The 57135-nt window shown below is 71.9% G+C and carries 56 protein-coding genes, 1 tRNA gene and 1 pseudogene (2 of these 58 only partly in view); 37 read left to right on the plus strand and 21 right to left on the minus strand.

Going from position 1 to position 57135, the window contains the following annotated elements:
- On the minus strand, window positions 1–685 hold the 5' portion of the coding sequence (locus tag C7S10_RS04335) for a M15 family metallopeptidase (protein ID WP_108343115.1). 167 nt of this gene lie to the left of the window's left edge; 685 of the gene's 852 nt are visible here — the first part of the coding sequence; it begins with the start codon at window positions 683–685; its stop codon lies off the left edge, out of view.
- A 50-nt stretch (window positions 686–735) separates the two neighbouring features.
- On the opposite strand from C7S10_RS04335, the gene C7S10_RS04340 reads away from it, so the two are divergent.
- From C7S10_RS04340 to C7S10_RS04350, 3 genes are all read left to right on the plus strand, one after another.
- On the plus strand, window positions 736–1884 hold the full coding sequence (locus C7S10_RS04340) for an acyl-CoA dehydrogenase family protein (protein WP_108343116.1): 1149 nt from the start codon (window positions 736–738) through the stop codon (window positions 1882–1884).
- A gap of 11 nt (window positions 1885–1895) precedes the next feature.
- Window positions 1896–2462, plus strand: coding sequence for an RNA 2',3'-cyclic phosphodiesterase (gene thpR / locus C7S10_RS04345; RefSeq protein ID WP_108343117.1), 567 nt, complete (start codon window positions 1896–1898; stop codon window positions 2460–2462).
- 126 nt (window positions 2463–2588) lie between these two features.
- Entirely contained in the window at window positions 2589–3323 is a 735-nt protein-coding gene (locus C7S10_RS04350; protein ID WP_108343118.1) for a VIT1/CCC1 transporter family protein, read from the plus strand.
- A 131-nt stretch (window positions 3324–3454) separates the two neighbouring features.
- On the opposite strand, the gene C7S10_RS04355 is transcribed toward C7S10_RS04350, so the two are convergent.
- Complete coding sequence (locus tag C7S10_RS04355) at window positions 3455–4594, minus strand: epoxide hydrolase family protein (protein WP_108343119.1); 1140 nt, start codon at window positions 4592–4594, stop codon at window positions 3455–3457.
- A gap of 68 nt (window positions 4595–4662) precedes the next feature.
- Here C7S10_RS04355 and C7S10_RS04360 point away from each other — a divergent pair, with 68 nt between their 5' ends.
- A complete protein-coding gene (locus tag C7S10_RS04360; protein WP_108343120.1) occupies window positions 4663–5622 on the plus strand; it encodes a helix-turn-helix transcriptional regulator in 960 nt (319 codons plus the stop codon).
- Window positions 5623–5824: 202 nt separating this feature from the next.
- Here the strand turns inward: C7S10_RS04360 and pntB are convergent, their stop codons facing one another.
- The 3 genes from pntB to C7S10_RS04375 form a co-directional block, all read right to left on the minus strand.
- Window positions 5825–7267: a Re/Si-specific NAD(P)(+) transhydrogenase subunit beta gene (pntB, locus tag C7S10_RS04365; RefSeq protein WP_108343121.1), complete on the minus strand. Its 1443-nt coding sequence runs from the start codon at window positions 7265–7267 to the stop codon at window positions 5825–5827.
- Window positions 7268–7276: 9 nt separating this feature from the next.
- The gene (locus C7S10_RS04370) at window positions 7277–8809 is read right to left on the minus strand and encodes a Re/Si-specific NAD(P)(+) transhydrogenase subunit alpha (protein ID WP_108343122.1); all 1533 of its coding nucleotides are present in this window, start codon (window positions 8807–8809) and stop codon (window positions 7277–7279) included.
- A gap of 128 nt (window positions 8810–8937) precedes the next feature.
- The gene (locus C7S10_RS04375) at window positions 8938–9948 is read right to left on the minus strand and encodes a LacI family DNA-binding transcriptional regulator (protein ID WP_207769218.1); all 1011 of its coding nucleotides are present in this window, start codon (window positions 9946–9948) and stop codon (window positions 8938–8940) included.
- Window positions 9949–10079: 131 nt separating this feature from the next.
- Between C7S10_RS04375 and C7S10_RS04380 the strand changes: the two genes are divergently transcribed.
- From C7S10_RS04380 to C7S10_RS04430, 11 genes and pseudogenes are all read left to right on the plus strand, one after another.
- Window positions 10080–11603 (plus strand): sugar ABC transporter ATP-binding protein, encoded by a 1524-nt coding sequence (locus tag C7S10_RS04380; RefSeq protein WP_108343123.1) that lies wholly within the window; start codon window positions 10080–10082, stop codon window positions 11601–11603.
- A complete protein-coding gene (locus C7S10_RS04385) occupies window positions 11600–12649 on the plus strand; it encodes an ABC transporter permease (protein WP_207769219.1) in 1050 nt (349 codons plus the stop codon). The genes C7S10_RS04380 and C7S10_RS04385 overlap by 4 nt, the downstream gene beginning before the upstream one ends.
- The gene (locus C7S10_RS04390) at window positions 12646–13740 is read left to right on the plus strand and encodes an ABC transporter permease (protein WP_207769220.1); all 1095 of its coding nucleotides are present in this window, start codon (window positions 12646–12648) and stop codon (window positions 13738–13740) included. Before C7S10_RS04385 ends, C7S10_RS04390 begins: the two co-directional genes overlap by 4 nt.
- A 4-nt stretch (window positions 13741–13744) precedes the next feature.
- Window positions 13745–14785 (plus strand): rhamnose ABC transporter substrate-binding protein, encoded by a 1041-nt coding sequence (gene rhaS, locus C7S10_RS04395; protein ID WP_108343124.1) that lies wholly within the window; start codon window positions 13745–13747, stop codon window positions 14783–14785.
- Window positions 14786–14872: 87 nt separating this feature from the next.
- A complete protein-coding gene (locus C7S10_RS04400; protein WP_108343125.1) occupies window positions 14873–15238 on the plus strand; it encodes an L-rhamnose mutarotase in 366 nt (121 codons plus the stop codon).
- Window positions 15235–16398, plus strand: coding sequence for an L-rhamnose isomerase (gene rhaI / locus C7S10_RS04405; RefSeq protein WP_108343126.1), 1164 nt, complete (start codon window positions 15235–15237; stop codon window positions 16396–16398). The genes C7S10_RS04400 and rhaI overlap by 4 nt, the downstream gene beginning before the upstream one ends.
- A 50-nt stretch (window positions 16399–16448) precedes the next feature.
- Window positions 16449–18491 carry a bifunctional aldolase/short-chain dehydrogenase gene (locus C7S10_RS04410; protein ID WP_108343127.1) on the plus strand — a complete coding sequence of 681 codons (2043 nt, stop codon included), beginning with the start codon at window positions 16449–16451 and terminating at the stop codon, window positions 18489–18491.
- A gap of 125 nt (window positions 18492–18616) precedes the next feature.
- A complete protein-coding gene (locus C7S10_RS04415; RefSeq protein WP_243395193.1) occupies window positions 18617–20017 on the plus strand; it encodes a rhamnulokinase in 1401 nt (466 codons plus the stop codon).
- Window positions 20014–20773, plus strand: a pseudogene (locus tag C7S10_RS04420) ((Fe-S)-binding protein). Before C7S10_RS04415 ends, C7S10_RS04420 begins: the two are co-directional and overlap by 4 nt.
- Window positions 20770–22248 carry a lactate utilization protein B gene (locus tag C7S10_RS04425; RefSeq protein ID WP_108343128.1) on the plus strand — a complete coding sequence of 493 codons (1479 nt, stop codon included), beginning with the start codon at window positions 20770–20772 and terminating at the stop codon, window positions 22246–22248. The pseudogene C7S10_RS04420 and the gene C7S10_RS04425 overlap by 4 nt, the downstream one beginning before the upstream one ends.
- Entirely contained in the window at window positions 22241–22828 is a 588-nt protein-coding gene (locus tag C7S10_RS04430) for a LutC/YkgG family protein (protein ID WP_108343129.1), read from the plus strand. The genes C7S10_RS04425 and C7S10_RS04430 overlap by 8 nt, the downstream gene beginning before the upstream one ends.
- A gap of 45 nt (window positions 22829–22873) precedes the next feature.
- Here C7S10_RS04430 and C7S10_RS04435 read toward each other — a convergent pair whose 3' ends face one another.
- Window positions 22874–23881, minus strand: coding sequence for a LacI family DNA-binding transcriptional regulator (locus tag C7S10_RS04435; RefSeq protein ID WP_207769221.1), 1008 nt, complete (start codon window positions 23879–23881; stop codon window positions 22874–22876).
- Between the two features lie 155 nt (window positions 23882–24036).
- On the opposite strand from C7S10_RS04435, the gene C7S10_RS04440 reads away from it, so the two are divergent.
- The 5 genes from C7S10_RS04440 (at window position 24037) to C7S10_RS04460 (ending at window position 30102) form a co-directional block, all read left to right on the plus strand.
- Window positions 24037–25320 (plus strand): sugar ABC transporter substrate-binding protein, encoded by a 1284-nt coding sequence (locus tag C7S10_RS04440; RefSeq protein WP_108343130.1) that lies wholly within the window; start codon window positions 24037–24039, stop codon window positions 25318–25320.
- A 90-nt stretch (window positions 25321–25410) separates the two neighbouring features.
- Complete coding sequence (locus C7S10_RS04445; protein ID WP_133176420.1) at window positions 25411–27018, plus strand: ABC transporter permease subunit; 1608 nt, start codon at window positions 25411–25413, stop codon at window positions 27016–27018.
- Window positions 27018–27950 carry a sugar ABC transporter permease gene (locus C7S10_RS04450; RefSeq protein ID WP_108343132.1) on the plus strand — a complete coding sequence of 311 codons (933 nt, stop codon included), beginning with the start codon at window positions 27018–27020 and terminating at the stop codon, window positions 27948–27950. Before C7S10_RS04445 ends, C7S10_RS04450 begins: the two co-directional genes overlap by 1 nt.
- Before the next feature lie 7 nt (window positions 27951–27957).
- Window positions 27958–29148: an ABC transporter ATP-binding protein gene (locus C7S10_RS04455; protein ID WP_108343133.1), complete on the plus strand. Its 1191-nt coding sequence runs from the start codon at window positions 27958–27960 to the stop codon at window positions 29146–29148.
- A 3-nt stretch (window positions 29149–29151) separates the two neighbouring features.
- On the plus strand, window positions 29152–30102 hold the full coding sequence (locus tag C7S10_RS04460) for a glycoside hydrolase family protein (RefSeq protein ID WP_108343134.1): 951 nt from the start codon (window positions 29152–29154) through the stop codon (window positions 30100–30102).
- Between the two features lie 278 nt (window positions 30103–30380).
- Here C7S10_RS04460 and C7S10_RS22005 read toward each other — a convergent pair whose 3' ends face one another.
- Window positions 30381–30743 (minus strand): hypothetical protein, encoded by a 363-nt coding sequence (locus C7S10_RS22005; protein WP_133176421.1) that lies wholly within the window; start codon window positions 30741–30743, stop codon window positions 30381–30383.
- Between the two features lie 131 nt (window positions 30744–30874).
- Between C7S10_RS22005 and C7S10_RS22010 the strand changes: the two genes are divergently transcribed.
- The gene (locus C7S10_RS22010; RefSeq protein WP_133176422.1) at window positions 30875–31201 is read left to right on the plus strand and encodes a hypothetical protein; all 327 of its coding nucleotides are present in this window, start codon (window positions 30875–30877) and stop codon (window positions 31199–31201) included.
- Here the strand turns inward: C7S10_RS22010 and upp are convergent.
- Window positions 31183–31824: a uracil phosphoribosyltransferase gene (gene upp, locus C7S10_RS04470; RefSeq protein ID WP_108343136.1), complete on the minus strand. Its 642-nt coding sequence runs from the start codon at window positions 31822–31824 to the stop codon at window positions 31183–31185. The genes C7S10_RS22010 and upp overlap by 19 nt on opposite strands.
- A 98-nt stretch (window positions 31825–31922) precedes the next feature.
- Here upp and C7S10_RS04475 point away from each other — a divergent pair, with 98 nt between their 5' ends.
- Together C7S10_RS04475 and tadA are read left to right on the plus strand one after the other, a co-directional pair.
- The gene (locus C7S10_RS04475) at window positions 31923–32414 is read left to right on the plus strand and encodes a tRNA adenosine deaminase-associated protein (RefSeq protein WP_108343332.1); all 492 of its coding nucleotides are present in this window, start codon (window positions 31923–31925) and stop codon (window positions 32412–32414) included.
- Window positions 32411–32872 carry a tRNA adenosine(34) deaminase TadA gene (tadA, locus tag C7S10_RS04480; RefSeq protein ID WP_108343137.1) on the plus strand — a complete coding sequence of 154 codons (462 nt, stop codon included), beginning with the start codon at window positions 32411–32413 and terminating at the stop codon, window positions 32870–32872. Before C7S10_RS04475 ends, tadA begins: the two co-directional genes overlap by 4 nt.
- Here the strand turns inward: tadA and C7S10_RS04485 are convergent.
- The 3 genes from C7S10_RS04485 to C7S10_RS04495 form a co-directional block, all read right to left on the minus strand.
- Window positions 32863–33231 carry a DUF779 domain-containing protein gene (locus tag C7S10_RS04485; protein ID WP_108343138.1) on the minus strand — a complete coding sequence of 123 codons (369 nt, stop codon included), beginning with the start codon at window positions 33229–33231 and terminating at the stop codon, window positions 32863–32865. The genes tadA and C7S10_RS04485 overlap by 10 nt on opposite strands.
- On the minus strand, window positions 33232–34755 hold the full coding sequence (exaC, locus tag C7S10_RS04490) for an acetaldehyde dehydrogenase ExaC (protein WP_108343139.1): 1524 nt from the start codon (window positions 34753–34755) through the stop codon (window positions 33232–33234).
- Window positions 34756–34831: 76 nt separating this feature from the next.
- Complete coding sequence (locus C7S10_RS04495; protein WP_243395194.1) at window positions 34832–36046, minus strand: GAF domain-containing protein; 1215 nt, start codon at window positions 36044–36046, stop codon at window positions 34832–34834.
- A gap of 111 nt (window positions 36047–36157) precedes the next feature.
- Between C7S10_RS04495 and C7S10_RS04500 the strand changes: the two genes are divergently transcribed.
- Window positions 36158–36244: transfer RNA gene (locus C7S10_RS04500), tRNA-Ser, on the plus strand.
- Between the two features lie 99 nt (window positions 36245–36343).
- Here C7S10_RS04500 and C7S10_RS04505 read toward each other — a convergent pair.
- From C7S10_RS04505 to C7S10_RS04515, 3 genes are read right to left on the minus strand one after another with little or no spacing between them, the layout of a single operon-like run.
- Window positions 36344–36577, minus strand: a complete 234-nt coding sequence (locus C7S10_RS04505; protein ID WP_108343141.1) for a biotin/lipoyl-binding carrier protein — start codon at window positions 36575–36577, stop codon at window positions 36344–36346.
- A 38-nt stretch (window positions 36578–36615) separates the two neighbouring features.
- Complete coding sequence (locus C7S10_RS04510) at window positions 36616–37740, minus strand: hypothetical protein (RefSeq protein ID WP_133176423.1); 1125 nt, start codon at window positions 37738–37740, stop codon at window positions 36616–36618.
- Between the two features lie 10 nt (window positions 37741–37750).
- On the minus strand, window positions 37751–38521 hold the full coding sequence (locus C7S10_RS04515; protein ID WP_243395195.1) for a carbon-nitrogen hydrolase family protein: 771 nt from the start codon (window positions 38519–38521) through the stop codon (window positions 37751–37753).
- Window positions 38522–38567: 46 nt separating this feature from the next.
- On the opposite strand from C7S10_RS04515, the gene mobA reads away from it, so the two are divergent.
- From mobA to C7S10_RS04540, 5 genes are read left to right on the plus strand one after another with little or no spacing between them, the layout of a single operon-like run.
- Window positions 38568–39146, plus strand: coding sequence for a molybdenum cofactor guanylyltransferase (gene mobA, locus C7S10_RS04520; RefSeq protein ID WP_243395196.1), 579 nt, complete (start codon window positions 38568–38570; stop codon window positions 39144–39146).
- Window positions 39147–39195: 49 nt separating this feature from the next.
- Window positions 39196–39540 carry a DUF6457 domain-containing protein gene (locus tag C7S10_RS22475; protein ID WP_207769222.1) on the plus strand — a complete coding sequence of 115 codons (345 nt, stop codon included), beginning with the start codon at window positions 39196–39198 and terminating at the stop codon, window positions 39538–39540.
- 5 nt (window positions 39541–39545) lie between these two features.
- The gene (locus C7S10_RS04530) at window positions 39546–40514 is read left to right on the plus strand and encodes an NAD(P)H-quinone oxidoreductase (protein WP_108343143.1); all 969 of its coding nucleotides are present in this window, start codon (window positions 39546–39548) and stop codon (window positions 40512–40514) included.
- Between the two features lie 11 nt (window positions 40515–40525).
- Window positions 40526–41026, plus strand: a complete 501-nt coding sequence (locus tag C7S10_RS04535; RefSeq protein WP_243395197.1) for a methyltransferase family protein — start codon at window positions 40526–40528, stop codon at window positions 41024–41026.
- Window positions 41027–41062: 36 nt separating this feature from the next.
- A complete protein-coding gene (locus C7S10_RS04540) occupies window positions 41063–41704 on the plus strand; it encodes a bacterial proteasome activator family protein (RefSeq protein WP_108343144.1) in 642 nt (213 codons plus the stop codon).
- Window positions 41705–41732: 28 nt separating this feature from the next.
- Here C7S10_RS04540 and C7S10_RS04545 read toward each other — a convergent pair whose 3' ends face one another.
- The 6 genes from C7S10_RS04545 to serS are packed head-to-tail and all read right to left on the minus strand — an operon-like array spanning window position 41733 to window position 46274.
- Complete coding sequence (locus C7S10_RS04545; RefSeq protein ID WP_108343145.1) at window positions 41733–42287, minus strand: hypothetical protein; 555 nt, start codon at window positions 42285–42287, stop codon at window positions 41733–41735.
- Window positions 42284–42856, minus strand: a complete 573-nt coding sequence (locus C7S10_RS04550; RefSeq protein WP_133176424.1) for a hypothetical protein — start codon at window positions 42854–42856, stop codon at window positions 42284–42286. The genes C7S10_RS04545 and C7S10_RS04550 overlap by 4 nt, the downstream gene beginning before the upstream one ends.
- Window positions 42857–42860: 4 nt before the next feature.
- The gene (locus tag C7S10_RS04555) at window positions 42861–43670 is read right to left on the minus strand and encodes an HAD family hydrolase (protein WP_108343147.1); all 810 of its coding nucleotides are present in this window, start codon (window positions 43668–43670) and stop codon (window positions 42861–42863) included.
- On the minus strand, window positions 43667–44182 hold the full coding sequence (locus C7S10_RS04560; RefSeq protein ID WP_108343148.1) for a GNAT family N-acetyltransferase: 516 nt from the start codon (window positions 44180–44182) through the stop codon (window positions 43667–43669). Before C7S10_RS04560 ends, C7S10_RS04555 begins: the two co-directional genes overlap by 4 nt.
- Window positions 44179–45012 (minus strand): HAD family hydrolase, encoded by an 834-nt coding sequence (locus tag C7S10_RS04565; protein ID WP_108343149.1) that lies wholly within the window; start codon window positions 45010–45012, stop codon window positions 44179–44181. The genes C7S10_RS04560 and C7S10_RS04565 overlap by 4 nt, the downstream gene beginning before the upstream one ends.
- On the minus strand, window positions 45009–46274 hold the full coding sequence (gene serS / locus C7S10_RS04570) for a serine--tRNA ligase (protein ID WP_108343150.1): 1266 nt from the start codon (window positions 46272–46274) through the stop codon (window positions 45009–45011). Before serS ends, C7S10_RS04565 begins: the two co-directional genes overlap by 4 nt.
- A gap of 53 nt (window positions 46275–46327) precedes the next feature.
- Here serS and C7S10_RS04575 point away from each other — a divergent pair, with 53 nt between their 5' ends.
- The 6 genes from C7S10_RS04575 to C7S10_RS04600 all read left to right on the plus strand — a co-directional run bounded on the left by C7S10_RS04575 (window position 46328) and on the right by C7S10_RS04600 (window position 55716).
- Complete coding sequence (locus C7S10_RS04575; RefSeq protein ID WP_108343151.1) at window positions 46328–47905, plus strand: bifunctional phosphatase PAP2/diacylglycerol kinase family protein; 1578 nt, start codon at window positions 46328–46330, stop codon at window positions 47903–47905.
- A 235-nt stretch (window positions 47906–48140) separates the two neighbouring features.
- A complete protein-coding gene (gene kdpA / locus C7S10_RS04580) occupies window positions 48141–49805 on the plus strand; it encodes a potassium-transporting ATPase subunit KdpA (RefSeq protein ID WP_108343152.1) in 1665 nt (554 codons plus the stop codon).
- On the plus strand, window positions 49802–51871 hold the full coding sequence (gene kdpB, locus C7S10_RS04585; RefSeq protein ID WP_243395198.1) for a potassium-transporting ATPase subunit KdpB: 2070 nt from the start codon (window positions 49802–49804) through the stop codon (window positions 51869–51871). Before kdpA ends, kdpB begins: the two co-directional genes overlap by 4 nt.
- A gap of 11 nt (window positions 51872–51882) precedes the next feature.
- Window positions 51883–52497: a potassium-transporting ATPase subunit KdpC gene (gene kdpC / locus C7S10_RS04590; RefSeq protein ID WP_108343153.1), complete on the plus strand. Its 615-nt coding sequence runs from the start codon at window positions 51883–51885 to the stop codon at window positions 52495–52497.
- A gap of 5 nt (window positions 52498–52502) precedes the next feature.
- The gene (locus C7S10_RS04595) at window positions 52503–55022 is read left to right on the plus strand and encodes a DUF4118 domain-containing protein (protein ID WP_108343154.1); all 2520 of its coding nucleotides are present in this window, start codon (window positions 52503–52505) and stop codon (window positions 55020–55022) included.
- On the plus strand, window positions 55015–55716 hold the full coding sequence (locus tag C7S10_RS04600; RefSeq protein ID WP_108343155.1) for a response regulator: 702 nt from the start codon (window positions 55015–55017) through the stop codon (window positions 55714–55716). Before C7S10_RS04595 ends, C7S10_RS04600 begins: the two co-directional genes overlap by 8 nt.
- A gap of 4 nt (window positions 55717–55720) precedes the next feature.
- Here the strand turns inward: C7S10_RS04600 and C7S10_RS04605 are convergent, their stop codons facing one another.
- Window positions 55721–56116, minus strand: coding sequence for a DUF4446 family protein (locus C7S10_RS04605; protein WP_108343156.1), 396 nt, complete (start codon window positions 56114–56116; stop codon window positions 55721–55723).
- Window positions 56117–56185: 69 nt separating this feature from the next.
- On the opposite strand from C7S10_RS04605, the gene C7S10_RS04610 reads away from it, so the two are divergent.
- Window positions 56186–57043 carry a prephenate dehydratase gene (locus C7S10_RS04610; RefSeq protein WP_108343157.1) on the plus strand — a complete coding sequence of 286 codons (858 nt, stop codon included), beginning with the start codon at window positions 56186–56188 and terminating at the stop codon, window positions 57041–57043.
- An 18-nt stretch (window positions 57044–57061) separates the two neighbouring features.
- Window positions 57062–57135: the beginning of a TMEM165/GDT1 family protein gene (locus C7S10_RS04615; protein WP_108343158.1), read on the plus strand. It continues 526 nt past the right edge of the window; the window shows 74 of its 600 coding nt (coding positions 1–74); its start codon is at window positions 57062–57064; the stop codon falls past the right edge of the window.

Raw genomic sequence — 57135 nt, forward strand, 5'->3', positions numbered from 1 at the left:
CGACGTCGCCCTTGGCGTACGGGTTCTGGAAGGTGTTGACGTCGATGGCCAGGCCGTAGGCATGCTGGGAGAAGTACGTCGCCCCGGTGCTCGGTCGGCAGACGAACGACCCGGTCCCGTTGCCGTCGCCGGTGGCCGGGGCGTCCGGGTCGTAGGAGCGCACGATCCCGACCTGCTCCTGCGGGAACCGCTGGCGGTAGAGCGTGCGGAACACGCGGGCGATGTCGTCGGCGACGCTGCGGTGGACGAGCAGCTCGCCCGTGTGGCGCCGGGCGTCGAACCCCCAGAACACGAGCCGGACCCAGGCCAGGTCGGTCGCCGCGACCGGGCAGCCCTCCCGCCAGCTCGACCGGGCGACCACCGCGGCGGGCGCCGGCGAGACGACCTTCGCGGCGAACCCGCGCCCCGGCAGCGCTGGCACCGTGTCGGGCAGGGTCCACCGGCGGTGGCGCAGGGCCGGCGGCGTGGGGCGCACCTCGCCGTACCCGCTCGAGGTCGTCGGCAGCTCCCGGGCCCCGAGCCAGGCCGGGGGCCGTGAGCCGAAGCCGGTCGAGGCCTCGGTCAGGGTGCCGTCGGCGGGCGCGGTCCGCACGGTCCGCCCTGCCGGCGCGGCGGCGGCTCCGCCCCATCCGAGGACCACGGACAGGACGAGGGCGACGGCGCTGAGCGGCGTACTCCTGATCACACTGCACGCTAACTCGTCGCCCGAACAGAACTGGCGGGTAACATAGCCGCATGAGCCGTGAGATCTACGACGAGGACCACGAGGCGTTCCGCGCCTCCGTCAAGGAGTTCCTGGACCGCGAGGTCACCCCGCACCTGGACGACTACGCCGAGGGCCACGGCCTGTCGAGGGAGTTCTGGCTGGCCGCCGGCAAGCAGGGCTTCCTCGGCCTGGAGATCCCGGAGGAGTACGGCGGCTCCGAGGCCGGCGACTACCGCTTCAACGCGGTGCTCACCGAGGAGCTGGCGAAGGTCAACATGACCCTGCCGTCCTGCGTCGGCATCCACGCCGACATCACCGTGCCCTACCTCGTGCACCTCACCAACGACGAGCAGCGCGCCCGCTGGCTGCCCAAGGCCGCGAGCGGCGAGATCCTGACCGCGATCGGCATGACGGAGCCCGGCGGCGGCTCCGACCTCGCCAACCTCAAGACCACCGCCGTGCGCGACGGCGACGACTGGGTCATCAACGGCTCCAAGACCTTCATCACCAACGGCGGCTCCGCCGACATCGTGCTGGTCGCCGCCCGCACCAGCCCGGAGAAGAAGGCCAAGGGCATCTCGCTGTTCGCCGTCGACACCACGCTGCCCGGCTTCTCCGTCGGGCGCGTGCTCGACAAGGTCGGCCAGGACGAGTCCGACACGGCCGAGCTCGCGTTCGAGGACGTCCGCGTCAGCAACGATGACCTCGTCGGTCCGCTCGACACCGGCTTCATCTCGATGATGCAGTTCCTGCCGCAGGAGCGCCTCGGCTCGGCGATCACCAACCTCGCGCACGCCGCGCAGATCCTCGAGGAGACGATCCAGTACGCCAAGGACCGCAAGGCCTTCGGCCAGCCGATCGGCAGCTTCCAGCACAACTCGTTCCTGATGGCCGAGCTCGTCACGCAGATCGAGGTGACGCAGGCCTACGTCGACCAGTGCGTCATGAAGCACACCCGCCAGGAGCTCACGGCGGTCGACGCCGCGAAGGCGAAGTGGTGGACCTCGCAGGTCCAGAACGAGGTCCTCGACCACTGCGTCCAGCTGCACGGCGGCTACGGCTACATGAACGAGTACCGCGTGGCCCGCGCCTGGCGCGACGCCCGGGTCTCGAAGATCTGGGCCGGGTCCAACGAGATCATGAAGATGCTGATCGGGCGTGACCTCGGGTTCCAGTGAGCCCGGGTGCCATGAGCCGGATGTTCGTGGCGGTGATCCCGCCGGAGGAGGCCGTCGAGGACCTCGACGACTTCCTGTCCGTACGTCGCAGCGCCGCCGCTGCCTCTGATGGACGCTGGCGGTGGGCGCCGTCCCACAGCTTCCACGTGACGCTCGCGTTCGCCGCGCACGTGCCCGAGCAGGCCTTCGAGTCGCTGTGCGAGCGGTTGGAGTCGGCGGCCGGGAAGCACGCGGCGTACGACACGAGGATCGTGGGTGGCGGCGCGTTCCCCGACCCCGACCGGGCGAAGGTGCTCGTCGCCGGGCTGGAGGGCTCGTTCGACGACCTCGCCGCGGCGTCTCGGCGTGCCGCGTCGACGGCGGGCGTCGCCGTCGACGGCCAGCGCTTCCGGGCGCATGTCACGCTCGCCCGCCTGGGTCGGCCCGCCAACGTGACGCGGTGGGTGCGGCTGCTCGACACCTACGCCGGACCGACGTGGCAGGTGTCCGAGATGGCGCTCGTCGAGTCGCACCTCGGCGAGGGGCCGCGGCGTGGTCCGCGGCACGAGGTGCGGGCGACGTTCCCGCTGTCTGCCTAGCCTCACCTTCGTTGCGGACGGCGCCGCGGCGGGGAAGGCTGGACGCGTGAACGAGCGCAGCGAGCGAACAAATCAGCACAGTGCCACCGGTGCCTCATGCGCGCGCGGAGCGAAGCGAGCACGTGCATGAGCCTCGAGATCGGAACGGACACGGACCCTCAGCACTGGCACGAGCAGGTGGACGCGGCGAGCGGCAACCGGCTCAACGCCCTCCGGGCGGCGGTGCTCGGCGCCAACGACGGCATCGTGTCGACCGCCGGCATCGTGATGGGTGTCGCCGGCGCGACCAGCGACCGGTCCGCCCTGCTGATCGCCGGCGTCGCCGGCCTGGTGGCGGGCGCGATGAGCATGGGGACGGGCGAGTACGTCTCGGTCAGCACCCAGCGCGACTCCGAGAAGTCGATCCTGCGCCTCGAGGCGCGCGAGCTCGAGGCGATGCCCGAGACCGAGGAGCGCGAGCTCGCGAGGATGTACGAGGAGAAGGGGCTCGACGCCGAGCTCGCCACCCAGGTCGCCGCCCAGCTGACCGCGCACGACGCGCTCGGCGCCCACGCCGACATCGAGTTCGGGATCGACCCGGACGACCTGACCAACCCGTGGCACGCCGCTTGGGCCTCGATGCTCTCGTTCACCCTCGGCTCCCTGCTGCCGCTCCTGTGCGTCGTGCTGGTCCCGGCGGGCGCGCGGATCGTCGTCACCGTGCTGACCGTCGTGGTCGCCCTCGCCCTCACCGGCTTCGTCAGCGCCCGGCTCAGCCTCAGCCCGCGGGTGCGCGCGATCGCCCGCAACGTGGCGGGCGGGCTCCTCGCGATGGGCGTGACCTATCTGATCGGCTCTCTCGTGGGGATGGGCGTCGGCTGAGCGGGGCTGGGTTCACGACCCGCCTCGGGTTTCCCCGGCTAGCCGGGGAAACCCGAACATCCCGGGGCATGCAAGCCACACGAAGTTCGAGACTCGCCCGGGAAGTCCGGGTGTACGGCGCCTCGCCGGCCCTATCGGGCGGTCCGGTCCCGGTAGAAGTCCCGGACGACGGCGACCAGCTCGTCGGGCACCTCCATCGCCGCGAAGTGCCCGCCCCGCGGGTGCTCGGTCCACGACACGATGTCGGTGTTGTCGCGCTCCGCGAACGGTCGCATCGACCGGAAGTCGTCGGCGAACACCGCCACGCCGATCGGCCCGTGGTTGACCTGCGGCTCGACGGACTTCTCGGTGTAGTGGAAGCGGGTGGCGCCGGCGGAGGTGTTCGTCAGCCACATCAGGCTGGCCTGGGCCAGCACCTGCTCCTGGGTGACAAGGCTGGTGCCGTTGCCGAAGTTCCAGAAGAGCTCGTTGTAGGCCAGCTGGCCGACCGGTGAGTCGCTGAGGGCGGCCGCGATGGTCAGCGGTCGCTTGGCGTTGAGGTCGGCGTAGCCGTTGACGCCCTGGAACCAGCCGGCGAACTCCAGCGCCGCGTAGTCGGCGGGGGTCATGCGCTCGAACTCGGCCGGGTCGCCGGACGGGAAGGAGAACAGCTGGAGCACGTGGGCGCCCAGGAAGCCGGCCACGCCCTGCGCCGCCAGCTCGCGGGAGACCATCGCGCCGCCGTCGGAGCCGTGGGCGCCGTAGGACTCGTAGCCGAGCGCGCGCATGAGGGTGTCGAACGCCCGCGCGGTCCGTGCGGTCGTCCAGCCCCCGTCGGACAGCGGCGTGCTGAACCCCATGCCCGGCAGGCTCGGGATCACCAGGTGGAAGGCGTCGGCCGCGTCCGCGCCGTGGGTCGTCGGGTCGGTCAACGCGTCGATCACGTCGAGGAAGTCGAGCACGGAGCCCGGGTAGGTGTGGGTGAGCAGCAACGGCGTCGCGTCCTCGTGCGGTGAACGGACGTGAAGGAAGTGGATGGTCTGGCCGTCGATCTCGGTGCGGAACTGCGGGTGGGCGTTGAGCCGCGCCTCGGTCGCGCGCCAGTCGAAGTCGCGCCAGGCCTCGACCGTCGCGCGGAGGTGGTCGACCGGGGTGCCCTGGTCCCACCCGTCGCCCGGGAGCTGGTCGGCGAAGCGGGTGCCTGCGAGGCGACGACGCAGGTCGTCGAGGTCGGCGTCCGGGACGGCGACGTGGAAGGGCGTGATGGTCGAGGTGTTCTCGTGAGTCGTCATGTGGGCAACGCTAGGGTCGATACAGGTCCATGACGAGCCTGTATTTCCGACGGAGTCAGGAGCCAACCGTGCTGGGTACGTCCGCCCGCCTGCTCGCCCTGCTCGGGCTGCTCCAGAGCAGACCCTCGTGGACCGGCACCGCCCTGGCCGAGCGGCTGGACGTCGACACCCGGACGGTGCGCAAGGACGTCGCGCGCCTGCGCGAGCTCGGCTACCCGATCGACGCGGTGCGGGGTCGCCACGGCGGCTACCGGCTCGGCACGCAGGGGCAGCTGCCTCCGCTGCTCCTCGACGACGACGAGGCCGTCGCCGTCGCGCTCGGTCTCGGCACCGTCGACGCCGCGATCCCCGGACTCGCGGCCACCGGTCAGGCCGCGCTCGCCAAGCTCGAGCGCACCCTGCCCGAGCGGCTGCGGCGCCGCGTGCGCGCCCTGCAGGAGACCACCGACGTCGGACCGGCCAACACCGGCACCAACGTCGTCGACCCCGAGGTCGACGCGCAGCTGCTGGTCGACCTGGCCTCGGCCATCCGCGACCGCACCGGCCTGCGGTTCCACTACCGCGAGGACGAGCGCATCGAGGCCGATCCCTACCGCTTGGTGAGCTGGCACCAGCGGTGGTACGTCGTGGCCCGCGAGCGACCGACCGGCGACTGGCAGGCGTTCCGGGCCGACTGGATGCGGCTGCGCGTCCCCGGCGCGAGTCGGTTCGACTGGCGCCCCCTGGAGGACGGCGACTACTCGGCCTTCGTGCTGCGGCAGGTGGCGTCCACCGGCTGGCAGGTGCACGCGCGGATCCTCGTCGACGGCTCGGCCGAGGAGGTGCTGGCCCGGATCAACCCGGCGGTGGGCGTGGTCGAGACGGTCGACGACGACCACTGCGTGCTGGTGACCGGCGCGGACAGCCTCGAGATCGTCGCCGTGTGGATCGGGATGCTCGGCCTCGACTTCCACGTCGAGGCCCCGGCCGAGCTGGTCGAGCACGTGCGCGACCTGGCCGCCCGCTACGCGCGGGCCCTGCCTGGGTGACGACGGTCCCCGCGCCGTACGCCCGATCCGTCGTCCGGGCGGTGGCCCAGCCACCTTCCCGCGCCCAGGAAGGTGGCTGACGCACCGCCGCGGGAGGCCGACACGCGATCCGCCACCCCGGGCGGTGGCCCAGCCACCTTCCCGCGCCCAGGAAGGTGGCTCACGCACCGCTGCCGGCGAAAGAGCAGCGGGGCGTACGGCGTCAGCCCAAGGCCCGCACGATGTCGTCGACGCGGTCCTTGGCGTCGCCGAAGAGCATGCGGCTGTTGTCCTTGAAGAACAGCGGGTTCTGGACGCCGGCGTAGCCGGTGGCCATCGAGCGCTTGAAGACGATCACGTCCCTGGCGTTCCAGACCTCGAGCACCGGCATGCCGGCGATCGGTGAGCCCGGCTCCTCCAGCGCGGCAGGGTTGACGGTGTCGTTGGCGCCGATCACCAGCACCACGTCGGTGTCGGGGAAGTCCTCGTTGATCTCGTCCATCTCGAGCACGATGTCGTAGGGCACCTTGGCCTCGGCGAGCAGGACGTTCATGTGCCCGGGCAGCCGGCCGGCGACGGGGTGGATGCCGAAGCGCACGTCGACGCCCTTGTCGCGCAGCTTCTTGGTCATCTCGGCGACGGGATACTGCGCCTGCGCGACCGCCATGCCGTAGCCCGGCGTGATCACCACGGACTTCGCGTCGGCCAGCAGCTCGGCGACCTCGTCGGCCTGCACCTCGCGGTGCTCGCCGTAGTCGCGCTCCTCGCCGCTGACGGCGCCGTCGGAGCCGAAGCCGCCGGCGATGACGCTGACGAACGAGCGGTTCATCGCCGTGCACATGATGTAGCTGAGGATCGCACCGGAGGAGCCGACGAGGGACCCGACGATGATCAGCAGGTCGTTGTCGAGCATGAAGCCGGCGGCCGCCGCGGCCCAGCCGGAGTAGGAGTTGAGCATCGACACCACGACCGGCATGTCGCCGCCGCCGATGGCCGCCACGAGGTGGAAGCCGAGCAGCAGCGCGAGCGCGGTCATGAGGATCAGCGGCACGAGACCGAGGTCGCCCTCGGCCGGCACGAACCACGCGAGCAGCGCGGCCGAGGCGAGCAGGATGCCGAGGTTGAGCAGGTGGCGGCCCGGAAGCGCGAACGGCGTCGACTTCATCCGCGCGCTGAGCTTGAGGAAGGCCACGATCGAGCCGGTGAACGTCACGGCGCCGATGAAGACCCCGAGGAAGACCTCGACGTCGTGGATCGTCCCGATCGAGCCCGACAGGTGGTCGGCCTCGAGGTAGGAGTTGAAGCCCACCAGCACCGCGGCCAGGCCGACGAAGCTGTGCAGGATCGCGACCAGCTCGGGCATCCCGGTCATCTCGACGGTGCGCGCACGCCAGGCGCCGATCACGGCGCCGATCGCCATGGCCACGACGACCATGACCAGCGTCACGGCGAGCGGTCGCTGGTCGCCGTACTGGCTGTTGCGGGCCGCGAGCACCAGCGTCGCGCCGAGCGCGAGCCCCATGCCGGCCATGCCGAAGGTGTTGCCGCGGCGCGCGGTCTCGTGCTTGGAGAGCCCACCCAGCGCGAGGATGAAGAGGATCGCGGCGAGGATGTAGGCGGCCTGGATCAGCCCCGGCAGCCGGTCGGAGGTCAGGAGGTCGTTCATCGGTGGCGCTCAGTCCTTCCGGAACATCTGGAGCATGCGGGCGGTCACCAGGAAGCCACCGAAGATGTTGATGCTCGCCACGAGCACCGCCACCAGCGCGAGCGTCGTGATCACGGGGTTGTCGCTGCCGACCTGCAGGATGCCGCCGACCAGGATGATCCCGGAGATGGCGTTGGTCTCGGCCATCAGTGGCGTGTGCAGCGCGTGCGCGACGTTCGAGATGACGTAGTAGCCGACGAAGATCGCCAGCGCGAACACGGTGAAGTGCCCCAGGAAGCTCGGCGGGGCGTACGCCGCAGCGAGGGCGAACAGGACAGCCCCCAGCGCCGCCGCGTAGACCTTGCGGCGCGGGTCGGCGGGCGGCTTCTCCACGGGCGCCGGGCGGGCGACCGGCGCGGCGGGCGCCGCCGGGGCCGCGCTGACCTGCACGGGCGGCGGCGGCCACAGTGACTCGCCGTCCTGGGTGACCGTGATCCCGCGCTGCACGACGTCCTCGTGGTCGAGGACCAGCTCGCCGTCCTTGCCCGGGGTGAGCAGCTTGAACAGGTTGACGATGTTGGTGCCGTACAGCTGGCTGGTCTGCGCGGCGAGGCGACCCGCGAGGTCGGTGTAGCCCAGGATCGTGACGAGGTTGTCGGTCACGACCTTCTCGTCGGCCTGCGTCAGGGCGACGTTGCCGCCGTTGGCCGCGGCCATGTCGACGACCACGGAGCCGGTCTTCATGTGGGCCACGGTGTCGGCGGTGATCAGCTGCGGGGCCGGGCGTCCGGGGATCAGCGCGGTGGTGATGACGATGTCCGCGTTGCGGGCCTCCTCGTCGTACATCGCGGCCGTCGCCGCCTCCTGCTCGGCGGTCATCTCCTTGGCGTAGCCGTCGGAGGAGACCTCCTGCTCCATGTCGACGGTGACGAACTGCCCGCCGAGGGACTCGACCTGCTCGGCCACCTCGGGACGCACGTCGAAGGCGCGCACGACCGCACCCATCGCGCCCGCCGCGCCGATGGCTGCGAGGCCGGCGACCCCGGCCCCGACGACGAAGACCCGCGCGGGCGGGACCTTGCCGGCGGCGGTGACCTGACCGGTGAACTGGCGGCCGAACTCGTGGGCCGCCTCGATCACGGCGCGGTAGCCCGCGACGTTGGCCATGCTGGAGAGCACGTCCATCGCCTGCGCGCGGGAGATGCGCGGCACGGCGTCCATCGCGAGGCCCGTCACGCGCTGCGCCTGGAGCTGCTCGATCAGCTTGGGGCTGCGGCCCGGCGCCATCAGCGACACGATCGTCGCGCCCTGTCGAAGCTTCCAGATCTCGTCGGCGGTCGGGGCGTTGACCTTGATGACGACGTCGCTGGTCCACACCTCCTCGGCGTCGGTCACCCGGATGCCGGCGGCCGCGAAGGCCTCGTCGGTCTGGTCGGCCGCGACACCGGCCCCGGCCTCGACGACGACCTCGTACCCGAGCGACTCGAGCTGGGCGGCGGTGACGGTGGTGGCTGCCACGAGGGTCTCTCCCTGACGGGACTCGCGGGGGATGCCGATGCGCACAGGTGCCTCCTGATGGGCGGCTGGACTGAGGCGAAAACTACACGGAGGGACTCGGTGCCCACCGCGGTCTCAGGTGGTGTTGCTCACGGGATCGGGCCTTGACTCGCGAGCACTGCCGCGCAGGGCGGCTATCCGAGGGTCGAGGTGCGCGCCACCAGCTCGGGGGTGAAGACCACCCGCTCGTGCTGGTGGGCGGGGTTGGCCGTCTCGTCGAGCAGGAGCTCGGCGGCCCGGGCGCCCAGGAGCTGGCGCGGCTGGCGGACGGAGGAGAGGGGGACGGCAGCGGCCGCCGCGAAGTCGATGTCGTCGTAGCCGACGATCGCGAGGTCCTCGGGCACCCGGCGGCCGCTGGTGATCAGGTGCTGGAGCAGGCCGAGGGCGAGCAGGTCGTTGGCGCAGAAGGCGGCGGTCGGGCGGCGTCGGGTCGGCAGTCCCAGCATCCGCTCCCCAGCGCGGCGCCCCTCCTCGACCGTGAGCGCGGCGGTCGCCATCTGCACGAGGTCGGCCTCGGGCAGGCCCGTCTCGCGCCAGGCCCCGACCGCGCCGACCCAACGGTCGCGCACCTGGCCGATCGTGGCCGGCCCCCCGACGTACGCCACCCGCTGGTGGCCCCGGTCGACGAGGTGCTCCACGGCGAGGCGGCCGCCGAGCTCGTCGTCGACCGAGACCGAGCACACGCCGGGGCGCGACCGCGTGCGGTCGACGACCACGAGCGGGATGCCTCGCTGGATGACCTCGTCGAGGGTCGGCGACTCGGGGTCGACGGGCGTGACGAGGATGCCCTGCACGCGCTGCTCGGCGAGGTGGTCGAGGTAGCCCTTCTCCCGTGCGGCGCTGTTGCTGCTGTTGCACATGAACAGCGACAGGTCGGCCGCCTCCGCCCGCTCCTCGATGCCGGCGGCGACGTCGGTGAAGAACGGGTTGGTCGCGTCGAGCAGGACGTAGGCGAGGGTGCGGCTCGTTCCCGCGCGCAGCTGGCGGGCCGACTCGTTGCGGACGAACCCGAGGTCGGCCATCGCCTGCTCGACCCGCGCCCGGGTCGCCGGCGAGACGCGGTCGGGACGGTTGAGGACGTTGCTCACCGTGCCGAGCGAGACACCCGCGGCGGCGGCGACGTCCTTGACGGAGGAGCGCGGCACGGCACCTCCTCGAGGGTCTCGGGTTGAAACGGTCAACGGCACCCTACGACACGACTTCGTGGTGGGTGCTTGACGTTTGTGACGGTCCTCACGTACGGTCCGTTGAAACCTTTCAATCTAGGAGCTCCCCCATGCCGCCCACCGACGCCACCCCGGTGCTCGAGCTGCGCGACGTCTCGAAGTCGTTCGGGGCCGTGCAGGCGCTGCGCTCCGGCAGCCTGCGGGTCGACGCCGGATCCATCCACGCCCTCGTCGGCGAGAACGGTGCGGGCAAGTCGACGCTGGTCAAGATCGTCGCCGGCGTCTACCGCCGCGACGGCGGCGTCCTCGCGCTCGGCGGCGAGTCCGTCGACTTCGACTCCACCGCCGAGTCCAAGGCCGCCGGGATCGCCGTGATCTACCAGGAGCCGACGCTCTTCCCCGACCTCTCGGTGACCGAGAACATCTTCATGGGCCGCCAGCCGATGGCGCGCGGCGGTCGCATCGACCGGGCGGCGATGATCGCCGAGACGCGCGCGCTCTTCACCCGGCTCGGCGTCGACATCGACCCCCGTCGCCCGGCCCTGGGCCTGTCGATCGCCGACCAGCAGATCATCGAGATCGCCAAGGCCATCTCCCTCGACGCGCGGCTGTTGATCATGGACGAGCCGACCGCGGCGCTGAGCGGCAACGAGGTCGCCCGGCTCTTCGCGGTGGCCCGCAGCCTGCGCGACGAGGGTCGCGCGCTGGTCTTCATCTCGCACCGCTTCGACGAGGTGTTCGCGCTGTGCGACGCCGTGACCGTGATGCGCGACGGCGCCTACATCGCCACCGTCCCCACGGCCGAGACCACCGAGGCCCAGATCGTGTCGCAGATGGTCGGCCGCGAGGTCGCCGACCTCTTCCCCAAGACCGAGGCCGAGATCGGCGACGTCGTCCTCGATGTCGCGGGCCTCACCACCGCGGGCGAGTTCCACGACGTCACCTTCTCGGTCCGCGCCGGCGAGATCGTCGGACTGGCCGGCCTCGTCGGGGCCGGGCGCAGCGAGATCGCCCGGGCGATCTTCGGGATCGACGCGTACGACGCGGGGTCGGTCACCGTCGACGGCAACGCCGTCGCCCGGCGCAACCCGCGCGCGGCGATCCGCGCCGGCATCGCCTTCGTGCCCGAGGACCGCCGCCAGCAGGGGCTGGTCGTCGACGGCTCGGTCGGGCGCAACATCGCGAGCGTGATCCGTAGCGGGCTCACCCGGGCCGGGCTGCTCACGACGGCGGCCGAGAACAGCGCCGTACAACCCTGGGCGAGCCGTCTCGAGGTCAAGACCAACGCGCTCGACATGCCCGCCACCACGATGAGCGGCGGCAACCAGCAGAAGGTCGTCATCGCCAAGTGGCTGGCCACCGAGCCGCGGCTGCTCATCATCGACGAGCCCACCCGCGGCATCGACGTCGGCACCAAGGCGGAGGTGCACCGGCTGCTCTCCGAGCTGGCCGGCAAGGGCCTGGCGATCCTGATGATCTCGAGCGAGCTGCCCGAGGTGCTCGGCATGGCCGACCGCGTGCTGGTCGTGTGCGAGGGGCGGATCACCGCCGACATCGCGCGCGCCGACGCCACCCCCGAGAACGTGATGGCCGCGGCGACCCGCTCGGCCGGCGACGAGGAGCCCGCAGCGTGAGCACGACTGAACAGACCCCCGACGTCCTCGTCGCGCCGTCCCAGCAGTCGCGGGGCCAGCGTGCCCTGCGGGCCGTGCTCGGCTCGCGCGAGCTGGCGATCGCGATCGTGCTCGTCGCCCTGGTCGCGGCGACCACCGCCCGGCGACCCAGCTTCCTCACCGGCAGCGACGGGTTCCGCGACCTGCTGCTCAGCCCGAGCGTCCTGCTGCTGCTGGCAATCGGGCAGATGGTCGTGATCGTCACCCGCAACGTCGACCTGTCGGTGGGCTCGACGCTCGGCATCTCCGCCTACGTGTGCGGCAGCCTGTTCTCCGCCGACCAGGAGCGCTCGGTCCTCGTCGTCTTCGTGATCTGCGTCGTGGTCGGCGCCGGGCTCGGCCTCGTCAACGGCCTGCTCGTCGCCTTCTTCCGCGTGCCGGCCCTGGTGATCACCCTCGGCACGATGTACGTCTTCCGCGGCGTCCTCAAGAACGTCGCCGGCGCCAACCGGATCACGGCCGGCGACTTCCCGGCCGGCTTCGAGCGCCTCGGCACCCAGCAGGTGCTCGGGATCCCCGTGCTGACGATCATCGGTCTCGTCGTGCTGGTCGCCGTCGGCTACTACCTGCGTACGGCGCGTGGTGGCCGCGAGCTCTACGCCATCGGCTCCGACCCCGACGCCGCCACGCTCTACGGCCTCCCCGTCGCGCGTCGCGTCATCACGGCGTTCGTGCTCTGCGGCGCCCTCGCCGGGCTGGCCGGTGCCGTCACGGCGGCGCGCTACGCCACGGCGTACAGCGGGACCGGCTCCGGCATCGAGCTCCAGGCCGTCGCGGCCGTGGTGATCGGCGGGGTCGCGATCTTCGGCGGCTCGGGCACGGTCTGGGGCGCGGCGATCGGGGCCTTCCTGCTCATCACCATCAACCGGGCGCTGCCCATCCTCGGCATCTCGGAGTACTGGCAGGGAGCCGTCGTCGGCGCGCTGATCCTCGGCTCGATCTGCCTCGACCGCTACCTGTCCGCACGGCGGGCCCGCCACCTGATCGAAGCAAGGGACGACGCATGACGACCATGACGAGGCCGCCGGCCCAGCAGTCGCGCACCTACCCGGCCCACGCCCACGGACTCGCCCGCCGCGTGCTGCTGACCCGCGAGATGGCGGTCGTCCTCGGACTGCTGGTCGTCTACGCCTGGTCCTGGTTCAACGTGGCCTACTTCGACCAGCCGCTGACGATGTTCAACCTGCTGCGCGACAACGCGACGATCCTGATGATCGCGCTGCCGATGACCCTGATCATCGTCACCGGCGAGATCGACCTGTCCGTGTCGAGCACGCTGGCAGTCAGTGCCGCGGTGACCGGCGTGCTGGTCAAGGACGGCGGGCTCTCCGTGCCGGCCGCGGCGGTGATCGCGATCCTCGTCGGGTGCCTGCTCGGCGCCCTGAACGGCGCGCTCGTCGCCTACGCGGGCCTGCCGTCGCTGGCGGTCACCATCGGCACGCTCGCGCTCTACCGCGGGCTGGTCGAGGGCATCATCAAGACCAAGCAGGTCAGCGACTTCCCCGCGAAGTGGCAGGACCTCGCCACCACGCACATCGGCGACAGCCCGCTGCCCGTGGTGGTCATCCCGATCGTGGTGATGGCGATCGCCTTCGCGCTGCTGCTGCACTTCACCTCGTTCGGTCGCGGCATCGTCGAGATCGGCCTCAACGACGAGGCGGCCCACTTCTCCGGCGTCAACGTCCCGCGCACCAAGCTGATCCTGTTCACGCTCTCCGGCGCGGTCTCCGCGTTCGCCGGGGTCTACGCCCTGATGCGCTCCAACTCGGTGGCCATCGACACCGGCACCGGCGTCGAGCTCCAGGTCATCGCAGCGGTCCTGCTCGGCGGCGTCAGCATCTTCGGCGGGCGGGGCGCGATCCACGGCGTCATCGCCGGCGTCCTTCTCATCGGTGTCCTCTCGAGCTCGCTGCGGCTGCTCGGCCAGGGCTCCGAGACCATCACGATCATCATCGGCCTGCTCCTCGTGGCCTCGGTCGTGTCCTCCAACTTCCTGCCACGACTCCGGGAGCTCGGCGCCTCCCTGCGTCCGCGGCAGAAGGCAACGGCTGCCCAGCCGACCACCACGCCGACCTCCGGCGAGAACCCCGAAAGGTAACGCAATGAAGACACGCGGAACGCGTTTCGCCGCAGTGACGGCGGTGGCCCTGGTGGCCTCGATGAGCCTGGCTGCCTGTGGCAACAAGGACGAGGAGAGCCCCGCGGCCGGCGACGGTGGCAGCGAGAGCAGCGCCACCACGGTCACCTTCCTGCCCAAGAACCTCGGCAACCCCTACTTCGAGACCAGCGACGCCGGTGGCGAGAAGGCCGTCGGCGAGTTCGACGGGACCTACGACGAGGTCGGCCCCGATGCTGCGGCCCCCGATGCGCAGGTGCCCTTCATCGACACCGCCGCCCAGCAGGGCATCAACGCGCTGGTGATCTCCGCCAACGACCCGACCGCGCTCTGCGACTCCATCAACGCCGCCCGCGACGCCGGCACCAAGGTCGTCACCTTCGACTCCGACACCAGCCCCGACTGCCGCGACCTGTTCATCAACCAGGCCACCGCCGAGGGCATCGCCAAGGTGCAGGTCGACCTGATCACCGAGCAGATCGGCGACTCCGGCGAGATCGCGATCCTCTCGGCCGCGGCCAACGCGACCAACCAGAACGCCTGGATCAAGCTCATGGAGGAGCAGCTCGAGGCCGACCACCCGGACGTCAAGCTCGTCGACACGGTGTACGGCGACGACGACGACCAGACCTCGTTCGACAAGACCGCGGCGCTGCTCTCGGACCACCCGAACCTCAAGGGCATCATCTCCCCGACCACGGTCGGCGTGGCCGCCGCCGCCCGCTACCTGTCGAGCTCGGAGTTCAAGGGCAAGGTCGCGCTGACCGGTCTCGGGACGCCCAACCAGATGCGTGACTACGTCAAGGACGGCACCGTCACGTCGTTCGCGCTGTGGAACCCGGCCGACCTCGGCTACCTCGCGGCCTACGCCGCGAAGGCGCTGGCCGACGGCGACATCACCGGCGAGGAGGGCGACTCCTTCGAGGCCGGCGACCTGGGCTCCTACGAGGTCGGCGCCGACGGCGCGGTCCTGCTCGGCGACCCGTTCGTCTACGACGCCGACAACATCGACGACTTCGACTTCTAGGTCGTCACCACGTCTCCGGACCCGGCGGCCTCCAGCCGCCGCCGGGTCCGGGGCACCACCTCGCCGTACTCCCTCGAAAGGTCCGTCATGCCCCGCGTCTGCTTCCGCCTCCAGGTCCGCCCGGACCGTCTGGAGGAGTACGCCGCACGGCACGCCGCCGTCTGGCCGGAGATGCTCGAGGCGCTGCACGCGACGGGCTGGCACAACTACTCGCTGTTCCTCGACACCGACGGACTGCTCGTCGGCTACCTCGAGACGCCCGACCTCGACGCCGCCCGGGCGGGCATGGACGCCACCGACGTCAACGCCCGCTGGCAGGCCGAGATGGCCCCCTTCTTCGAAGACCTGGACGCACCGCCGGACCAGGGCTTCCTCCAGCTGCGCGAGGTCTTCCACCTCGAGGACCAGCTCGCCCGGACCGATCGCACGCCTTCCACCAAGGACCCGTCATGACCAGCTTCTCCGACATCACCGGCCGGCTCGAGCGCCTGGCCATCGAGGTCCCGTCGTGGGCCTACGGCAACTCCGGCACCCGCTTCAAGGTGTTCGGCTCCCCCGGCACCCCCCGCACCGTGCAGGAGAAGGTCGCCGACGCCGCGAAGGTGCACGAGCTCACCGGGCTGGCGCCGACCGTCGCGCTGCACATCCCGTGGGACCTCGTCGACGACTTCAAGGAGCTCGCGACCTACGCCGGCGACCTCGGCGTCGGGCTGGGCACGATCAACTCCAACACCTTCCAGGACGACGACTACAAGCTCGGCAGCCTCACCAACGCCGATTCGGCGATCCGCGCCAAGGCCGTGCAGCACAACCTCGACTGCATCGAGGTGATGGGTCAGACCGGGTCGCGCGACCTCAAGATCTGGCTCGCCGACGGCACCAACTACCCCGGCCAGGCCGACATGCGCGCCCGTCAGGACTGGCTGGCCGAGGGCCTCTCCACGATCTACGACCAGCTCGGCGAGGACCAGCGCCTCGTGCTCGAGTACAAGTTCTTCGAGCCGGCGTTCTACCACACCGACGTCCCCGACTGGGGCACGTCGCTGGTGCAGTGCCTGGCCCTCGGCGAGCGCGCGGTCGTGTGCCTCGACACCGGCCACCACGCCCCGGGCACCAACATCGAGTTCATCGTCATGCAGCTGCTGCGGCTCGGGAAGCTGGGCTCGTTCGACTTCAACAGCCGCTTCTACGCCGACGACGACCTGATCGTCGGCGCGGCCGACCCGTTCCAGCTGTTCCGGATCATCACCGAGGTGGTGCGCGGCGGCGGTCTCGACGACGACAGCGACGTCGCCCTGATGCTCGACCAGTGCCACAACGTCGAGGACAAGATCCCCGGCCAGATCCGCTCGGTGCTCAACGTGCAGGAGATGGTCGCCCGCGCGCTGCTGCTCGACACCGCCGCGCTCGACGCGGCCCGCACCGAGGGCGACGTCCTGGCCGCCAACCAGGTCTTCATGGACGCGTTCTACACCGACGTCCGCGCCGACCTGGCCGGCTGGCGCGAGGAGCGCGGCCTGCCCGGCGACCCGATGGCCGCCTACCGCGCCAGCGGCCACCAGGCCCGGCTCGCCGAGGAGCGCGTCGGCGGCCACCAGGCCGGCTGGAACTGACACCCCACCACCCGCCGTACCCCCGCCGTACAGACACGAAGGACAACACCGTGAGTGACCTCAACCCCGCCGTGGCCGCGCTCGTCGAGCGCTCCAACCGGCTCGGTGCGGACCCGAAGAACACCAACTACGCCGGCGGCAACACCTCCGCCAAGGGCACCGAGACCGACCCGGTCACCGGCGAGGACGTCGAGCTGGTGTGGGTCAAGGGCTCCGGCGGCGACCTCGGCACCCTCACCTCCGCCGGGCTCGCGGTGCTGCGCCTCGACCGGATGCGCGCGCTCGTGGACGTCTATCCCGGTCTCGACCGCGAGGACGAGATGGTGGCGGCGTTCGACTACTGCCTGCACGGCAAGGGCGGCGCCGCTCCGTCGATCGACACCGCCATGCACGGGCTCGTCGACTCCCCGCACGTCGACCACCTCCACCCCGACTCGGGCATCGCCATCGCGACGGCCGCGGACGGCGAGGCGCTGACCAAGGAGGTGTACGGCGACACGGTGGTGTGGGTCCCGTGGCGCCGGCCCGGCTTCCAGCTGGGCCTGGACATCGCGGAGATCAAGGCCGCCAACCCGCAGGCGGTCGGCTGCATCCTCGGTGGCCACGGCATCACGGCGTGGGGCGAGACCAGCGAGGAGTCGGAGCAGAACTCGCTGTGGATCATCGAGACCGCCGCCGCCTACCTCGCCGCGCACTCGAAGCCCGAGCCGTTCGGTCCGCCGCTGAGCGGGTACGCCGCACTCGACCCCGACGCCCGCCGCGAGAAGGCCGCCGCGCTGGCGCCGACGATCCGCAGCATCGCCTCGCAGGACCGTCCGATGGTGGGTCACTTCACCGACTCGGCCGAGGTGCTCGACTTCCTCGCCGCGACCGAGCACCCCCGCCTCGCGGCCCTCGGCACGAGCTGCCCCGACCACTTCCTGCGCACGAAGGTCAAGCCGCTCGTGCTCGACCTGCCCGCCGACGCGGGTGTCGAGGAGTCGGTGGCCCGCCTGCGCGAGCTGCACACGGCCTACCGCGACGACTACCAGGGCTACTACGACCGCAACGCCACCCCCGAGTCGCCGGCCATCCGCGGTGCCGACCCGCTGATCGTGCTGGTGCCGGGCGTCGGGATGTTCAGCTTCGGCAAGGACAAGCAGACCGCGCGCGTGGCCGGCGAGTTCTACGTCAACGCCATCAACGTGATGCGCGGCGCCGAGGGCGTCTCGACGTACGCCCCGATCGACGAGGCGGAGAAGTTCCGCATCGAGTACTGGGCGCTCGAGGAGGCCAAGCTCCAGCGGATGCCCGCTCCCAAGCCGCTCGCCACGCGGATCGCGCTGGTCACCGGTGCGGCCAGCGGCATCGGCAGGGCAATCGCCACCAAGCTCGCCGCCGAGGGCGCGTGCGTGGTGATCGCCGACCTGTCGCTGGAGAAGGCGCAGGCCGCGGCCGCCGAGATCGGGGGCACCGACGTCGCCGTCGGCGTGCAGGGCGACGTGTCCGACGAGGCGCAGGTGCAGGCCATGGTCGACGCCGCGGTGCTGGCCTTCGGCGGCCTCGACCTCGTCGTCAACAACGCCGGGCTCTCGCTGTCGAAGTCGCTGCTCGAAACCACCGTCGCCGACTGGGACCTCCAGCACGACGTGATGGCCAAGGGCTCGTTCCTCGTCTCCCGCGCCGCCGCGCGGGTGCTGATCGACCAGGGCCTCGGCGGCGACATCGTCTACATCTCCTCGAAGAACTCCGTCTTCGCCGGACCCAACAACATCGCCTACTCCGCGGTGAAGGCCGACCAGGCCCACCAGGTGCGGCTGCTCGCCGCCGAGCTCGGTGAGCACGGGGTGAAGGTCAACGGGGTCAACCCCGACGGCGTGGTCCGCGGCTCGGGCATCTTCGCCGGCGGCTGGGGCGCCCAGCGCGCGGCGGTCTACGGCGTCGACGAGGAGGACCTCGGCGAGTTCTACGCCCAGCGCACGCTGCTCAAGCGCGAGGTGCTGCCCGAGCACTGCGCCAACGCGGTCTTCGCACTCGTCGGTCCGAACATGACCCACACCACCGGCCTGCACATCCCGGTGGACGCGGGCGTCGCCGCGGCCTTCCTGCGATAGTCGGTGGTCTAGGTGGTCGAGGTGCGAGCGCAGGCCCGGGTCGGTGGTTGAGGTGCGAGCGCAGGCCCGGGTCGGTGGTTGAGGTGCGAGCGCAGCGAGCCTCGAAACCCGTCCACGTCGCCGCCGTGGACCTCGGTGCGTCCAGCGGACGGGTGATGCTCGGGGAGGTCGGGCCGTCGCGCCTCGCGCTGTCGGCGGTGGCGCGGTTCGCCAACGGGCCGGTCCGCACGCCCGACGGGCTGCACTGGGACGTGCTCGACCTCTACCGCCAGTCCCTCGACGGGCTGCGGGCCGCGGCGAGTGCCGCGCCCGGCGGGCTGGCCAGCATCGGCATCGACTCGTGGGCGGTCGACTACGGCCTGCTGCGCGACGGCCGGCTGCTCGGGACGCCGTTCCACTATCGCGACGAGGCCCGCAACGCGGCCGGTCCAGCTCTCGTCCACGAGCGCGTCCCGGCCGCCGAGCTCTACGCGCGCACCGGCTTGCAGTTCCTCCCGTTCAACACGATCCACCAGCTCGCCGCCGACGACTGGACCGACCTGGCCGACCGGCTGCTGCTCGTCCCTGACCTGGTGGCGTTCTGGCTCACGGGCCGGCAGGTGGCCGAGCGCACCAACGCCTCGACCACCGGGCTGCTGTCGGTGACCAGCCGGGAGTGGGACGAGGGCCTGATCGAGGCGGTGGGCCTGCCGCGCGCCCTGTTCCCCGACCTCGTCGACCCCGGGACGACCATCGGCACCCTGCTGCCGCCGGTCGCTGAGGCGGTCGGCGCCCCGGGCGTCCCCGTCGTCGCGGTGGGGTCGCACGACACGGCGTCCGCCGTCGTCGGCGCTCCCCTCGATGGTCCGGGTGCGGCGTACCTCTCCCTCGGCACCTGGGGCCTCGTCGGCCTCGAGGTCGACACCCCGGTCCTCACCGATGCGGCGCGCGAGGCCAACTTCACCCACGAGGGCGGCGTCGACGGCACCATCCGGCTCCTCACCAACGTGATGGGCACCTGGCTGCTCAGCGAGACCCTGCGCACGTGGGGCCGCAGCGACCTCGGCCCGCTGCTCGAGGCGGCCGCCGACGTGACGGCCGAGGTGCCGCTCTTCGACGTGCAGGACCCGCGCTTCGTCCCGCCGGGCGACATGCCCGCGCGCATCGCCGCCTGGTGCGCGGAGCACGACGTGGTCGCGCCGGTCGACGACGCGAGCCTGGTGCGCAGCATCGTCGAGAGCCTGGCGGTGGCGTACGCCGCTGCGCTGGCCACCGCCGGATCGCTGGTCGGCCGCGACGTCCGCCAGGTCCACGTGGTCGGCGGCGGCAGCCAGAACGCCCTGCTCTGCCAGGCGATCGCCGACCGGGCCGGTGTGCCCGTGGTGGCCGGGCCGGTGGAGGCGACCGCGCTGGGCAACGTGCTGGTGCAGGCCCGTGCGGCCGGCGCCGTCGACGGCGGGCTGGACGTGCTGCGTGACCTCGTGCGGCGTACCCACGACCTGAGGACGTTCGCGCCGCGAGCGCGATCGGCGAGGATGGGAGCATGAAGGTCGCCCTGATGGTCACGTGCGTCAACGACGCGATGTTCCCCGACACGGGCAAGGCCGTGGTCACGCTGCTGCGCCGGCTCGGGGTCGACGTGGAGTTCCCCGCGGCCCAGACCTGCTGCGCGCAGCCGATGGTCAACACCGGCTACCTCGACGAGGCGGTGCCCGTGGTGCGCACCTTCGTCGACGCGTTCGCGGGCTACGACGCCATCGTCACGCCGTCCGGCTCGTGCGCCGGCTCCGCCCGCCACCAGCACGGGATCGTCGCCCGCCGCTCGGGCGATCCCGCCCTGATCGACGCGGTGGCGGAGACCGAAGCCACTGGCCCCCTGCGAGCCCGGGGCGGGTCCGAGGACCTACGAGCTGACGGAGTTCCTCGTCGACGTGCTGGGCGTGACGGACGTCGGTGCCTACTTCCCGCACCGCGTGACCTACCACCCGACCTGTCACAGCCTGCGGATGCTCGGCGTCGGCGACCGGCCGCGGCAGCTGCTCGAGCAGGTCCGGGGGATCACCCTCGTCGACCTGCCGGGCGCCGAGGAGTGCTGCGGCTTCGGCGGGACCTTCGCGGTCAAGAACGCCGACACCTCGATCGCGATGGGCACCGACAAGGCGCGGCACGTGCGCGACACCGGCGCCGAGGTGCTGGTCGCCGGCGACAACTCCTGCCTGATGCACATCGGCGGCACGCTCTCGCGCCAGCGCAGCGGCGTCCGGACCATGCACCTCGCCGAGATCCTGGCGGCGACGGCATGAGCACGTTCGTCGGGATGCCGCCCTTCCCCACCGCGGCCCGTGCCGCGCTCGGGGACACGCAACTGCGCCACAACCTCGCGCACGCGACGCGCACCATCCGCGACAAGCGCGCCCGCGTCGTGGCCGAGGTCGAGGACTGGGAGGAGCTCCGCGTCGCCGGTGCGGCGGTGAAGGAGGCCGCGCTGCGCGACCTCGCCACCCACCTCGAGACGCTCGAGACGTCTCTCATCGCCGCCGGCGCGACGGTCCACTGGGCCCGTGACGCGGCCGAGGCCAACGCGATCGTCGCGGCCGTCGCTCGCTCCCACGAGGTCGACGAGGTCGTCAAGGTCAAGTCGATGGCGACCCAGGAGATCGGCCTCAACGAGGCCCTCGAGGCAGAGGGCATCGCCGCCTGGGAGACCGACCTGGCCGAGCTGATCGTGCAGCTCGGCGGTGACCAGCCCTCGCACATCCTGGTCCCCGCGATCCACCGCAACCGGGCCGAGATCCGCGAGATCTTCCTGCGCCGGATGGGCGACGTGGGCCGTCCCGCACCCGCCGACCTCACCGACGAGCCGTCGGTCCTCGCGGGCGCCGCGCGCGAGCACCTGCGCGAGAAGTTCCTGCGGGCGAAGGTCGCCGTGTCCGGCGCCAACTTCGCCGTCGCCGAGACCGGCACCCTCGTGGTCGTCGAGTCCGAGGGCAACGGCCGGATGTGCCTGACGCTGCCGGAGGTGCTCGTCAGCGTCGTCGGGATCGAGAAGGTGGTGCCGACGTGGGCCGACCTCGACCCCCTGCTGCGACTGCTCCCCCGCTCCTCGACCGGCGAGCGGATGAACCCCTACACCTCCACCTGGACCGGCGTCACGCCCGGCGACGGGCCGCAGGAGGTCCACGTCGTGCTGCTCGACAACGGCCGCACCCGCGCGCTTGCCGACGACGTCGGCCGACAGGCACTCCGCTGCATCCGCTGCTCGGCCTGCCTCAACGTCTGTCCGGTCTACGAGCGCGTCGGCGGCCACGCCTACGGCTCGGTCTACCCCGGCCCGATCGGCGCGATCCTCAACCCGCTGCTGAATGGCGTCTCCGACGAGCAGACCGCCTCGCTGCCCTACGCCTCCTCGCTGTGCGGCGCCTGCTTCGAGGTGTGCCCGGTGATGATCGACATCCCGTCGGTGCTGGTGGACCAGCGCGCGGCGGTCGTCGACAGCCACCGCGGCGACCGGGTGCCGAAGGCGGAGGCGGTGGCGATGCGCGCCGCGGCGTACGCCTTCTCCGACGCCCGTCGCCTCGCCTGGGCCGAGAAGGGCTCCGGGCTGGCGGGCCGGGTCGTCGCCCGCTTCGGGCGTACGGCGCTGCCCGGCGGCCGTCCGGCCGTCGGCCGCCTCCCCGGCCCGGGTGCCGCGTGGACCAGCGCCCGCGACCTGCCCGCGCCACCGGCGGAGTCGTTCCGTGCGTGGTGGGCACGGACCGACGGGGGCCGTCATGAGTGACGCCCGGTCCGAGATCCTCGGCCGCGTCCGGTCGGCGCTGGCCGACGTGTCGCCGGCCGTGGCCGTGCCCGCGCCGCCGCGGATCACCCCGGTGGCCGACCTCGTCGCGCTGTTCTGCGAGCGGGTCGAGGACTACCGCGCGACCGTGACGCGGTGCTCGGCCGCCGAGCTGGCGTCGGTGGTGGCCGATGCCGTGGCCGGACTGTCGGTCGTCGTACCCCCCGGTCTCGACCTCGCCGTCCCCGGCTCGGTCGCGGACGACGACCTGTCCGCCGCCGAGCTCGACGCGATCGGCGCCGTCGTCACCGCGGCGCGGGTCGGCATCGCCGAGACCGGCACGATCGTGCTCGACCACGCCGACGACCAGGGCCGACGGGCGATCTCGCTGGTGCCCGACCGGCACGTGTGCGTCGTGCGGGAGGACCAGGTTGTCGCCGACGTGCCCGACGCGGTCGCCCTGCTCGACCCGGCCCGGCCGCTCACCTGGATCAGCGGGCCGAGCGCGACCAGCGACATCGAGCTCGACCGGGTCGAGGGCGTCCACGGCCCACGCACCCTGCACGTCGTCGTCGTGGCCTGACGGGTCGAGTGCGCTCCGCGTAGTAGTCACCACACGGCCCAGCACTCAACCCGGTGGCGGACCGATCGAGTCGCGCACCCGCACGGGCATGTGCACCTGCTGGAGGGCGGGCGTGGGCTCCGGGCTGAGCAGCGACTCGATCGCCAGCCGGCCCATCTCGCGCTCCGGGAGGGCGATGCTGGTGAGCGAGGGCCGGAGCCACGCCGCGAGCTCGGAGTCGTCGAACGACACCAGCGACACGTCGGTGGGGACGACCAGCCCGGCGGCGGCCAGTGCCTGGGTCACCCCCAGGGCGATGCGGTCGTTGAGGCAGATGATCGCGCCCGGGCGATGTCCGTCGGCCAGCACCGACGACAGCTCGTCGAAGGCCCCCTCCGGCCACCACGGGCACGAGATCTCCCGCTCGACCTCCACCCCCACCTCGGCGAGGCAGGCCACCACGCCGCGCCGCCTGCCCGATCCGGGCAGCGAGCGTTCGGGGGTCTCGCCGACCATCCAGATCCGGTCGCGGTGGCCGGCCTCGACGAGCAGCGTGGCCGCCGCCCGCCCACCCTCCTCCTCGTCGGGCACGATCGAGGGCAGGTCGGCGTCGCTGCGACAGTTGAGCAGCACGACGGGCAGGCCGGCGGTGTTGCGCGGGGCGGTGACCCGGTCGTGGGAGGTGGTGGCGAGCACCAGCCCGTTGACCTGCCGCCCGACGAGGTCCTCGACCAGCGTCGCCTCGAGGGCGGGGTCGCCCTCCGACTCGCACACGAGCAGGCGGTAGCCGTGGCGCAGGGCGGCGGTGAGGGCGCCACGGATCAGCTCGCCGCCGTAGTGACCGGTCGCGATGGTGTCGGCGACCAGGCCGATCGTGCGGGTCTCCTGGGTGCGCAGGCTCCGCGCCATCAGGTTGGGGCGGTAGTCCAGCTCGCGTGCCGTGCGCAGCACGCGCTGGCGCGTCTCCTCCGAGATCCGCATGTCACGCCCGCCGAGCACGAACGACGCCGTCGTCGGTGAGACGCCGGCCCGATCGGCGACGTCACGCAGGCGAACCCGACGGGTCTCCTCCACTGGTGCTCCCACCTCCCCGCTGGTCTAGTCTGCTGCTCTTGACGTGGTGCACGTCACAGGGGTTTACTCCCGCTAATTCGTTTTAGCAAGGGTTTCCACGGTCACTCGGGCCACCATCCAACCCTGATCCGCGATTTCGCGAAGGAGTTCCACCGATGCGCACCAGAGCACGTACATTCCGGGCGGCAGGCGCCGTACTCGCCGCCTCGCTCGTCCTCGCCGCCTGCGGCGGCGGATCCGACGACGACACCAGCAGCTCGGGCGACGGGGGAGACACCCCGTCGGCGAGCGGCGGCGACCTCCTCATCTGGGTGGGCGACGGCCCCGGAGGCGACGCGACCACCGAGATCGGCAAGGCCTTCGGTGAGGAGAACGGCGTCAACGTCAAGGTCGAGGTCCTGCCCGGCGCCGAGCTCCAGGCCAACTTCGTCACCGCGGCGCAGGCCGGCGACCCGCCGGACGTCGTCATGGGCGCCCACGACTGGATCGGCAACCTGGTCCAGAACGGCACCATCGACCCGATCCAGATCCCCGAGACGGTGTCCTCGACCATCCAGCCGCTCGCGATGGAGGCCGTCACCTTCGACGGCCAGACCTACGGGATGCCCTACACGATGAACAACATCGTGCTGATCCGGAACACCGACCTCGCCCCCGACGCACCCGCGACGGTCGAGGACATGGTGGCCGCCGGCAAGAAGGCGGTGCAGTCCGGCAAGGCCGAGGCCCCCCTCGCCTGGCCCGTCAGCGACACCGGCAACCCCTACTTCATCAACCCGCTCTACACCTCGGGCGGCGGCTACATGTTCGGCCAGGGGGCCGACGGCAGCTTCGACCCGAGCGACCTCGGCGTCGGCACGCCGGGCTCGGTGACGGCCTACGAGAAGATCAGCGCGCTCGGCGAGAAGGGCGAGGGCGTGCTGAAGCGCTCGGTCAACACCGACAACGCGATCGCGCTCTTCACCGACGGCAAGACCCCGTTCCTCGTCGAGGGTCCGTGGCAGCTGACCACGATCGACGACAGCAAGATCAACTACGAGGTCTCGCCCGTGCCCGGCTTCGCCGGTCTCAAGCCCGCCTCGCCGTTCATCACCGTCGACGCGGCGTACGTCGCCAGCGGCGGCAAGAACAAGACGCTGGCGCAGGAGTTCGTCACCAACTACTGGTCGCGGGCCGACATCGGCGCGCAGCTCTTCGAGGCGACCAAGAACGTGCCCGCCAACAAGGACACGCTCGCCCAGATCGAGGGTGACAACCCCGCCGTCGCGGCCGTCAGCAAGGCCGGCGCCGAGAACGGCCAGATCATGCCGAGCATCCCGCAGATGGCGGCGGTCTGGGACCCGCTGGGCAAGGCCGAGGCGGCCGTGATCGGCGGCGCCGACCCGAAGTCGACGATCGACTCGGCGGCCAAGGCCATCCAGGCGGCCATGAAGGAGTAGTCCTCCTCGCTCCACCTCCGGAGCGGGCCGTCGGCCCGCTCCGGGGGTGGAGGCACCCTCCTCACCCCAGCCCGTCGCAAGGAGAGTCACGTGGCAGGAAAGACCGACACACCGTCGCGCCGCAGTGCGCCCCGATGGGGACTCGGTGCCGATGGCACCAGCAGCCCCGTCATGCTGCTCGTCAAGGTCGTCGGACTCGGCTTCCTGGCGGCGGTCGCGCTGTTCGCGGCCCTGCCGCTGATCCGCACCGACAACTGGTGGGGCCTGGCCATCGTCCTGGCCGTCACGGCCCTGGCGTTCTACATCTACCTCTCGCCCCGGCCGGTGCCGTTGAAGTACCTCCTGCCGGGCACGCTGTTCCTCATCGTCTTCCAGGTGCTGCCGGTCGTCTACACCGTCTCCACCGCGTTCACGAACTTCAGCGACGGCCACCGCGGGACCAAGGAGCAGGCCATCACGGCGATCGAGGGCGCCTCGGTCAAGCAGGTCCCCGACTCCACGATCTACACCCTCACGCTCGCGACCGACGGCGACGCGGCCACCGGCGACATCGTCTTCCTGCTGGCCGACCCGACGACCCAGGACAGCTTCGTCGGCACGGCCGACGGGCTCGAGGACCTCGGCGACGGCAGCTTCGAGGCCGCGAGCCCGGGCGGCAAGATCACGGCGGCCGACGACTACACCGTCCTCACCGTCCCCGAGATCAACGCCCGCCAGGACGACATCACCGCCTTCAGCGTCCCGACCGACGACGGCGCGATCAAGAGCCAGGGGCTCTCGGCCGCCTTCGAGGGCGCACCCCAGCAGTCCTACGACGAGGGCTGCGACTGCATCACCGACGCGACGACCGGCAACGTCTGGACCGCGGACGACTCCGAGGGGTCCTTCGTCAGCAAGGACGGCACGCAGCGCAACCTCGCCCAGGGCTGGAAGGTCGGCGTCGGCTTCGACAACTTCGCCCGGGTCTTCACCAACGACACGATCCGCGGGTCGTTCCTGCGGATCGTGGTGTGGAACTTCGCCTTCGCGATCGCCACCGTGGCCATCACCTTCGCGCTGGGCCTGCTGGTCGCGATCGCCCTCAACAACCCGCTGATGCGCGGGCGCACCATCTACCGGTCGCTGATCATCCTCCCCTACGCCATGCCCGGCATCGCGATGTACCTCGTGTGGCGCGAGATGTTCAACAAGGACTTCGGCCTGATCAACCGCCTCCTGCACACCGACCTGAACTGGTTCGGCAGCACGGCGAGCTCGATGTTCGCCATCCTGCTGATCCAGCTGTGGCTCGGCTACAACTACATGTTCCTCGTCATCACCGGGGCGCTGCAGTCGATCCCCTCCGACCTCGTCGAGGCGGCCGGCGTCGACGGCGCGAAGCCGTTCTACGCGTTCCGCACCATCACGTTCCCGCTCCTGCTGGTGGCACTGGCGCCGTTGCTGATCACCTCGTTCGCCTTCAACTTCAACAACTTCTCGGCGATCTTCCTGACCAGCAAGGGTGGACCGTTCCCACCTGACAACCCGAGCGCCGGCAGCACCGACCTGCTCATCACCTACACCTACCGGCTCGCCTTCGGCGGATCGGGCGCCGACTACGGCTTCGCCGCCGCGGTCTCCGTCCTCATCTTCCTCATCGTCGCGGCCGTCTCGATCGTCAGCTTCCGCCGCACCCAGGCCCTGGAGGAGATCAACTGATGACAACCACGACATCCGACGTCCCCGTGGCCACGCGCGGCGCCGAGGGCGACCCGCCGGAGGTGGCACGGCTCGGCTCCGCGAAGGGCGGCTGGTTCCGCCGTACGGGCCTGAGCCACCTCGTCGGCATCCTCGCCCTGGCCTTCTCGATCTTCCCGATCCTGTTCGTCGTCTCGGCGTCGTTCAACCCGACCGGCACGCTGAGCTCCTCGACGCTGATCCCGCGCGAGTTCAGCCTGGCCAACTACCAGGACCTCTTCAGCGGCTCCTTCCCGCGCTGGTTCGTCAACAGCCTGATCATCGCCTCGATCTCGGCGGCGGTCTCGATGCTGATCTCCGCCTGCGCGGCGTTCGCCTTCTCGCGCTTCCGCTTCATGGGTCGGCGCCCCGGCCTGATCGGCCTGCTGCTGGTGCAGATGTTCCCGCAGTTCCTGGCGATCGTGGCGCTCTACCTGATGTTCGCCAACATCACCGAGCTGTGGCCCTCGATCGGCTTCAACACCGCGGCCGGGCTCATCATCCTCTACCTCGGTGGCGCGCTCGGCGTGAACACCTGGCTGATGAAGGGCTTCTTCGACACCATCCCCAAGGACCTCGACGAGTCGGCGAAGATCGATGGTGCGACGCACTTCCAGGTCTTCTTCGGGATCATCCTCCCGCTCGTCGCACCGATCCTGGCGATCACCGGCCTCCTCGGCTTCATCGGGGCGATCAACGAGTTCCTGATCGCCAGTGTCTTCCTCCGCCAGGACGACTCGAAGACGGCGGCCGTGGGGCTCTACGGCCTGATCGCCGACCCGCTCACCAAGAACGCACAGTTCGGCGAGTTCGCGGCCGGCGCGGTCGTCCTGGCGATCCCGACGGTCGCCCTGTTCATGTACCTCCAGCGCTACATCGTCGGCGGACTCACCGCCGGCGCCGTGAAGGGATGAGTGGATCGTGGCCGAAGTAGTCCTCGACAAGGTCAACAAGCAGTACGACAACGGCTTCCATGCCGTCAAGGACCTCTCGATCGACATCGCCGACGGCGAGTTCATCGTGCTCGTCGGCCCGTCCGGGTGCGGCAAGTCCACCGCCCTGCGGATGATCGCCGGGCTCGAGGACATCAGCACCGGCACGCTCACGATCGGCGACCGGGTGGTCAACACGCTGTCCTCGCGCGAGCGCGACATCGCGATGGTCTTCCAGTCCTACGCGCTCTATCCCCACATGAGCGTGGCCGACAACATCGCCTACGGCCTGAAGATCCGCCGCATGGACAAGGCGGCGATCCAGGAGCGGGTCAAGCGCGCCGCCGACATGCTCGAGCTCGGCCCCCTGCTCGACCGCAAGCCCAAGCAGCTCTCCGGCGGACAGCGCCAGCGGGTGGCGATGGGGCGCGCGATCGTCCGGGAGCCGCAGGTCTTCTTGATGGACGAGCCGCTGTCCAACCTCGACGCCAAGCTGCGCGTGCAGATGCGTGCCGAGATCGCGCAGGTGCAACGCGACCTCAACGTCACCACGATCTACGTCACCCACGACCAGACCGAGGCGATGACGATGGGCGACCGGGTCGCCCTGATGAAGGCCGGCGTGCTGCAGCAGCTCGGCGCCCCGCAGCACCTCTACGACCACCCCGACAACATCTTCGTGGCCGGCTTCATCGGCTCGCCGCCGATGAACATGGCCGTGGGCCGGGTGGGCCGCAGCGGCTCGGGGGTCACCGTCGGATTCGGCGGGGCGACGGTCCAGGTCCCGGAGTCCGTGGCCTCCGAGCGCCCCGCCCTGGCGTCGTACGACGGTCGCGACGTCGCCGTGGGAGTCCGCAGCGAGGACATGGAGGACGCGAGCCTGTCGCGCGACCCCGGCCGGCCGCGCCTGACCACGACCGTGAGCCTGACCGAGGCGCTCGGGTCGGAGATCGTGGTGCACTTCCCGGTCGAGGCCGCGCGCGTGGTCACCGAGGACACCAGGGCGCTCGAGGAGGACGCCGGCACCGAGGACGTGCCGGCCACCCACGCCGGGAACACCTGGGTGGCGTCCTTCAGCCCGCGCTCGCGCGTGCGTCCCGGCGACACCGTCGAGATCGCGATCGACCCCGAGCGGCTCCACTTCTTCGACACGGAGACCGGCCTGGCGATCCGGGACTGAGGCGTGCTGCGAGTCGCGGACCACTGGGTCTGGGACAGCTGGGTCGCCGACGACGGGGACGACTACCACCTCTTCTTCCTGAAGGCGGCGCGCACCGAGGCCGGGCCCGCGTCCCGGCACACGCGGGCCGTCGTCGGGCACGCGGTGTCCTCCGACCTCACGACGTGGACCGAGCTGCCCGACGCCCTCGGCCCCGGCCCCGACGGCGCCTGGGACGACCTGGCGACCTGGACCGGCTCGGTCGCCCGGGGCGACGACGGCCGGTGGCGGATGTTCTACACCGGCATCTCCCGGCGCGGCGGCCTGATGGACCAGCGCATCGGGCTGGCAGTCTCCGACGACCTGCTGGCGTGGGAACGGATCGGCACGACGCCCGTGGTGCCCGTCGACCCGGCGCGCTACAAGACGTTGGCGGGCGACGGCACCGCCAGCGAGACCTGGCGCGACCCGCTGGTGCTCCGCGACCCAGCCGGGGACGGCTGGCACCTGTTCGTCACGGCCCGTGCCGTCGGCGCGGACGCGAACGACGACGGCGTCCTGGCGCACGCCCGCAGCCACGACGGTCTTGACTGGGAGGTCCGGCCGCCGGTGACCACCCCCGGCGCCGGCTTCGGCCAGCTCGAGGTCGCGCAGGTCGCCCCCGTCGACGGGCGATGGGTGCTGGTGTTCACCTGCCACCCGGACGAGCAGACGCCCGAGCAACGCGCGCGGTTCGGCGACTACTGCACCTGGTCGATCGCGGGCGACTCACCCGTCGGCCCGTGGGACGTCGACCGGGCCCGCCCCTTCCGCGACGACCCCACCCTGTTCGCCGCCCCCCTCGTGCAGCGCCGGGACGGGAGCTGGTGCCTGGTCGGGTTCCACAACCGGGAGTCCGAGGGCGTCGACGGGATGTGGATCAGTGACCCCATCGCCGTACGCCTCGAGGACGACTGGCTGGTCGCTGACTCCTGACGCCGGGTCGAGTGCGCTCGACGTAGTAGTCACGCAGTGCCTGCGCACTCGACCCAGGGCCTGTGGATGAGCCCGGCGGGGTACGGCGCGGTGCGGGGACACTCGTCGCCATGCGCGACCGCATCTGGCGAGACCTCGCCGACGCCCAGGCCGGTCTGCTGTCGCGCCGCGAGCTCCGCGACCTGCGGGTCACCCCGGGCGAGATCAGGCACCACGTCGAGGTCGGGCGCCGGGCGGCGCGTTCGCGCGAGGTCGTCAGCACGACGACCGGCCCGCTGTCACCCGAGCAGCGGCTCTGGCTCGGTGTGCTGCACGCTGGTCCGACGGCCATGGTCGGGGGTCTCACCGCCGCCGAGCACCACGGCCTGCGCCGGTGGCCGCGCGAGGTGGTGACGGTGCTCGTCGCCAATCCCATGAGCTTCGAGCCGCTCGACGGCTTCGCCTTCTTCCGGACCCGCCGCTCCTTCGCGCTCCTCGCCGGTCCGGGCCAGCTGCCGGTGTGCCGGATAGAGCCGGCCGTGCTGCTCTTCGCCGCGCACGAGCCGCACCTGCGCACCGCGCTCGGCGCCGTGACGGCAGCGGTCCAGCAGCGGCTCACCACGCCCGACCGGCTGCGGACCTGGATGGACGACCTCACCCACTGCGTCGAGCGCGGGAGGTCCGCGCCCTGCTCGACGACGTGGCCGGAGGTGCGCACTCGATGGCGGAAGTGGACGTGCGCCGCGCGTGCCGTGCCTTCGGGGTGCGGCCACCGCGTGGGCAGCAAGTGCGGGTGGACCGCTCCGGGCGGCGGCGCTACACCGACTGCGAGTGGGACCTGCCTGACGGTCGAGTCATCGTGCTGGAGGTCGACGGGGCCTTCCACGACGACGCGATGCAGGGCGTGCTCGACCGCCGCCGCCACCGCCGGCTCACGACCTCGCGGCGCATCGTCGTGCAGTGCTCGGCGTGGGAGATCCGCCACGAGCCGGCGGAAGTGATGGAGGACCTGGTCGCCCTCGGCGTTCCCCTCCTGGCGGGTCGAGTGCGCACGCATGTGCCGATCACTACGCGCAGCGCACTCGACGAAGCGGGCGGGGGCTACTGGGCGACGCCGTAGAGCCGGTCGCCGGCGTCGCCGAGCCCGGGCACGATGTAGCCCTTCTCGTTGAGGCGCTCGTCCTGCGCGGCGGTCACCACGGTCACCGGCACGTCGAGGCCCTCGAGCCCGGCCTCGAGGTTGGCGAGTCCTTCGGGGGCGACGAGCAGGCAGATGGCGGTGATGTCGTCGGCACCGCGGTCGGTCAGGAAGCGGATCGCCGCGGCGAGGGTCCCGCCGGTGGCGAGCATCGGGTCGAGGACGTAGCACTGGCGACCGGACAGGTCCTCGGGCAGGCGCTCGGCGTACGTCGACGCCTCGAGCGTCTCCTCGTTGCGCACCATCCCCAAGAACCCGACCTCGGCGGTCGGCAACAGCCGCATCATCCCGTCGAGCATGCCCAGCCCGGCACGCAGGATCGGCACGACCAGCGGCTTGGGCGTGCTCAGCTTGACGCCGGTCGCCGGGGCCACCGGGGTGACGATGTCGGTGGTCTCGACGCGCACCTCGCGGGTCGCCTCGTAGGCCAGCAGGGTCACCAGCTCGTCGGTGAGCCTGCGGAAGGTCGGCGAGTCGGTCTCGCTCTGGCGGAGCGTGGTCAGCTTGTGGGAGACCAGCGGGTGGTCGACGACGTGCGTGCGCATGCCCGAACCCTAGTCGGCGCGGGCGTCACAGGGTTTCCTCGCAGGCAGGGATCTGCGACGCTGGAGCCGACGGAGGTGCTCTCGTGGAGGGATTCACCATGGACGACCAGCTCGACGGCGTGGACTTCGCGCTGGCCGCCTTCCGCGACGCCGACGGCTGGCAGGTGCAGGACATCGCCTCCCCGGCCTTCGAGTCGGTGGAGTCCCTCAGCCACGCCCTGCGCCGGCTGCCCGGCGACGGCGGCGCGGTCGCGCTCGTCGCGGTCGACGAGGACTTCTTCCTCATCGTGCGCGTCGAGGGACCCACCACCCGGGTGCTGCTCAGCGACGTGACTGCCGCGGAGGAGTGGGAGCTCGCCCAGTCGGCGCTCGACTTCCTCAACCTGCCGCCCTTCGACGACCTGGACGACGACGACGTCGCGCCGGCCGGTGACCTCGACCTGCTCGCCGACCTCGGGATGCACGCCATCGACATGGGCGTCCTGATCGACGACGACGACCTCTACCCCGACGAGATGCTCTCCGACGTCGCCCGCGCCCTGGGCTTCGGCGAGGTCTTCGACGACCTGGTCGGGCTCACGTCTGCATGAGCTCGTCCGACACCTGGCGCGAACCCATGCGGCTCGCGCTCGCCGAGGCTCGCGCCGCCCTCGCCACCGGCGACGTGCCCATCGGGGCCGTCGTGCTCTCGCCCTCCGGGTCGGTGATCGGGACCGGGCGCAACGTCCGTGAGGCAGCGAACGACCCAACCGGCCACGCCGAGGTGGTGGCCCTCCGCGCAGCCGCCGCCTCGGTCGGCGAGTGGCGGCTGACGGACTGCACGCTGGTCGTCACCCTCGAGCCGTGCACCATGTGCGCCGGCGCCGCCGTCCTCTCGCGCGTCGCCCGGGTGGTGTTCGGTGCGTACGACGACAAGGCCGGCGCCGTCGGCTCGCTGTGGGACGTCGTGCGCGACCGGCGCCTCAACCACCGTCCCGAGGTGGTGGCCGGGGTGCTGGCCGCCGAGTCGGCCGAGCTGCTCGACGGGTTCTTCGCGGATCACCGCTGAGCGGCGGCGTACTCCTCGTCGGTGAGGATCCGCGACCTGATCAGGAACCGCACGCCCTCGGGCGCCTCGAGCGAGAAGCCCGCGCCGCGACCCTTCACCACGTCGATGGTCAGGTGCGTGTGCTTCCAGTACTCGAACTGCGACCTCGACATCCACATCGGTACGGCGCGCTCGAGCCCGACGTCCAGGTCGCCCAGGTGGATGTCGCTGCCGCCGGTGCGGAACTCGCCGTCGGGGTAGCACATGGGCGCCGACCCGTCGCAGCAGCCGCCGGACTGGTGGAACATCACCGGGCCGTGCGCCTCGGTGAGGCGGCGGATCAGCTCCGCCGCCTCACCGGTGACCGCTACACGGTCCACCTAGAAGAACCCGAGCTTGTCGGGGCTGTAGGAGACCAGGAGGTTCTTGGTCTGCTGGTAGTGGTCGAGCATCATCTTGTGGTTCTCGCGGCCGATCCCGGACTGCTTGTAGCCGCCGAAGGCCGCGTGGGCCGGGTAGGCGTGGTAGCAGTTGGTCCAGACGCGACCGGCCTCGATCGCCTTGCCGGCGCGGAAGGCGCGGGCGCCGTCGCGGGTCCACAGCCCGGCACCGAGGCCGTAGAGCGTGTCGTTGGCGATCTTGAGGGCGTCGGCCTCGTCGTCGAAGCTGGTCAGCGACACGACCGGGCCGAAGATCTCCTCCTGGAAGATCCGCATCGAGTTGTCGCCCTCGAAGACGGTGGGCTGCACGTAGTAGCCCTCCGCGAGGTCGCCCTCGAGCACGTTGCGGCCGCCGCCGGTGAGCACCTTCGCGCCCTCCTGCTTGCCGATGTCGAGGTAGGACAGGATCTTCTCGAGCTGGTCGTTGGACGCCTGGGCGCCCATCATCGTGGCGACGTCGAGCGGGTTGCCCTGCACGATCGCGTTGACGCGCTCGATCGCGTCCGGCACGAAGTCGGCGTACATCGAGCGCTGCACCAGCGCCCGCGACGGACAGGTGCAGACCTCACCCTGGTTGAGGGCGAACATCGTGAAGCCCTCGAGCGCCTTGTCGTAGAACGCGTCCTTCTCGGTGGCGACGTCGTCGAAGAAGATGTTCGGGCTCTTGCCGCCGAGCTCGAGCGTCACCGGGATGATGTTCTCCGAGGCGTACTGCATGATCAGCCGGCCGGTCGTGGTCTCGCCGGTGAAGGCGATCTTGCGGATGCGGCTGCTGCTGGCGAGCGGCTTGCCGGCCTCGACGCCAAAGCCGTTGACGACGTTGAGCACGCCGGCGGGCAGCAGGTCGCCGACCAGCTCGACCAGCTTGAGGATCGACCACGGGGTCTGCTCGGCGGGCTTGAGCACCACCGCGTTGCCGGCGGCCAGCGCGGGCGCCAGCTTCCACACGGCCATCAGGATGGGGAAGTTCCACGGGATGATCTGGCCGACCACGCCCAGCGGCTCGTGGAAGTGGTAGGCGACGGTGGTCTCGTCGATCTCCGAGATGCCGCCCTCCTGGGCACGCAGGGCGCCGGCGAAGTAGCGGAAGTGGTCGACGGCCAGCGGCAGGTCCGCGTTGAGGGTCTCGCGCACGGCCTTGCCGTTGTCCCACGTCTCGATCACCGCGAGCGACTCGAGGTTCTGCTCCATGCGGTCGGCGATCCTGAGCAGGATGTTCGAGCGCTCGGTGGTCGACGTACGACCCCAGGCGTCGGCGGCGTTCCAGGCCGCGTCGATGGCCGCGTCGATGTCCTCGGCGGTGCCGCGGCCGACCTCGGTGAAGGGCTTGCCGTTGACCGGGGAGATGTTCTCGAAGTAGCCGCCCTTGATCGGGTCGACCCACTCGCCGCCGATGAAGTGGCCGTAGCGGCTCTTGACCTCGATGTCCGACCCGTCGGTGCCGGGCTGTGCGTAGACCGTCATGTGGTGCTCCAGGAGTGAGGGAGGAAGTGACGACCGTCACGCTAGGAACGCGGACGTTGCATCCACGTTGCGTGCGTCAGGACAGGTCGCGGTCCAGTCGGGCGAGCTGCCCGTCGACCAGGGAGCGCATCGGCGAGCTCGTGCCGAGGGCATCACGCTGGGCCAGCCACATGTCGTAGTCGTCGGCGCCCCAGCTCGAGCGGGTCCACGTCGACATCAGGTCCGGTTCACGGCTCCCCAGCACGGCGGCCCGCAGCGAGTGGTGGAGCTGCTCACGGAGCCGCACCACGCCCGGCGCGGTCGACCGGGGCAGGATCGGGCCGCGATACCCACGCAGCGCGCGGCGTACGTCGCCTGCCGCCAGCAGGGCCTCGAGCGCCAGCCAGTCGCCGGCGATGCCCGCGACGAGGCGGTAGGGACGCGAGGGCAGGAGCTCGTCGCCGAGCAGGTGACGCAGCCGGTTGAGCTCGGCGCGCAGGGTGGAGGACGCGCCGTCGTCCTCGTAGACCAGGACGGCGAGCTCGTCGCCGGAGAGTCCGTGCGGCGCGGAGGCGAGGAGCAGCAGGATCTCGCTGTGGCGCGGGGAGAGCCGCAGGTGGTGCCGGGCGCCGCGGCCGTCGTCGATGGCGAGCAGCGCCTCGTGCCGGCCCAGGAGCTCGACCACTGCCTGGAGCCCCGACCGCGGCGGGGCCGGCTGGGCCGCGCGCGTCAGCAGCTCGCGGGCGAGCTCCGCCTCGGCCATCCGGGCCGCGGCCCGCACCATCGCCATCGTCTGCGGAACGGCGATGTCGTCGTTGCCGGTGATGTCGAGGACGCCGAGCAGGGTGCTGGAGGTCGGGTCGTGGATCGGGGTAGCGGCGCAGCTCCACTGCTGCACCGAGTGCCGGAAGTGCTCCGAGCGCCGGACCTGGGCGGGCTGGCCGAGGCGCAGCGCGAGGCCGGGGGCGTTGGTGCCGGCGAGGCGCTCGTCCCAGTTGGAGCCCTCGACGAACCCGATCGTCTCGGCTTTCCGCAGCGTCGACGGCGAACCGCACACCCACAGCAGCTGTCCGGCCGAGTCGGAGACCGCCATGATCGCACCGCAGTCGCGCGCCGCCTGCCCGAGCACGTCGTCCAGCAGCGGGAAGACCTGGGCCAGCGGGTGGGCGGCGCGGTGGTCCCGCAGGTCGGACTCACCGAGCGTGATCGGCGCCTCGACCCGCGCGGCGTCGACGCCGGCCGCGGCGGACAGGTGCCACGAGTCCGCCACCTCGGCACGCATGCCGTCGCTGCCCATGGGCTCAGTAGACACGCTCAACGCCTCCGCCTTCCAGCGATCGGCGACCAGTGTGGGGCACCCGAGGTTGCAAGGAGGTTGCATCCGATTTCTTGGCCCCGCCCCGTCTCCGGTAGCCTTCCCCGCGGTGGCGTGTCCGAGCGGCCGAAGGTGCAACACTCGAAATGTTGTGTGGGGTCAAACCCACCGTGGGTTCAAATCCCACCGCCACCGCCGACCGACAGCCGGATCCTCTGGGTCCGGCTGTCGTGCATTTCAGGGTCGTACGGCGCCTGGCCGATGCCGCGAAGCTCCGCGCACCTGCGTCGAGCTTCAGGCCAGGTCGAGGGCGATCAGCGGGTCGCCCTCCTGGACGACGTCGCCGATGGCGACCTTGATCGCGGTGACGGTGCCGGGGTGCTCGGCGAGGACGGGGATCTCCATCTTCATCGACTCGAGCAGCACGACCGTGTCGCCGGCGGCGATGGTGTCACCGACCTCGCAGTCCACCGTGAGGACGTTGGCAACCATCTCGGCGAGGATCTCGGTCGACTTCGTGCGGGCCATGGGTGCGACGCTAGCGGTTACCGCGGCGTACGCCCGGATCAGAGCACGGCGAAGCGCGAGGGCTCCGGGCGGTGCGCGTCGGCTTCCTCGGCGCGACGCCCACGGCTGCCGCGCGGGGCGGTGAGGGCCAGGTCGGCGCGCACGAGGACGAAGCCGATCAGCAGGCCCGGCACCAGCGAGTAGACGATGCGCAGACCCGCCTCCAGGAAGGAGGTGTCGGGCTCGAGCAGCCCCTGGGCGAAGGGGACGGTGGCCGCGACTCCGAAGGCGCACACCCACCAGCCCTGACGCCGGCGGGCGCGCTGGAAGCAGCCCCACAGCAGCGCCGGGATGCCGAGGAGCACCACGAGCGGGCGCGGGAAGGCGCCGATCCGGTCGTGGGTCCACCGGGCGAAGTCGATCACCGGGCCGACGACCGGGCCCGCGCCGTACCTCCGCAGGAGCTCGCCGTAGACCAGCGTCAGCAGCAGCGCGGCGGCGCCGACGAGCACGACGACGAGGCCACGCCGACCGAGGCCGTGGATGCCCGCGCCGAGTCGGTAGACCACCGCGAAGACCAGCGCGAGGGCGAGCAGGATCGCGGCGTAGTCGAACCGCGGCTCGGTCACGGTCGGCTCGAAGCCGACCGCCGCGAGCGCGGTCATGCTGGCCACCACCGTCGCGACCAGCACCTCGCCGGCCGCGCGCACGAAGCTGACCGCCGGCACCGTCGCCATCACGGCATAGACCGAGCCGACGACGACGGTCATCACCGCCGCGCCGGTCGGCAGCGTCTGGCCGCCGACGACGACCGCGGCCACCCCGATGCCCAGCGCGAGCAGCGTGGCCACCCCGGGGCGGCCGCCGGTGCGGTGCGCCAGCGCGCCCGAGAGCGTGGTCGAGACGGCGATCGCGCCGAGGCCGTCGACCCAGGCCGGGCCGATGCCCGCGACCGCGCACCCGAGCGCGGCGAGCCCGGCGAGCAGGACGGCCACGGCGACGAGCCCGACCAACCGGGCCGGGACACCGCCACCGGCCGGGCGCTCACGCGGCGGTGCGGGAGCCCGTGACTCCTTCGGCTTCCGCGCCGAACGACGCTCCTTGGGCGGCTTCTCCGCGATCCGCCGACCCTTGACGGGTCCCTTGGAGGAACCCCGAGCGGGGCCGTCGGACGGCGTGGACACGGCGTCGAGGTTACAGCCGGCGGTTCGCCAGGGACGGGTTGGTACGCCGCGCAGCGGCCAGCACCTCGCGGTCGACGACGGCGTCGAGGACGGCCTCGTCCGGACCGGCCTCGGCGAGCACGTCGCCGAGCGGGTCGACCACCATCGAGTGGCCGCAGTAGCGAGGGGCCGGCTGCCCGACCGCCACGACGTGCACGGTGTTCTCGATCGCCCGCGCGCGCAGGAGGGTGCGCCAGTGGTCGACCTTGCGCTCGCCGGCGACCCACGCGGCCGGGACGACGAGCACCTCCGCACCCGCGTCGACCAGCGCGCGGGCGAGCTCGGGGAAGCGGAGGTCGTAGCAGGTCATCAGCCCGATCGTCGTGCCCGCGACCTCCACCAGGCTCGGGGCGAGGGCGCCCGCGGAGAGTCGGTCGGACTCCTTGTAGCCGAAGGAGTCGTAGAGGTGGATCTTGCGGTAGCTCCCCTCGGTCGCGCCCCGCACGAGCAGCGTGTTGAACGGGCGCTCCGGGTCCTCGCTCGCCTCGAACATGCCCGCCACGACGGTGGATCCGGTGCGATCCGCCAGCGCGGAGACGGCTGCACCGAAGGGACCGTCGAGCGGTTCGGCGTACTCCCCCAGCGGTTGCGACGGCGGGCCGAAGTCGCGCGCGAACGCCTCGGGCAGCACCACGAGGTCGACGCCGTCGTCGACCGGCAGCGAGTCGAGCCGGGCACGGTTGACCGCGGGATCGAGGTCGCTGCCCCACTGGACGAGCCGGACGCGAAGAGGGGTGGTCACAGGACCCACACTGCCAGCCCGCGACCAGCGCTGGGAGGATCCGGGGGTGGACTTCGACCTGGGGGCAGCCGGCTTCAGCGGCGTGCTCCTCGCCGGCGGCACCGCCGCGCGGATGGACGGGATCGACAAGGCGAGCATCGAGCTCGGTGGGCGGACCCTCCTCGAGATCTGCCTCGACGCGTTCCTCGACGCCGACGAGGTCGTCGTCGTCGGGCCGCGGACGGTGCGTACGACGCGTCCGGTGACCTTCACCCGTGAGGACCCGCCGCTCGGTGGACCGGTCGCGGGGCTGCTGACCGGCGTCGACGCGCTGCTGCGGACGCCGCGGCTGCTCGGGGTGCTCGCCGTCGACATGCCGCGGGTCTCGGCGCACACCTTCCGTCGGCTGCGAGAGGCAGGCACGGACCGTGACGGCGCGTTCCTCGTCGACGAGGACGGTCGACGCCAGCTGTGCGGCGTCGTCGCGTTCGAGGCCCTGGCCCGCGTGCGACCCGACCTGGAGAGCCAGCACGGCATGTCGCTGCGTCGTCTGCTCGCCGACCTCGACCTGGCCGCCGTCGAGCCGCTCGGCGACGAGGCGCGCGACATCGACACCTGGGCGGACCTGCGCGACCTGCACCCGTGACGGGACGCGGCACTTGCACCACCCGCCGGATTGGCGAGAGATTGGAGGGGTGAACCTCCACGACTGGATCGATGAGCTCAGCGACGTGCTCGAGATCGAGACCGAGGTGGACGAAGCCCTCCTCCTCGACCTGGCGCGCACCGCGGCGACGAACGTGCAGAAGACGGCAGCCCCGATCACCACCTTCCTGCTGGGAGTGGCGGCGGGCGCGGCCGACGCCGACCCCGAGGAGATCGAGACCCTGGCCGCGAAGGCGCAGCTCCTCGCCGACCACTGGGACCGGCCGGCCGACGCTCCCGACCCCGATGACGTCGACGACGACGTGCCGGACGACACTGGGGTCGACCACACCGGCGAGCAGTTCGACGACGACGACACCGACGAGGACGAATAGCCCAGATGCGCGCAGTCATCGCCTCCGCCCCCGGGGGCCCTGAGGTCCTGTCCGTCGGCGAGGCCCCCGAGCCCGTCCTCCGCCCCGGGGAGGTGCTGGTCGACGTCGCCGCCACGGCCGTCAACCGAGCCGACACCCTGCAGCGGATGGGGCTCTACCCCGTCCCCGAGGGCAGCTCCGAGATCATCGGGCTCGAGTGCAGCGGCACCGTCGCCGAGCTCGGCGAGGGCGTCGAGGGGTGGTCGGTCGGCGACGAGGTGTGCGCACTGCTGAGCGGCGGGGGGTACGCCGCTCGCGTGGCCGTCCCCGCCGGGCAGCTGATGCCGGTGCCGGCGGGAGTCTCGCTGGTCGACGCCGCGGCCCTGCCCGAGGTGGCGTGCACCGTGTGGTCCAACGTCTTCATGGTCGCCGGGCTCCAGCCGCGCGAGAACTTCCTGGTCCACGGCGGCGCCGGCGGCATCGGCACCATGGCCATCCAGCTCGCGACCGCCCTGTCGGCGAAGGTCTTCGCCACGGCCGGGTCCGCCGAGAAGCTCGCCGTGTGCGCCGACCTCGGTGCCGACGTCCCGATCAACTACCACGACGAGGACTTCGTCGAGGTCCTCACCGCGGCCGGCGGCGCCGACGTCATCCTCGACAACATGGGCGCGAAGTACCTCGCCCGCAACGTCGACGCCCTCGCCACGTCGGGGCGCCTCGTCATCATCGGCATGCAGGGCGGCAGCAAGGCCGAGCTCGACATCAACGCCCTCCTGCGCAAGCGCGCGGCGGTGATCGCGACGGCGCTGAGGTCTCGGCCGGCCGAGGAGAAGGCGGCGATCTGCGCCGAGGTGGTCGAGCACGTCTGGCCGCTCGTGGCCGACGGCTCGGTCGTGCCGGTGATCCACGAACGGCTCCCCCTCGAGCAGGTCGAGGTCGCTCACCGCCTCATGGAGGAGAGCGGCCACATCGGCAAGATCGTCCTCACCCTCTAGGTCAGTGGGTCGTGAACCGGGTGGTGGGCGCCGCTCTCGGCTCGGCCGTCTTCTTCGTCGCGGCGCCCCTCGTCATGGGCGCGGGCGTGCCGTTCCTGATCACGCAGTGGCACGGGTCGCCGTCCGGCGTCGACGTCCTGGACGTGGCGGGTGCAGTCGTGGCGGCGCTGGGCGCGGCCCTGGTCGTCGCCTGCTTCGTGCTCTTCGTCCTCGACGGGCGCGGCACACCCGCCCCGATCGCGCCGACCGAGGAACTGGTGGTGCGCGGGCCCTACCGGGTGGTGCGCAACCCGATGTACGTCGGCGTCGCGGCTGCCGTCGCCGGACAGGCGCTCGCCTTCCGCAGCGTCGGCCTGGTGGTGTGGCTGGTCGTCTTCCTGCTCGCGGTGGTGTCGTTCGTGAAGGGCTACGAGGAGCCGACGCTGAGCGAGCAGTTCGGGGCGCCGTACGACCGCTATCGCCGACGCGTGCCCGGGTGGCTGCCCCGGGTCCGGCGACGCCCGGCGCGCTAGGCCGGCGCTCTGGGCCCGCGCTCTAGGGTGGGGCCCATGACTGATCAGCCGCAGCCGGAGCAGGAGTCCACCGAGGAGCAGATCGTGGTCGTCGGACCCGACGGCCAGCCCGTCGGCACGATCCCCGCGAGCGCGTTGCCCGCCGGCCTGGTCGGCGGACAGGGCGACGATGGCGACGACGAGCAGGAGGGCGAGCGCCACATCACCGAGCTGGTCGAGCAGCCCGCGAAGGTGATGCGGATCGGCTCGATGATCCGCCAGCTGCTCGAGGAGGTGAAGGCTGCTCCGCTCGACGAGGCGAGCCGCAACCGCCTCAAGGAGATCCACCAGGCCTCCATCAAGGAGCTCGAGGCGGGTCTCGCGCCCGAGCTGGTCGAGGAGCTCGAGCGGCTCTCGCTGCCCTTCACCGAGGAGGGCACCCCCTCCGAGAGCGAGCTGCGGATCGCGCAGGCCCAGCTGGTCGGCTGGCTCGAAGGTCTCTTCCACGGCATCCAGACCGCGATCTACGCCCAGCAGATGGCGGCACGCGGTCAGCTCGAGCAGATCCGCAAGGCGCTCCCCGGCATGGCCGCGGCCCAGCAGGGACACCATGACCCGGGCCCCACGCCGCAGGGCATGCCGACGATGCCGACCCAGGACTCGCCCGAGTCGGGCGGTTCGGGAGGCATGTACCTCTGACGGCGCAGGCCTCTGACGGCGCGGGCCGCTAGGTCGTACGCCGCCGCGCCCGCCACCAGCGGACGGCGACGAACCCCATGACGGCCAGGCCGAGGACTCCGAGCACGGCCCGACCTGTCCGGAACTGGTCGTAGCTCAGCCCGAGCCCACGGTCGGCACGCAGGTGGCCGGCCGGCGGGGTCGTGCCCTCGCCCAGGTCGGCCAGCACCTCGCGGTAGTAGCGCCCGGGCGCGACGATCGTGCTGCAGCCGTTGCTGCTCACCTCGCCGTCCACCAGGGTGCCGAAGACGACCACCCGGTCCCCGTCGTCCGCGGTGATCGCGTCCTCCTGCTGCGCCCGGCTGACGACGTCCACCCGACGCCGTACGTCGCCCTTGAACGCCCGGTCGACCTTGACCGTCACGACGAGGTCGTCGCCGGAGGTGCGCCGCTCAGTGACCACGCCGGAGAAGGCGACGTCACTGCCGTCGAGGAAGTCGACCGACGGCTCGGCGCAGGACGCCGCCGCGGGGGCGGCACCCAGTCCGACGAGCGTGAGCCCAGCCAGCAGCCCGGCCAGCAGCAGCCGGGCCTGCGTGGTCACCGTCGGGCCAGGCGTCCCACGACGAGCAGGCCCAGGAAGCCGACCAGCACGAGCGCGCCACCGGGCGCCGCGAGGCGGGACACCGGGGCCGGGGCGGACTCCTCCACCTTGGTCATCGTCGGCGCGGGCGGTGGCGGTGGATTGACCGCGTCCCCGCTGCCCAGCGCCTTCTCGACCTGGTTGATCCGCGCGGTGGTCGCCGGTCCGGAGCCGCCGCAGGTCGAGGCGGCGAAGGGCGGGGCGTCGCCGGTGACGAGGAAGAGGTAGTCGGAGCCGACCTCGAGGTTGCCGAGGCCGCACGCGGCCGTGGCCTGGTTGGAGCGGACGGTGGTCGTCCGGTCGACGACGCCCTTGTAGGCGCGGGTGGCGGTCAGGGAGTACTCGAAGCGGGAGCCCACCTCGCTGACCTCCTCGACGGTGGCCAGGAACACCGCGTCGGCACGCTCCGCCTGCTGGTCGATGTCGGCGGCCTGGCACTTGCACGCGAACGCCGGCGCCGAGGTGGCGAGCACGAGGCCGGACACCGCCAGGAACGCAGCGACCAGCACGCGCACAACCCTCATCAGCATGCGATCAGCCTAGCGAGGCGAGCCCGAAGACCTCGCTCAGCACGGCCGCGACCCCGTCGTCGTCGTTGGGCGGGGCGACGTGGTCGGCGAGGTCGAGGACGCTCGGGTGGGCGTTGGCCATGGCGTACGACGTCCCGACCCACTCGAGCATCGGCAGGTCGTTGGGCATGTCGCCGAAGGCGATGACCTCGTCGGCCGGGATGCCCAGCTCGGCGGCGAGGCTCGCCAGGGTGGTGGCCTTGGTGACGCCCACCCCACTCATCTCCACGAGGGCGCCCGTCGACGACCACGTCGTCGTGACGAGGTGCCCGACGGCCTCCTCCGTCCGGTCCCAGAACGCCTCGGGTGTCATCTCCTCGTGCCGGGCCAGCAGCTTGACCACGGTGTCGTCGACGATCTCCTCGAGGTCGCCCATCGGGACGTCGCGCACGGCGTTGACATTGAGACGCGGCATGAACGCGTCCTCGCGGGCGAAGCCGGTGGTCTTCTCCAGCGCGAAGGTGGTGCCGGGGATCGCGCGGCGCAGCGCGTCGCCGACCGCGACCAGGGTGGCGGCGTCGATGGTGTGCGCCTGCGCGACCTCGTGCGAGGCCACGTCGTAGACGATCGCGCCGTTGCTGCAGATCGCCAGGCCGTGGCCGCCGACGTCGGCCCACAGCGTCTCCATCCACCGGATCGGGCGGCCGGTGGTGAAGACGACCGGCACGCCGAGGTCGTCGAGGGCGGTCAGCACCGAGCGGGTCCGCTCCGTCACGGTCCCGTCGGTGTGCAGCAGCGTGCCGTCGAGGTCGGTGGCGACGAGGCGGGGCCTCACCCCGGCGACCTGAGGGGCCGTGCCATCACGAGCTCGCCGTCCTCGTTGGCGCCGCGGAGCTCGGTGAAGCCGCACTTCGCCAGCACCCGGATGCTGGCGGCGTTGTCGGGCAGCACCGACGCCCGGACGCGTACGCCGAGGGCGTCGGCCTGCGCCAGCAGCGCCCGGACCGCCTCGGTGGCCACCCCGCGGCCGCGCGCGTCGGCGACCAGGCCGTAGCCGATCTCGGCCTCGTCCACCCCGTCGTCGGCCGGGGCGGGCGGGCCGAAGAACCCGATGGAGCCGAAGACCAGGCCGTCGAAGGTGCGGGTGACGTGGCGCGGACCCCAGCCGGCGCCGGCGTCCGACCCCTTCACCATCGACGCCGCGTCGCGGTCGTCCTGCCGCGGGTAGTCGGGGTGCCAGCGCGGGTCTCGACCATCAGGGGTGGCGGCGACCATCCGTGCGGCCTCGTCGGGGAGGATCAGGTCGAGGGTGAGCCGCTCGGTCGCGACCGTGGCGGGCAGCCTCACCCGAACCACCGGTCGAGCTCGAGGGCCGCTCCGTCGTCGTGCACGCTGGCGGTCACGTCGTCGGCGGCCGCCTTCACCTCGTCGACGGCCTGGCCCATCGCCACCCCGCGACCTGCCCAGCGCAGCATCTCGATGTCGTTGCGACCGTCGCCGATGGCGAGCACGTCGGCGGCGTCCACCCCGAGCTGGTCGCACACGACCTGCAGCCCGCTGGCCTTGGAGACCCCGACCGGCGACAGGTCGAGCCACGCGGTCCAGCCGACGACGTAGTCGGTGCCGTGCAGGCCGAGCCGGGCCGCGAGGGCCACGAAGTCGTCGGCGGAGGCCTCGGGGTCGCGGATGATGACGCGGCTGACCGGTCCGGCGACGATCTCGCCCACGTCGGTGAGGATCATCTCGCCCGAGAGCTCGCCGTCGGGGAAGTGCCGGTTGACGCGGTAGCCGATCCCGCGCTCCTCCACCGCGACCAGCGCGTTGGGGTGGTGCTCCAGAACGGCCGCCACGGCCTTGCGGGCGTCGAAGGTCTCCTCGTGCACCACCTCGAGGGGCGGGTAGCGGAAGATGACGGCGCCGTTGGAGGCGACCACCCACACCCGGTCGGCGACGGCCTCGGGCAGGTCGAGCAGGTCGGCGATCTTGTCCATCCCGTGCGGCGAGCGGCCGCTGGAGAGGACGACGTGGGCTCCCGCCTCGACGGCGCGGTGGACGGCGGCGTACACCGCGGGCGTGACCTTCTCGTAGGTCTGTCCCGCGCCCTCGACCCACGCGAGCAGCGTGCCGTCGATGTCGAGCGCGACCAGGCGCGGTCGCCAGGCAGGCGCGTCGGTCACGAGACCGGCTTGAGGACCTCGAGGCCCCCGAGGTAGGGCCGCAGCGCCTCGGGCACCCGCACCGAGCCGTCGGCCTGCTGGTGTGTCTCCAGGATCGCGACGATGGTGCGCGTGATCGCGGTCAGGGTGCCGTTGAGGGTGGCGACCGGGGTGTTGCCCGACTCGCCGCGGGTGCGGATGTCGAGGCGGCGGCTCTGGAAGTCGGTGCAGTTGGACGTCGAGGTGAGCTCGCGGTACTTGCCCTGGGTCGGGATCCACGCCTCGCAGTCGAACTTGCGCTGGGCGCTCAGGCCGAGGTCGCCGGCGGCCACGTCGATGACGCGGTAGGCCAACTCGAGCTTGTCGAGGAACTCCTTCTCCCACGCGAGGAGGCGCTGGTGCTCGGCGTACGACTCCTCGACCGTCGTCAGGACGAACATCTCGACCTTGTCGAACCAGTGCACCCGGATGATGCCCTTGGTGTCCTTGCCGTGCGAGCCGGCCTCCTTGCGGAAGCAGGGGCTGAAGGCGGAGTAGCGCAGCGGGAGCGCGCCGGCGTCGAGGATCTCGTCGGAGTGGTAGGCCGCCATCGGCACCTCGGAGGTGCCGACGAGGTAGAGGTCCTCGCCCTCGATGCGGTAGACGTCGTCGGCGGCCTGGCCGAGGAAGCCGGTGCCCTCCATCGCGCGCGGCTTGACCAGCGACGGCGCGATCACCTGGGTGAAGCCGGCGTTGCGGGCCTGGTCCATCGCCATGTTGACCAGCGCCAGCTCGAGCTGGGCGCCGATGCCGGTGAGGAAGTAGAAGCGCGAGCCGGAGACCTTGGCGCCCCGCTCGAGGTCGATGGCGCCGAGCATCCGGCCGAGCTCGATGTGGTCGCGGGGCTCGAAGTCGAACTCGCGCGGCGTGCCGACGTGCTCGAGCACCACGAAGTCGTCCTCGCCGCCGGCCGGCGACTCGTCGGCGGCCGGGTTGGGGATCGAGCGCAGGGCCTCGTCCCACTCGGTCTCCGCGGCGCCCTGGGCGGCCTCGAGCTCCTTGACCTCGGCGGAGAGCGCCTTGGTGCGGGCCAGCAGCGCGGTCTTCTCCTCGCCCTGCGCCTGGGCCACCTGCTTGCCCAGCGACTTCTGCTCGGCCCGCCTCGACTCGTACGTCGCGATCGCACTGCGCCGCGCCTCGTCGGCGGCCAGGGCGCGGTCCACCACGTCAGGGGACAGCCCGCGCTTCACCTGGGCGGCGCGGATGCGGTCGGGGTCGTCACGGAGGAGTCGGGCGTCGATCACACCGTGCAGGCTAGTCGGGCGGGGGTGCGGACCGCATTCGGCATACTGACCCGGTGCTCGACCGTTCCCGCTCCGTCGTCCTCGCGTGGGCGGCGCTCCTCGCCGCGCTCTTCGCCGTCCTCGCGGTCCTGGTGACGCAGTGGACGCGCTACCCGCTCGCCGGCATCGACGACTGGGGACGCGACGCGGAGGGCTGGGCCGACGACCACACCACGCTGATCTACGTGTTGCGCGGGATCGAGCACGCCTTCGGCACCATCGGCATGACGATCATCACCGTGGCGATCGCCGGTGGCCTGCTCTACAACAAGCAGCGCCGAGCCGCGATCTACACCCTCGGGGTCATGCTCAGCACGTCGCTCATCACGAGCGGCCTGAAGATCTGGCTCGGCCGCGACCGGCCCGACTGGCAGGACCCCACCCACCTGCTCTCGAGCAAATCGTTCCCGTCGGGCCACGCGTCCGCGATCGCCGCGATGGCGGCCGTCCTGGTCCTGCTGACGGTCATGCTCGTGCGTCGCCAGAACTTCCGCCGCGTCTGCTACACCGCGATCGCGGCCCTGGTGGTCGTGGTCAGCCTCGACCGGATCCTGCTGGGTCGGCACTACCCCACGGACACGGTGGCCGGCGCCCTGCTCGGCGCGGCCGTCGCCCTGGCTTGGCTGGCCTTCTACAGCCCACTGCCCCGCTCGATCGCCGACAAGGTCGAGCCGCTGCCGGAGGTCTACTCCTCCGCGCGCCGGCTGGCCGTCGTGCTCAACCCGATCAAGGTCGAGGACGTCGGCGGCTTCCGCGCGACGGTCGACGCGATGGCGCTGGAGTCGGGCTGGTCGGAGCCGAGCTGGCACTACACGACCGTCGAGGACCCCGGCACGGGCATGGCGGAGAAGGCCTCGGTGGAGGGCGCCGACCTCGTCCTGGTGTGCGGCGGCGACGGCACCGTGCGCGAGGTCTGCGCCGAGCTCGCCGGCACCGGCATCCCGGTCGGCATCATCCCCGCCGGCACCGGCAACCTGCTGGCCCGCAACCTCGACATCCCGCTCTACCTGCGCTCCGCGATCGACGTCGCCCTCAACGGCCAGGACCGCGCCATCGACCTCGTCGACGTCAGCGGCGACGGCATCGAGGACACGCACTTCATGGTGATGGCCGGGATGGGTTTCGACGCCGCGATCATGGAGGGGGTCAACGACGAGATCAAGAAGAAGATCGGCTGGATCGCCTACATCCTCTCGGGCCTGAAGTCGCTGATGTTCCCCGCGGTGAAGATCGAGATCCAGATCGACGACGAGGAGCCCACGACGCACCGGGCCCGCACCGTCGTCGTCGGCAACGTCGGCTACCTCCAGGCCGGCATGCCGCTGCTGCCCGACGCCTCGATCGACGACGGTCTGCTCGACGTAGTGATCCTGCACCCCCAGCGCTTCCTGTCCTGGATCCCGCTCGCGGTCCGCGTCCTGGCCAAGAGCTCCTCGACAGACGAGCTGATCGACCGCCGCACGGGCGCCAGGGTCGTCATCCGGGCCGCCGCCGACACGCCCCGCCAGCTCGACGGCGACTCCATCGGCCCCGGCCGGGAGCTGTCGATGACCTGCGTCCACGGGCGTCTGCTGGTGCGCGTCCCGCGCTGAGCCGGCCCCGGTCCGACCGGGTCGAGTGCGCAGCCCTCCGGCATTCACTACAGGGAGCGCACTCGACCCGTCAGGCCTGCGTCAGTACGCCGCCCGCCACCGTCAAGGAAGCGTCAAGAACGCCCGGGTGACCCGGCCGGCGGGTCGAGGCTCGGGACATGTCCGACGTCCTCCTCCTCGCGACGGCCGTGCTCGTCATGGCCGCCCTCGCCGAGCTCGCCCGCAGGCTCGACCGGTGAGCGCCACCGCGGCCGCCCTCGGGCAGGTCGCGGCGCTCGTCGCCGCCCTCGTCCTGACCGTGCCCCTGCTCGCGCGCCACCTCGTCCACACCTACTCCAGCCCGCGCCACCTGCGTGTGGAGCGGGCGCTCTACCGCGCGTGCCGCGTCGACCCCGACGCGGACCAGCACTGGCGCACGTACGCGTGGTCGGTGCTCGGCTTCTCACTGGCGGGCATCGTCCTGCTCTACGTCCTGCTCCGCACCCAGCAGTGGCTGCCGCTGTCGCTGGGGATGACCGCGATGCCGGCCGAGGGCGCGTTCAACACGGCGATCTCCTTCGTCACCAACACCAACTGGCAGTGGTACTCCGGCGAAGCCGCCCTCGGCCACCTCGCGCAGATGACCGGCCTGACGGTGCAGAACTTCGTCTCCGCCGCGACCGGCATGGCCGTCGCGGTCGCGCTGGCCCGCGGCTTCAGCCGGGCGAGCGCCGGAGGTCGCGTCGGGAACTTCTGGGCCGACCTGGTGCGTGGGGTCGTGCGCGTGCTGCTCCCGATCTCCGTCGTCGGTGCCCTGCTGCTGGTGCTGGCGGGCGTCGTGCAGAACCTCGACGCACCGCACGCGATCACGACGCTGGCCGGCGACACCCAGCACCTCACCGGTGGTCCGGTCGCGAGCCAAGAGGCGATCAAGGAGCTCGGCACCAACGGCGGCGGCTTCTACAACGCCAACTCGGCCCACCCGTTCGAGAACCCCACGCCGCTCACCAACCTGCTGCAGGTCTACCTCATCCTGCTCGTCCCGTTCTCCCTCGCCTGGGCCTTCGGATCCCTCGTCGGCGACCGACGCCAGGGCCGCGCGGTCGTCACCGTGATGACGATGCTGCTCGGCGTCGGCACCGCCCTGCTGACGTGGTCCGAGATGGCCGGCCCGGGCCTGGTGCCCAGTGCCGCCGGCGGCGCGATGGAGGGCAAGGAGGTGCGCTTCGGGGAGGCGGCCTCGGCCCTCTTCGCCGCCGTCACCACGGGCACCTCGACCGGCGCGGTCAACGCGATGCACGACTCGCTGACCGCCCCCGGCGGCCTCGTCACGCTGTTCATGATGATGCTGGGCGAGGTCGCTCCCGGCGGGGTCGGCTCGGGCCTCTACGGCATGGTCCTGCTGGCGATCATCACCGTCTTCCTCGCCGGCCTGATGGTCGGGCGCACCCCCGAGCTGATCGGCAAGAAGATCGGGCACCGCGAGATGTCGTTGGTCGCGGCCTACGTCCTGGCCACGCCCGCGCTCGTCCTCGTCGGCACCGCCGTCGCCATCGGCACCGGCAGCGGGCGGGCCGGCATCCAGGAATCGGGTCCGCACGGCCTGAGCGAGGTCCTGTACGCCGTCACGTCGGCCGCCAACAACAACGGCAGCGCCTTCGGCGGGCTCACGACCGGCACGACGTTCTACGACGTACTGCTGGGCCTGTGCATGCTCGTCGGCCGGTTCCTGCCCATCGTGCTGGTCCTGGCGCTCGCCGGCCGCCTCGCCGCCCAGCGCGTCACGCCCGCCGGCGCCGGCACCCTGCCGACCCACCGGCCGCTGTTCATCGTCCTTCTCACCGGCGTCGCCCTGGTCATCGTGGGCCTGACCTACGTGCCCGTGCTGGCGCTCGCCCCGATCGCGGAGTCCCTGCTGTGACCACTCACGCCCCCGTCACCCCCGGCCTTCCGACGCTGCTGCGCGGGGCCGCGCCGACGGCCGTCACGAAGATGCGCCCCGACCGGCTGCTCGACAACCCGATCATGCTGCTCGTCGAGGTGGGGGCGGTGGTCACGACCGTCGCCGCCCTGCTCGACCCCTCGACCCTCGCGGTGCTCGTGTCGGTGTGGCTGTGGCTGACCGTCTGGTTCGGCACGCTCGCCGAGGCGGTCGCCGAGGGCCGCGGCAAGGCGCAGGCCGCCTCGCTGCGCGACCTGCAGACGAGCACCACCGCGCGCCGGGTCCGCGGGTCGGCCGACGAGCTGGCCCACACCGGCCCCCTCGCCGTACGCCCCACCGACGAGGTGCCGAGCACCAGCCTGCGCGTCGGCGACGTCGTCGTGGTCGGACCGGGCGAGCGCATCCCGGCCGACGGCGACGTGGTCGAGGGTGTCGCCTCGGTCGACGAGTCGGCCGTGACCGGCGAGTCCGCGCCGGTGATCCGCGAGTCCGGGGGTGACCGCTGCGCCGTGACCGGCGGGACGGTCGTGCTCTCCGACGAGATCGTCGTACGGGTCAGCCGGGACCCCGGCCAGTCCTTCGTGGACCGGATGATCGCGCTGGTCGAGGGTTCGGAGCGCCAGCGCACCCCCAACGAGCTCGCGCTCAACGTGCTGCTGCTCGCACTGACCGCCGTCTTCGTGCTGGTCGTCGCCACGCTGTGGCCCATCGCGGGCTACGCCGACGCCCGGCCGCCCGTCGTCGTCCTCGTCGCGCTGCTCGTCTGCCTGGTGCCCACGACCATCGGCGCCCTGCTCTCGGCCATCGGTATCGCCGGCATGGACCGGCTCGTGCGCCGCAACGTGCTCGCCATGTCGGGTCGCGCCGTCGAAGCGGCGGGCGACGTGGACGTGCTGCTCCTCGACAAGACCGGCACCATCACGTACGGCAACCGGCGCGCCACGGCCCTGGTGCCGGCGCCCGGCGTCGAGCCCGACGACCTGGCCCGCGCCGCCTGCCAGTCCTCGCTGGCCGACGAGACGCCCGAGGGCCGCAGCATCGTGGACCTGGTCGGCGGCGGTGACCAGGCGCTGCCGGCCGGCGTCGAGCTGGTCGAGTTCAGCGCCCGCACCCGCATGTCCGGGCTCGACCACGAGGTCGACGGACGGGTGCACCGCGTCCGCAAGGGAGCCGCCAGCGCCGTCGCCGCCTGGGTGCACAGCACCGGCGGGCGCCCGAGCCCCGAGGTCGACGCCGCCGTCACCGAGATCAGCGCCGCGGGCGGCACCCCGCTCGTGGTGGCCGAGAAGGTCGGCGACCGGCCCGCGCGGCTCCTCGGCGTGGTCCGCCTCAAGGACGTGGTCAAGGAGGGGATGCGCGAGCGCTTCGACGAGCTGCGCGCGATGGGCATCCGCACGGTGATGATCACCGGCGACAACGCCCTCACGGCCCGGGCGATCGCCGAGGAGGCCGGGGTCGACGACTTCCTGGCCGAGGCGACGCCCGAGGACAAGCTGGCGTTGATCCGACAGGAGCAGGAGGGCGGTCGGCTCGTCGCGATGTGCGGCGACGGCACCAACGACGCCCCCGCGCTGGCCCAGGCCGACGTGGGCGTCGCGATGAACACCGGCACGTCGGCCGCCAAGGAGGCCGGCAACATGGTCGACCTCGACTCCGACCCCACCAAGCTGATCGAGGTCGTGGAGATCGGCAAGCAGCTGCTCATCACGCGGGGCGCGCTGACGACCTTCTCGGTGGCCAACGACGTCGCGAAGTACTTCGCGATCCTGCCCGCGATGTTCGCCGTCGCCGTCCCCCAGCTCGACGTGCTCAACGTGATGCGGCTGTCCTCGCCCGAGTCGGCGATCACCTCCGCGGTGGTGTTCAACGCGCTCGTCATCGTCGCGCTGGTGCCGCTCGCCCTGCGCGGCGTGCGCTACCGACCGGCCCGCGCCGAGGTGCTGCTGCGCCACAACGTCCTGGTCTACGGCGTCGGCGGGCTGGTGGTGCCGTTCGTCGGCATCAAGGCCATCGACCTCGTCGTGTCCCTGATCCCCGGACTCTAGAGAGGCTCGTCATGCACCTGATCCGCCACACCCTCGCCGGACTGCGCGTCCTGCTGCTCCTCACCGTCCTGCTGGGCGTCGCCTACCCGCTCGCGGTCACCGGGCTCGCCCAGGTCACGCTCGACTGGCGGGCGTCCGGCTCGCTGGTCACGGAGGCCGGCGCGCACACCACGTCGTACGACGACGCGGTCGGCAGCGCCCTGGTCGGGCAGGACTTCGCGGGTGCCGAGTGGTTCCACTCGCGTCCGTCGGCGGCCGGCGACGGCTACGACCCGCTCGCCACCGCCGGCTCCAACCTCGGGCCGACCAGCCCCGACCTGCTCGCCACGGTCGAGGAGCGCCGGGCGGCCGCCGCGACCGAGGAGGGCGTCGCGCCCAGCGCCGTACCCCCCGACGCGGTGACCGCCTCCGCCTCCGGGCTCGACCCCCACATCTCGCCGGCCTGGGCCGCGATCCAGGTCGCTCGCGTGGCGCGGGAGCGCGGGCTGGACGAGGAGGTCGTACGCCGCCTGGTGGCCGACCACACGCAGGGCCGCACGTTCGGTGTGCTCGGGGCGCCGCGCGTCGACGTGCTCGGTCTCAACCTGGCGCTGGCCGACCTGGCGGGGCCGGGGCTGGAAGACTGAGCGGCATGGACCGCGGCCGGCTGACCGTCTTCCTCGGCATGGCGCCGGGAGTCGGCAAGACGTTCGCGATGCTCGACGAGGCGCACCGTCGGGTCTCGCGCGGCGCCGACGTCGTGGTGGGGATCGTCGAGACCCACGACCGACCGCGCACCGCCGCCCTCCTGGAGGGGCTGGAGGTGGTGCCACGGCGCGTGGTCGGACACCGCGGCGCGGAGTTCGGCGAGATGGACACCGACGCGATCCTCGCCCGCCGACCGGCGGTCGTGCTGGTCGACGAGCTGGCCCACACCAACGTGCCGGGCAGCCTGCGGGCCAAGCGCCACGAGGACGTCGACGTGCTGCGCAACGCCGGCATCGACGTCGTCACCACCCTCAACATCCAGCACCTCGAGTCGCTCAACGAGGTCGTGCAGGACATCACCGGGGTGCAGCAGCGGGAGACCGTGCCGGACGCGGTGGTGCGCGCCGCCGACCAGGTGCAGCTCGTCGACATGAGCCCCGAGGGGCTGCGCCGTCGGCTCGCGCACGGCAACGTCTACCGTGCCGAGCAGATCGACGCCTCGCTCGCGTCGTTCTTCCGGCCGGGCAACCTGATCGCGCTGCGCGAGCTCGCGCTCCTGTGGCTGGCAGACCGGGTCGACACCGCGCTCGACGACTACCGCCGCACCCAGGGCATCGACCAGACGTGGCCAACCCGCGAGCGGGTCGTGGTGGCCGTCACCGGAGGTCCGGAGAGCGAGACCCTGCTGCGCCGGGCGGGGCGGATCGCCCAGCGCGGAGCCGGCGGCGAGCTGGTCGCGGTGCACGTCGTGCGCGGCGACGGACTGACCGGACCGGCCGCCGACCTGGCCGGGCTCAAACGGCTCGTCGACGACCTCGGCGGCACGTTCCACACCGTTGTCGGGGAGGACGTGCCGACGTCGGTGATCGAGTTCGCCCGCGGCGTCAACGCCACCCTCGTCGTGGTGGGCGTCTCCAGCCACCCCCGCTGGTGGCGGGTCTTCCGCCAGACCACGGCCAGCGACCTCGCCCGGCTCTCGGGCGCCATCGACGTCCACCTCGTCACCCACGAGCAGGCCGGAGGAGCGGGCGGGCTGCGGGTGCCGCGCTCGACGCTGGGCGCGACCCGGACCCGGACCGGCTGGGTGCTCGCGCTGCTGCTGCCCGTGCTGCTGACGTGGCTCTTCCACGGCGGGCACTCCCCCGACGACTTCCCGCTCGAGGTGCTGGCCTTCCTGGCCGCGACGGTCCTGGTCGCGCTGGTCGGCGGCCTGGTCCCCGCCCTGGTCGCGGCGGTGGTCGGCTTCGGCCTGCTCAACTGGTTCTTCACCACCCCGGTGGGGCGCTTCACCATCTCCGAGCCGACCAACGTCGTCGCGCTCGCGGTCTTCCTCGCGGTCGCGACCGGCGTCGCGTCCGTGGTCGACATCGCCGCCCGGCGGGCCTCCGAGGCCGGTCGCGCACGCGCCGAGGCCACGACCCTCTCGGGCCTCGCCCAGTCCGTGCTCACCGGCAGCGACACCGCGCAGGCCGTGGTCGACCGGCTCCGGGAGGCGTTCGGCCTGACCGCGGTGGCCCTGCTGCGGCGTACGCCGTCGGGCTGGGACCTCGTGTCCGCGGCGGGTGACGTCCCCGACGATGCTGACAGTCCGGACGGCCCGGACGCCACCACGGTCGCCGTCGACGCCACGCACGTGCTGCGACTCCACGGTCGCACCCTGCACTCCTCCGACATGCGCGTCGTCGAGGCCTTCGCCCTCCAGGCGGGACTGGTGCTGGAGTATCGCCGCCTGCGCGACCGCGAGGCGCGGGCGGCCGTGCTCGAGCGGGCCGAGGAGACCAGCACGGCCCTGCTGCGCGCGGTCTCGCACGACCTGCGCACGCCGCTGGCCACCATGCGCACCTCCGTCGACGGGCTGGTGGCCGGAGAAGCACTGTCCGAGGACGACCGCACCAGCCTGCTCACCTCGATCCGCTCCGCGACCGACCAGCTGGTGCACCTGATCGACAACCTGCTCGACCTCTCGCGCATCTCGTCGGGCCTGGTCGAGCCACGGCTCACCGACGTCAGCCTCGAGGAGGTGCTCCCGGTCGCCGTGGCCGGCCACCCGTCCGACCGGCTCGTGCTCGACCTCGACGAGGCAACACCGTTCGTGCGCACCGACCCGGGCCTGCTGGAACGGGTGGTGGCCAACCTCGCCGACAACGCCGTGCGCCACTCACCGCCCGACCGGCCGGTGCGCGTCGGGGTCCACCTGCACGCCGACACGATCGAGGTCCGGGTGGTCGACCGCGGTCCGGGCGTGCCGAGCGCGACCCGGGGGCGGATGTTCGAGCCGTTCCAGCGGCTCGGCGACGCCTCGCCCGGGGGCCTGGGGCTCGGGCTGGCCGTGGCGCGCGGGCTCGCCTCGTCGATGGGGGCCAGCGTGGCGGCGGAGGACACACCCGGCGGCGGGCTGACACTGGTGGTGTCGGTGCCGCGGGCATCCTCGGACCCACTGGAGCAGGAGGTCGGTCGTGGCTGAACCGGGTCCACGCGTCCTCGTCGTCGACGACGAGCCCGCCCTCGCCCGCGCGCTGGCCATCAACCTGCGCAGCCACGGCTGGGACGTCGTCACCGCGGCCGACGGCCGGGCCGCCCTCGACGCCGTCGCGCACGCGCACCCCGACGTGGTGCTGCTCGACCTCGGCCTGCCCGACCTCGACGGCACCGAGGTGATCGCCGGGATCCGGGGCTGGACCAGCGTGCCCATCGTCGTGCTCTCGGCGCGCCAGCACGGCGAGGACAAGGTCGAGGCGCTCGACCTCGGTGCCGACGACTACGTGACCAAGCCCTTCGCGATGGACGAGCTGCTCGCGCGGCTGCGCTCCGCCGTACGCCGCGGCCAGACCACCGCCGCCAGCGACGGTGCCGCCACGAGCACCGTCGTCGCCGGGCCGCTCGTGATCGACCTCGCCCGCAAGCAGGTCGCCCGCGACGGCACCGAGGTGCAGCTGACCCCCACCGAGTGGGCGTTCCTCGAGCTGCTCGCCCGCAACGTCGGCCGGCTGGTGACACGCGAGCAGGTGCTGCGCGAGGTGTGGGGACCGGGCTACGAACGTGAGGGGCACTACCTCCGGGTCTACGCCGCCCAGCTGCGACGCAAGCTCGAGGCCGACCCGGCGGCGCCGCGCCACCTCGTCACCTCACCGGGCCTCGGCTACACCCTCGTGCCGTGACGAGTCACGGTCGCGCGTGCGCGATCGCCTCCTCCTCCTCCGGCGAGAGCTGCTGCTCGCAGGTCCACCCGGTGATCGACTTGGCGTAGGTGCGAGCCTCGCTGCGGCCGTGGATCGAGGTGAGGACGACGCCGTGGCCGGCGTCGTCGAGCAGGGCGACGCTCCAGCTCAGGTGCCCGCCGACGTCGCCGAACGCGTCGTAGCGCACGACCGAGAGGTGCCGCAGCGCATCGACGGCCTCGGCCTTGAGGGCCGCGACCTCCTGGCGCAGGCCGTGCACGTCCTCGGGCAGCGCGTCGGCGGTGGGGCGCTTGCCGGGCGCCGTACGCCGCAGCCCGACGACCGCCAGGACGAGCGCGGCCGCGGCGATGACCAGGGCGAGGGCGGCGACGACGATCACGACCGCGAGCCTAGGTGCGGGCCTGAGACGCCACGGTCGCGACACGGCCACGCGTGGAAAGATCGGGGCGTGAGTGAGCCCACCTCCCCGTCCCGCCGACGGATCGCCTACCAGGGCGAGCCCGGCGCCAACTCGCACCTCGTGTGCCAGCAGCACTACCCCGACTGGGAGGCGCTGGCCTGCGCGTCGTTCGAGGACGCGTTCGCGGCCGTGGAGAACGGCGAGGCGGACCTCGCGATGATCCCGATCGACAACTCCATCGCCGGCCGGGTGGCCGACATCCACCACTTCCTCCCGACCAGCGACCTGCACATCGTCGGCGAGCGGTTCCTGCGGATCCAGTTCGCCCTGATGGCCACGCCCGGAACGGACGTGTCGACGCTGCGGACCGTCCACAGCCACGTGCACGCCCTCGGCCAGTGCCGCGGGGTGATCCGCGAGCTCGGGCTGACCCCGGTCGTCTCCGGTGACACGGCCGGCGCGGCCCGCGAGGTCGCGGAGGCGCAGGACCCGACCCAGGCCGCGATCGCGCCGCCGCTGGCCGCCGAGATCTACGGGCTCGAGGTGCTGCGCTCCGACGTCGAGGACGAGGACGACAACACGACCCGCTTCATCGTGCTCTCCCGCGACTTCGAGCAGGCGCCCCGCGGCGAGGGCCACGTCGTCACGAGCTTCATCTTCAACGTCCGCAACCTGCCGGCCGCGCTCTACAAAGCCCTCGGCGGCTTCGCCACCAACGGCGTGAACATGACCAAGCTGGAGAGCTACATGGTCGGCGGCCACTTCACCGCGACCCAGTTCCTGGCCGAGGTCGACGGCCACCCCGAGGACCCCGGCGTCAAGAACGCATTGGAGGAGCTGGCCTTCTTCACCACCGAGGTGAAGGTGCTCGGCGTCTACCGGGCCGACGAGTTCCGCAGCCGCTGACCTGCCTAGGCTCGTCCGGTGGACCTCGTCGTCATCGCCCTCAGCTTCGCCGCCATCTTCGTGGTGGAGCTGCCCGACAAGACCTTCATCGC

Source organism: Nocardioides currus, from assembly GCF_003057875.1.
GTDB lineage: Bacteria > Actinomycetota > Actinomycetes > Propionibacteriales > Nocardioidaceae > Nocardioides > Nocardioides currus.

Coding starts and splice junctions, on each gene's coding strand:
- kdpC (WP_108343153.1), top strand. CDS start 51,883: ATGCACCTGATCCGCCACACCCTCGCCGGACTGCGCGTCCTGCTGCTC.
- C7S10_RS04440 (WP_108343130.1), top strand. CDS start 24,037: ATGCGCACCAGAGCACGTACATTCCGGGCGGCAGGCGCCGTACTCGCC.
- C7S10_RS04505 (WP_108343141.1), bottom strand. CDS start 36,577: ATGGCCCGCACGAAGTCGACCGAGATCCTCGCCGAGATGGTTGCCAAC.
- tadA (WP_108343137.1), top strand. CDS start 32,411: ATGAGCTCGTCCGACACCTGGCGCGAACCCATGCGGCTCGCGCTCGCC.
- C7S10_RS04380 (WP_108343123.1), top strand. CDS start 10,080: ATGCCGCCCACCGACGCCACCCCGGTGCTCGAGCTGCGCGACGTCTCG.
- C7S10_RS04450 (WP_108343132.1), top strand. CDS start 27,018: ATGACAACCACGACATCCGACGTCCCCGTGGCCACGCGCGGCGCCGAG.
- C7S10_RS04475 (WP_108343332.1), top strand. CDS start 31,923: ATGGACGACCAGCTCGACGGCGTGGACTTCGCGCTGGCCGCCTTCCGC.
- C7S10_RS04595 (WP_108343154.1), top strand. CDS start 52,503: ATGGACCGCGGCCGGCTGACCGTCTTCCTCGGCATGGCGCCGGGAGTC.
- thpR (WP_108343117.1), top strand. CDS start 1,896: ATGAGCCGGATGTTCGTGGCGGTGATCCCGCCGGAGGAGGCCGTCGAG.
- C7S10_RS04400 (WP_108343125.1), top strand. CDS start 14,873: ATGCCCCGCGTCTGCTTCCGCCTCCAGGTCCGCCCGGACCGTCTGGAG.
- rhaS (WP_108343124.1), top strand. CDS start 13,745: ATGAAGACACGCGGAACGCGTTTCGCCGCAGTGACGGCGGTGGCCCTG.
- exaC (WP_108343139.1), bottom strand. CDS start 34,755: ATGACGGTCTACGCACAGCCCGGCACCGACGGGTCGGACATCGAGGTC.
- C7S10_RS04350 (WP_108343118.1), top strand. CDS start 2,589: ATGAGCCTCGAGATCGGAACGGACACGGACCCTCAGCACTGGCACGAG.
- upp (WP_108343136.1), bottom strand. CDS start 31,824: ATGCGCACGCACGTCGTCGACCACCCGCTGGTCTCCCACAAGCTGACC.
- C7S10_RS04430 (WP_108343129.1), top strand. CDS start 22,241: ATGAGTGACGCCCGGTCCGAGATCCTCGGCCGCGTCCGGTCGGCGCTG.
- pntB (WP_108343121.1), bottom strand. CDS start 7,267: ATGAACGACCTCCTGACCTCCGACCGGCTGCCGGGGCTGATCCAGGCC.
- C7S10_RS04540 (WP_108343144.1), top strand. CDS start 41,063: ATGACTGATCAGCCGCAGCCGGAGCAGGAGTCCACCGAGGAGCAGATC.
- C7S10_RS04425 (WP_108343128.1), top strand. CDS start 20,770: ATGAGCACGTTCGTCGGGATGCCGCCCTTCCCCACCGCGGCCCGTGCC.
- C7S10_RS04340 (WP_108343116.1), top strand. CDS start 736: ATGAGCCGTGAGATCTACGACGAGGACCACGAGGCGTTCCGCGCCTCC.
- rhaI (WP_108343126.1), top strand. CDS start 15,235: ATGACCAGCTTCTCCGACATCACCGGCCGGCTCGAGCGCCTGGCCATC.
- C7S10_RS04355 (WP_108343119.1), bottom strand. CDS start 4,594: ATGACGACTCACGAGAACACCTCGACCATCACGCCCTTCCACGTCGCC.
- C7S10_RS04390 (WP_207769220.1), top strand. CDS start 12,646: ATGACGACCATGACGAGGCCGCCGGCCCAGCAGTCGCGCACCTACCCG.
- C7S10_RS04530 (WP_108343143.1), top strand. CDS start 39,546: ATGCGCGCAGTCATCGCCTCCGCCCCCGGGGGCCCTGAGGTCCTGTCC.
- C7S10_RS04550 (WP_133176424.1), bottom strand. CDS start 42,856: ATGCTGATGAGGGTTGTGCGCGTGCTGGTCGCTGCGTTCCTGGCGGTG.